48 protein-coding genes (1 of these 48 running past the window's edge) are annotated in these 57401 nt (G+C 63.3%); 21 read left to right on the top strand and 27 right to left on the bottom strand.

What is annotated here, in order from left to right; translation table 11 throughout:
- The 4 genes from hutH to hutG form a co-directional block, all read left to right on the top strand.
- Nucleotides 1-187, top strand: the final stretch of a protein-coding gene (gene hutH / locus ACQKPZ_RS19845) for a histidine ammonia-lyase (protein WP_427541334.1). Its footprint begins 1346 nt before the window's first position; the window shows 187 of its 1533 coding nt (coding positions 1347-1533); its start codon lies off the left edge, out of view; it ends in the stop codon at nt 185-187.
- A 152-nt stretch (nt 188-339) separates the two neighbouring features.
- Nucleotides 340-1743: an amino acid permease gene (locus ACQKPZ_RS19840; protein WP_427541331.1), complete on the top strand. Its 1404-nt coding sequence runs from the start codon at nt 340-342 to the stop codon at nt 1741-1743.
- Nucleotides 1744-1758: 15 nt separating this feature from the next.
- On the top strand, nt 1759-2964 hold the full coding sequence (hutI, locus tag ACQKPZ_RS19835) for an imidazolonepropionase (protein ID WP_427541328.1): 1206 nt from the start codon (nt 1759-1761) through the stop codon (nt 2962-2964).
- Nucleotides 2965-2974: 10 nt separating this feature from the next.
- The gene (gene hutG, locus ACQKPZ_RS19830; protein WP_427541325.1) at nt 2975-3778 is read left to right on the top strand and encodes an N-formylglutamate deformylase; all 804 of its coding nucleotides are present in this window, start codon (nt 2975-2977) and stop codon (nt 3776-3778) included.
- Nucleotides 3779-3840: 62 nt separating this feature from the next.
- Here hutG and ACQKPZ_RS19825 read toward each other — a convergent pair whose 3' ends face one another.
- Complete coding sequence (locus ACQKPZ_RS19825; RefSeq protein ID WP_427541322.1) at nt 3841-9333, bottom strand: dermonecrotic toxin domain-containing protein; 5493 nt, start codon at nt 9331-9333, stop codon at nt 3841-3843.
- 168 nt (nt 9334-9501) lie between these two features.
- On the opposite strand from ACQKPZ_RS19825, the gene pip reads away from it, so the two are divergent.
- The 7 genes from pip (at nt 9502) to ACQKPZ_RS19790 (ending at nt 18280) form a co-directional block, all read left to right on the top strand.
- Nucleotides 9502-10473 carry a prolyl aminopeptidase gene (gene pip, locus ACQKPZ_RS19820; protein ID WP_391126347.1) on the top strand — a complete coding sequence of 324 codons (972 nt, stop codon included), beginning with the start codon at nt 9502-9504 and terminating at the stop codon, nt 10471-10473.
- Nucleotides 10470-10907 carry a D-aminoacyl-tRNA deacylase gene (gene dtd / locus ACQKPZ_RS19815; protein WP_427541319.1) on the top strand — a complete coding sequence of 146 codons (438 nt, stop codon included), beginning with the start codon at nt 10470-10472 and terminating at the stop codon, nt 10905-10907. The genes pip and dtd overlap by 4 nt, the downstream gene beginning before the upstream one ends.
- Before the next feature lie 323 nt (nt 10908-11230).
- Nucleotides 11231-12910: a glucan biosynthesis protein G gene (locus ACQKPZ_RS19810; protein ID WP_427541349.1), complete on the top strand. Its 1680-nt coding sequence runs from the start codon at nt 11231-11233 to the stop codon at nt 12908-12910.
- Nucleotides 12903-15476, top strand: coding sequence for a glucans biosynthesis glucosyltransferase MdoH (mdoH, locus tag ACQKPZ_RS19805; RefSeq protein WP_427541316.1), 2574 nt, complete (start codon nt 12903-12905; stop codon nt 15474-15476). Before ACQKPZ_RS19810 ends, mdoH begins: the two co-directional genes overlap by 8 nt.
- Nucleotides 15477-15713: 237 nt before the next feature.
- A complete protein-coding gene (locus tag ACQKPZ_RS19800; RefSeq protein WP_391126662.1) occupies nt 15714-16511 on the top strand; it encodes a transporter substrate-binding domain-containing protein in 798 nt (265 codons plus the stop codon).
- A 79-nt stretch (nt 16512-16590) separates the two neighbouring features.
- Nucleotides 16591-17553: an amino acid ABC transporter permease gene (locus ACQKPZ_RS19795; RefSeq protein WP_391126339.1), complete on the top strand. Its 963-nt coding sequence runs from the start codon at nt 16591-16593 to the stop codon at nt 17551-17553.
- Complete coding sequence (locus ACQKPZ_RS19790; RefSeq protein WP_391126659.1) at nt 17546-18280, top strand: amino acid ABC transporter ATP-binding protein; 735 nt, start codon at nt 17546-17548, stop codon at nt 18278-18280. The genes ACQKPZ_RS19795 and ACQKPZ_RS19790 overlap by 8 nt, the downstream gene beginning before the upstream one ends.
- A 125-nt stretch (nt 18281-18405) precedes the next feature.
- Here the strand turns inward: ACQKPZ_RS19790 and ACQKPZ_RS19785 are convergent, their stop codons facing one another.
- The 10 genes from ACQKPZ_RS19785 to ubiE form a co-directional block, all read right to left on the bottom strand.
- The gene (locus ACQKPZ_RS19785) at nt 18406-19983 is read right to left on the bottom strand and encodes a methyl-accepting chemotaxis protein (RefSeq protein ID WP_427541313.1); all 1578 of its coding nucleotides are present in this window, start codon (nt 19981-19983) and stop codon (nt 18406-18408) included.
- A gap of 101 nt (nt 19984-20084) precedes the next feature.
- Nucleotides 20085-20792: a 16S rRNA (uracil(1498)-N(3))-methyltransferase gene (locus tag ACQKPZ_RS19780; RefSeq protein ID WP_427541310.1), complete on the bottom strand. Its 708-nt coding sequence runs from the start codon at nt 20790-20792 to the stop codon at nt 20085-20087.
- The gene (gene tatC / locus ACQKPZ_RS19775) at nt 20789-21577 is read right to left on the bottom strand and encodes a twin-arginine translocase subunit TatC (RefSeq protein ID WP_427541307.1); all 789 of its coding nucleotides are present in this window, start codon (nt 21575-21577) and stop codon (nt 20789-20791) included. Before tatC ends, ACQKPZ_RS19780 begins: the two co-directional genes overlap by 4 nt.
- A complete protein-coding gene (tatB, locus tag ACQKPZ_RS19770) occupies nt 21574-21951 on the bottom strand; it encodes a Sec-independent protein translocase protein TatB (RefSeq protein WP_403197176.1) in 378 nt (125 codons plus the stop codon). Before tatB ends, tatC begins: the two co-directional genes overlap by 4 nt.
- 3 nt (nt 21952-21954) lie before the next feature.
- On the bottom strand, nt 21955-22227 hold the full coding sequence (locus ACQKPZ_RS19765) for a twin-arginine translocase TatA/TatE family subunit (protein WP_300028217.1): 273 nt from the start codon (nt 22225-22227) through the stop codon (nt 21955-21957).
- A gap of 160 nt (nt 22228-22387) precedes the next feature.
- The gene (locus ACQKPZ_RS19760) at nt 22388-22723 is read right to left on the bottom strand and encodes a phosphoribosyl-ATP diphosphatase (protein WP_391126327.1); all 336 of its coding nucleotides are present in this window, start codon (nt 22721-22723) and stop codon (nt 22388-22390) included.
- Between the two features lies 1 nt (nt 22724).
- Complete coding sequence (gene hisI, locus ACQKPZ_RS19755; protein WP_391126324.1) at nt 22725-23117, bottom strand: phosphoribosyl-AMP cyclohydrolase; 393 nt, start codon at nt 23115-23117, stop codon at nt 22725-22727.
- Between the two features lie 71 nt (nt 23118-23188).
- The gene (gene ubiB, locus ACQKPZ_RS19750) at nt 23189-24808 is read right to left on the bottom strand and encodes a ubiquinone biosynthesis regulatory protein kinase UbiB (protein ID WP_427541304.1); all 1620 of its coding nucleotides are present in this window, start codon (nt 24806-24808) and stop codon (nt 23189-23191) included.
- Nucleotides 24805-25428, bottom strand: coding sequence for a ubiquinone biosynthesis accessory factor UbiJ (locus ACQKPZ_RS19745; protein WP_391126318.1), 624 nt, complete (start codon nt 25426-25428; stop codon nt 24805-24807). Before ACQKPZ_RS19745 ends, ubiB begins: the two co-directional genes overlap by 4 nt.
- Nucleotides 25428-26198 carry a bifunctional demethylmenaquinone methyltransferase/2-methoxy-6-polyprenyl-1,4-benzoquinol methylase UbiE gene (gene ubiE, locus ACQKPZ_RS19740; protein ID WP_346645069.1) on the bottom strand — a complete coding sequence of 257 codons (771 nt, stop codon included), beginning with the start codon at nt 26196-26198 and terminating at the stop codon, nt 25428-25430. Before ubiE ends, ACQKPZ_RS19745 begins: the two co-directional genes overlap by 1 nt.
- Nucleotides 26199-26322: 124 nt before the next feature.
- On the opposite strand from ubiE, the gene ACQKPZ_RS19735 reads away from it, so the two are divergent.
- Complete coding sequence (locus ACQKPZ_RS19735) at nt 26323-26598, top strand: polyhydroxyalkanoic acid system family protein (protein ID WP_016712430.1); 276 nt, start codon at nt 26323-26325, stop codon at nt 26596-26598.
- 12 nt (nt 26599-26610) lie between these two features.
- On the opposite strand, the gene ACQKPZ_RS19730 is transcribed toward ACQKPZ_RS19735, so the two are convergent.
- Nucleotides 26611-31314 carry a hypothetical protein gene (locus tag ACQKPZ_RS19730; protein ID WP_427541301.1) on the bottom strand — a complete coding sequence of 1568 codons (4704 nt, stop codon included), beginning with the start codon at nt 31312-31314 and terminating at the stop codon, nt 26611-26613.
- Nucleotides 31315-31492: 178 nt separating this feature from the next.
- Here ACQKPZ_RS19730 and ACQKPZ_RS19725 point away from each other — a divergent pair, with 178 nt between their 5' ends.
- Both ACQKPZ_RS19725 and ACQKPZ_RS19720 read left to right on the top strand, forming a co-directional pair.
- Nucleotides 31493-31912 (top strand): phasin family protein, encoded by a 420-nt coding sequence (locus ACQKPZ_RS19725; RefSeq protein WP_427541299.1) that lies wholly within the window; start codon nt 31493-31495, stop codon nt 31910-31912.
- Nucleotides 31913-31922: 10 nt separating this feature from the next.
- On the top strand, nt 31923-32699 hold the full coding sequence (locus tag ACQKPZ_RS19720; RefSeq protein WP_391126308.1) for a phasin family protein: 777 nt from the start codon (nt 31923-31925) through the stop codon (nt 32697-32699).
- Nucleotides 32700-32820: 121 nt separating this feature from the next.
- Here ACQKPZ_RS19720 and ACQKPZ_RS19715 read toward each other — a convergent pair whose 3' ends face one another.
- The 14 genes from ACQKPZ_RS19715 to gshB all read right to left on the bottom strand — a co-directional run bounded on the left by ACQKPZ_RS19715 (nt 32821) and on the right by gshB (nt 46761).
- Nucleotides 32821-33435: a TetR/AcrR family transcriptional regulator gene (locus ACQKPZ_RS19715; RefSeq protein WP_391126306.1), complete on the bottom strand. Its 615-nt coding sequence runs from the start codon at nt 33433-33435 to the stop codon at nt 32821-32823.
- Nucleotides 33436-33448: 13 nt separating this feature from the next.
- The gene (gene phaC, locus ACQKPZ_RS19710) at nt 33449-35131 is read right to left on the bottom strand and encodes a class II poly(R)-hydroxyalkanoic acid synthase (protein WP_427541296.1); all 1683 of its coding nucleotides are present in this window, start codon (nt 35129-35131) and stop codon (nt 33449-33451) included.
- Nucleotides 35132-35173: 42 nt separating this feature from the next.
- Complete coding sequence (gene phaZ, locus ACQKPZ_RS19705) at nt 35174-36025, bottom strand: poly(3-hydroxyalkanoate) depolymerase (protein ID WP_391126303.1); 852 nt, start codon at nt 36023-36025, stop codon at nt 35174-35176.
- Nucleotides 36026-36087: 62 nt separating this feature from the next.
- Nucleotides 36088-37767, bottom strand: a complete 1680-nt coding sequence (phaC, locus tag ACQKPZ_RS19700; RefSeq protein ID WP_391126301.1) for a class II poly(R)-hydroxyalkanoic acid synthase — start codon at nt 37765-37767, stop codon at nt 36088-36090.
- A gap of 268 nt (nt 37768-38035) precedes the next feature.
- Nucleotides 38036-38413 carry a gamma-butyrobetaine hydroxylase-like domain-containing protein gene (locus ACQKPZ_RS19695; protein ID WP_427541293.1) on the bottom strand — a complete coding sequence of 126 codons (378 nt, stop codon included), beginning with the start codon at nt 38411-38413 and terminating at the stop codon, nt 38036-38038.
- Between the two features lie 173 nt (nt 38414-38586).
- Nucleotides 38587-39930 carry an ATP-dependent protease ATPase subunit HslU gene (gene hslU, locus ACQKPZ_RS19690; RefSeq protein WP_391126296.1) on the bottom strand — a complete coding sequence of 448 codons (1344 nt, stop codon included), beginning with the start codon at nt 39928-39930 and terminating at the stop codon, nt 38587-38589.
- Between the two features lie 76 nt (nt 39931-40006).
- On the bottom strand, nt 40007-40537 hold the full coding sequence (gene hslV, locus ACQKPZ_RS19685) for an ATP-dependent protease subunit HslV (protein ID WP_003249309.1): 531 nt from the start codon (nt 40535-40537) through the stop codon (nt 40007-40009).
- 256 nt (nt 40538-40793) lie between these two features.
- Complete coding sequence (locus tag ACQKPZ_RS19680) at nt 40794-42065, bottom strand: dihydroorotase (protein ID WP_427541290.1); 1272 nt, start codon at nt 42063-42065, stop codon at nt 40794-40796.
- A complete protein-coding gene (locus ACQKPZ_RS19675; protein ID WP_008099987.1) occupies nt 42062-43066 on the bottom strand; it encodes an aspartate carbamoyltransferase catalytic subunit in 1005 nt (334 codons plus the stop codon). Before ACQKPZ_RS19675 ends, ACQKPZ_RS19680 begins: the two co-directional genes overlap by 4 nt.
- 12 nt (nt 43067-43078) lie before the next feature.
- On the bottom strand, nt 43079-43597 hold the full coding sequence (pyrR, locus tag ACQKPZ_RS19670; protein ID WP_427541287.1) for a bifunctional pyr operon transcriptional regulator/uracil phosphoribosyltransferase PyrR: 519 nt from the start codon (nt 43595-43597) through the stop codon (nt 43079-43081).
- Nucleotides 43598-43646: 49 nt separating this feature from the next.
- Nucleotides 43647-44072: a Holliday junction resolvase RuvX gene (ruvX, locus tag ACQKPZ_RS19665; RefSeq protein ID WP_003249316.1), complete on the bottom strand. Its 426-nt coding sequence runs from the start codon at nt 44070-44072 to the stop codon at nt 43647-43649.
- Nucleotides 44072-44641: a YqgE/AlgH family protein gene (locus ACQKPZ_RS19660; RefSeq protein ID WP_427541284.1), complete on the bottom strand. Its 570-nt coding sequence runs from the start codon at nt 44639-44641 to the stop codon at nt 44072-44074. The genes ruvX and ACQKPZ_RS19660 overlap by 1 nt, the downstream gene beginning before the upstream one ends.
- A 169-nt stretch (nt 44642-44810) precedes the next feature.
- Nucleotides 44811-45716 carry a TonB family protein gene (locus ACQKPZ_RS19655; protein ID WP_427541281.1) on the bottom strand — a complete coding sequence of 302 codons (906 nt, stop codon included), beginning with the start codon at nt 45714-45716 and terminating at the stop codon, nt 44811-44813.
- A gap of 91 nt (nt 45717-45807) precedes the next feature.
- Nucleotides 45808-46761, bottom strand: coding sequence for a glutathione synthase (gshB, locus tag ACQKPZ_RS19650; RefSeq protein WP_427541278.1), 954 nt, complete (start codon nt 46759-46761; stop codon nt 45808-45810).
- Between the two features lie 153 nt (nt 46762-46914).
- On the opposite strand from gshB, the gene ACQKPZ_RS19645 reads away from it, so the two are divergent.
- The 7 genes from ACQKPZ_RS19645 to trhA all read left to right on the top strand — a co-directional run bounded on the left by ACQKPZ_RS19645 (nt 46915) and on the right by trhA (nt 56549).
- The gene (locus ACQKPZ_RS19645) at nt 46915-47316 is read left to right on the top strand and encodes a response regulator (protein WP_391126270.1); all 402 of its coding nucleotides are present in this window, start codon (nt 46915-46917) and stop codon (nt 47314-47316) included.
- A gap of 47 nt (nt 47317-47363) precedes the next feature.
- Nucleotides 47364-47729: a twitching motility response regulator PilH gene (pilH, locus tag ACQKPZ_RS19640; protein WP_012274551.1), complete on the top strand. Its 366-nt coding sequence runs from the start codon at nt 47364-47366 to the stop codon at nt 47727-47729.
- On the top strand, nt 47726-48280 hold the full coding sequence (locus ACQKPZ_RS19635) for a chemotaxis protein CheW (RefSeq protein ID WP_427541275.1): 555 nt from the start codon (nt 47726-47728) through the stop codon (nt 48278-48280). The genes pilH and ACQKPZ_RS19635 overlap by 4 nt, the downstream gene beginning before the upstream one ends.
- Nucleotides 48281-48327: 47 nt before the next feature.
- Nucleotides 48328-50367, top strand: coding sequence for a methyl-accepting chemotaxis protein (locus ACQKPZ_RS19630; RefSeq protein ID WP_391126656.1), 2040 nt, complete (start codon nt 48328-48330; stop codon nt 50365-50367).
- Between the two features lie 9 nt (nt 50368-50376).
- Nucleotides 50377-55326: an Hpt domain-containing protein gene (locus ACQKPZ_RS19625; RefSeq protein ID WP_427541272.1), complete on the top strand. Its 4950-nt coding sequence runs from the start codon at nt 50377-50379 to the stop codon at nt 55324-55326.
- Complete coding sequence (locus ACQKPZ_RS19620) at nt 55319-55792, top strand: chemotaxis protein CheW (RefSeq protein ID WP_427541269.1); 474 nt, start codon at nt 55319-55321, stop codon at nt 55790-55792. Before ACQKPZ_RS19625 ends, ACQKPZ_RS19620 begins: the two co-directional genes overlap by 8 nt.
- Before the next feature lie 139 nt (nt 55793-55931).
- Entirely contained in the window at nt 55932-56549 is a 618-nt protein-coding gene (trhA, locus tag ACQKPZ_RS19615; protein ID WP_427541266.1) for a PAQR family membrane homeostasis protein TrhA, read from the top strand.
- On the opposite strand, the gene ACQKPZ_RS19610 is transcribed toward trhA, so the two are convergent.
- Entirely contained in the window at nt 56550-57269 is a 720-nt protein-coding gene (locus ACQKPZ_RS19610) for a 16S rRNA (uracil(1498)-N(3))-methyltransferase (protein ID WP_427541263.1), read from the bottom strand.
- Nucleotides 57270-57401: the final 132 nt, after the last annotated feature.

Raw genomic sequence — 57401 nt, 5'->3', positions numbered from 1 at the left:
CCTGGACCTGCGCAAAGGCCTGAAAACTTCCGCCAAGCTGGAGCAGGCGCGCAGGGCGCTGCGCAGCGAAGTGCCGCACTACGACCGTGACCGATTCTTCGCGCCGGACATCGAAAAGGCCGTGGAACTGTTGGCCAAGGGTAGCCTGACCGGTTTGCTGCCTGCTGGTGTCCTGCCTAGCCTGTGATGCCCCTGGGGCCGCCATGCGGCCCTTTCGCGACACAAGGCCGCTCCTACAAAAGGCGACGCGCTTCCCTGTAGGAGCGGCCTTGTGTCGCGAAGGGCTGCAGAGCAGCCCCCTTCGATCTCACGACCACAAAAACAATTTAAGGACGTGACATGCAACAAGCTCAAGGTCTCAAGCGCGGGCTAAGTGCCCGCCACATCCGTTTCATGGCCCTCGGTTCGGCCATCGGCACCGGCCTGTTCTACGGCTCCGCCTCGGCCATCCAGATGGCCGGCCCGGCCGTGCTGCTGGCCTACCTGATCGGCGGCGCCGCCGTGTTCATGGTCATGCGCGCCCTTGGCGAAATGGCCGTGCACAACCCGGTGGCCGGCTCCTTCGGCCACTACGCCAGCACCTACCTCGGCCCCATGGCCGGCTTCATCCTCGGCTGGACCTACGCCTTCGAGATGGTCATCGTTGCCATCGCCGACGTCACCGCCTTCGGTATCTACATGGGCTTCTGGTTCCCGGAGGTCGCCCGCTGGATCTGGGTGCTGGGCATCGTGTTCCTGATCGGCGGCCTCAACCTGTGCAACGTCAAAGTGTTCGGCGAGATGGAGTTCTGGCTGTCGCTGCTCAAGGTCGGCGCTATCGTGGCGATGATTCTGGCCGGCCTCGGCATCATGGCCTTTGGCTTCAGCCAGGTGGGTACCGGGCATGCCGTGGGTGTGAGCAACCTGTTCGACCATGGCGGCTTCATGCCCAATGGCGTGGGTGGGCTGATCGCCTCCTTTGCCGTAGTGATGTTCGCCTTCGGCGGCATCGAGATCATTGGCGTCACTGCCGGTGAAGCCAAAGACCCGCAGCGCGTCATCCCCAAAGCGATCAACGCCGTGCCCCTGCGCATCCTGTTGTTCTACGTGCTTACCCTGTTCGTGCTGATGTGCCTGTACCCATGGCCGCAGATCGGCAGTGAAGGTAGCCCGTTCGTGCAGATCTTCAGCAACCTGGGCATTGGCTCTGCTGCTGCCGTGCTGAATATCGTGGTGATTTCTGCCGCCATCTCGGCCATCAACAGCGACATTTTCGGCGCTGGCCGCATGATGTACGGCCTGGCCCAGCAAGGCCATGCGCCACGCAGCTTCGGCAAGCTGTCGAAACACGGGGTACCGTGGATGACCGTGGTAGTGATGGGCGCTGCACTGCTGATCGGCGTGCTGCTCAACTACCTGATCCCGGAAAACGTGTTCTTGCTGATTGCTTCGATCGCCACCTTCGCCACCGTGTGGGTGTGGCTGATGATCCTGCTTACCCAGGTGGCCATGCGCCGCAGCATGAGCCGTGAAGACGTGGCCCAGCTCAAGTTCCCGGTACCGTTCTGGCCATACGGCCCGGCCATGGCCATTGCGTTCATGGTGTTCATCTTTGGCGTGCTCGGCTACTTCCCGGATACCCAGGCGGCATTGATCGTTGGTGTGGTCTGGGTGGTGTTCCTGGTGGCGTCCTACCTGCTGTGGTGCAAGCCGCGTGCAGGGCAGGGCGAGCCGGTAGCAGAGCCGGTCGAGCTGCACCGCTAGTAAAGGAGATTGTGCATGAGAACCCTCTGGCAGCATTGCCATGTGGCAACCATGGCCGAGGGCCGTTACTCGGCCATCGAGGACGCGGCCATCGTCACCAGCGCCGGCCTGATCGAATGGATCGGCCCGCGCACCGAACGGCTGCCGGTCGACGCTGACCGCACGGTGGACCTGGGAGGTGCCTGGGTCACCCCGGGCTTGATCGACTGCCACACCCACGCAGTGTTCGGTGGCAACCGCAGCGGCGAGTTCGAGCAACGCCTGCAAGGCGTGAGCTATGCCGAGATTGCCGCCCAGGGCGGCGGCATCGCCAGCACCGTGCGGGCCACCCGTGCGGCCAGCGAGGACGAGTTGTTCGCCAGTGCCCGCCAGCGGGTTCAGGCGCTGATGCGCGATGGTGTGACCACCATCGAGGTCAAGTCCGGCTATGGCCTGGACCTGGCCAACGAGCGCAAGATGCTGCGCGTGGCCAGGCGCCTGGCCGATGAGCTACCGCTGGCGGTACGCGCCACCTGCCTGGCCGCACACGCGTTGCCGCCGGAGTACGCGGGCCGTGCTGACGATTACATTGCGCACATCTGCGACGAGATGCTGCCGGCGCTGGCTGCCGAGGGCCTGGTGGACGCAGTGGATGCCTTCTGCGAGCACCTGGCGTTTTCCCCGGCTCAGGTCGAGCGCCTGTTCATCAAGGCGCGCGAGCTGGGCCTGCCGGTCAAGCTGCATGCCGAACAGCTGTCGTCGTTGCACGGCTCCAGCCTGGCGGCGCGCTACCAGGCGCTGTCGGCCGACCACCTTGAGTTCATGACCGAGGAAGATGCCATCGCCATGGCCAAGGCTGGTACGGTCGCGGTGCTGCTGCCCGGCGCGTTCTACTTTTTGCGCGAAACCCAGCTGCCGCCGATGGACGCACTGCGTCGCCACGGGGTGAAGATTGCCCTGGCCAGCGATCTCAACCCCGGTACTTCGCCAGGCTTGTCGCTGCGCCTGATGCTGAACATGGGCTGCACCTGTTTCCGCATGACGCCCGAAGAAGCGTTGGCCGGCGTCACCGTGCATGCCGCCACGGCGTTGGGCCTGGGCAGCAGCCATGGCTCGCTGGAGGTGGGCAAGGTAGCCGACTTCGTCGCCTGGCAAATCGAACGCCCCGCCGACCTGGCCTACTGGCTGGGCGGCGACCTGCCCAAGCGCGTGGTGCGCAAGGGCAACGAGATTTCCAACTGAGTGAGGCACGATGGACAAGGTACTGAGTTTTCACCAAGGTCGCCTGCCGCTGCTGATCAGCATGCCGCACGCCGGCCTGCGCCTGAGCGACGCCGTGCGTGAAGGCCTGGTCGACCAGGCGCGCAGCCTGCCGGATACCGATTGGCACATCCCGCAGTTGTACGATTTTGCCCGCGACATGGGGGCCAGCGTGGTGGCGGCGGAGTATTCGCGCTTCGTTATCGACCTCAACCGCCCGGATGACGACAAGCCGCTGTACGCTGGCGCCACAACGGGCCTGTACCCGGCCACGCTGTTTGAGGGCGAGCCGCTGTTCAAGGAGGGGCTGGCGCCGTCTGGCGAAGAACGCACTCGCTATCTGGAGCAGATCTGGCGCCCGTATCACGACACACTTCGTCGCGAACTGGACCGCCTGCGCGAGCAGTTTGGCTATGCGCTGCTGTGGGATGCCCATTCGATCCGCTCGCACATCCCGCACCTGTTCGATGGCAAGTTGCCGGATTTCAACCTGGGTACGTTCAACGGTGCCAGCTGCGATCCGGCACTGGCCGAGCGCCTGCAAGGCGTTTGTGCTGAAGCGCCGGCCTACAGCCATGTGCTGAATGGCCGCTTCAAGGGCGGGCACATCACCCGGCATTACGGTGATCCGGCCAACCACATTCATGCCGTGCAGCTGGAGCTGGCGCAGAGCACCTACATGAATGAAACCGAGCCATTTGCCTACCGTGAAGACCTGGCGCAGCCCACCCGGCAAGTATTGCAGCAACTTTTGCAGGCACTGCTGAGTTGGGGGCAAGAGCGGTATGGGCGCTGAAGTTCGCGTGTAAAGTCGGCGACGCGCTGCAAGCCATGCGCGTCGCCATTTGAAGCAAGTACTCAGGTGTTGAGCTGCGCGATTGTGAGCTCACGCAACAGCTCCTGCTCCTCCAGCTCCTTATCGTTGTGCAGTTCCAGCTGCAGGCTCAGTTCCTCCTGTAGCGAGTGATCCTTGTTGGCAAGTTCAAGTACAAGCTGGCGGAAGCGGGCGTCTATTTCGGCGAAGCGGTCTGCATGCTCGGCTCGCAGTCGGGCCGCCCAGTCCCTGTTCGCCAGCATGTAGTCGACCAGGTCATTGCTCAATTCACTTTTGCGAACCTTTTCCAGCACCCGCGACAGTTCATCAGGCGCCAGATTTGCTGCACTTCGAAAACGCATGCTGTCGGCAATCGGAAGGTCAAGCTCCCTGGCCAGTTCCCGGCGGTAGGCCAGCCGCACCGAAACCCTGTCTCCCGGGCCGGATCGCTGTTGGGCCAACTTCTCCAGCAGTTCCATCCTGAACAGCTGCAACAGGCGTTGGCGCAACGTTTGCAGAGTATCGCCAGCCTCGATCAGCAAGCGCTCCCCCATCAGGTACAGCTCGATATTGTTGAACTCCTGCAGCGCACCATCGTGGCAAGTCTGTGACCGGGTTGCAGGGTCAGGCAATGCGGCTGCGGCGATGCATTCCATGAGCGGGCGCTCTTTTTCGTTGCTTGCGGCCACAACCAGCATCATGCGCACACGCTCGCAAAAGGTGGCTTGCGTGGCCGGGTCGGCGTAGGGCGCGGCATTGCGCAAACGGCCCGCCAGGCGCAACAGATCGCTGCCTTCAAGCATTTCCCAACAGTCACGCAATGCCTCGTTCTGCGCGTCGTTGCCAAGCATCCAGTCTTCGAGCCTGGGTGTGTCGTCGCCCTGCAGGGGGAAGTGAGGGTGATCGAGTGATCCTTCGCTTGAAGAGTCGACAAGCAGCAGGTTGCCCGGGATATCCAGTGCGAAGGAAAAACTGTGCTGGCTGTCCGAGAACGCGCGGACACGCAGGATGGTTTCAAGCGGCAGCGGATTGTCGAACAGCGAAATCGACGAAATCGGCATGGGATTGTTCAGGTTTGAGAGAATGTGATCGGGCAATTGGGTAATGTTGTTGGCGCTCAAGTCCAGTAGTTCCAGGGGCAGCAAGCTATCGCACCAGGTGGGCCAGGCCTGCAGGTTCATGTTGGTCAGCGCAAGTGATTGCAGGTTGCTGGAGAGCCTTGCAGGTACCTGGCTGATGGTCCCCATGCGGTTGCCTGACAGGTCCAGCGACGTCAGGTGCTCCAACCCAGCCAGGATATCCAGCATGGCCTGATCGACTTCCAGGTCCATGTTGCGAAAATCCAGGTAGTTGAGGCGGGGCAGGCGTGCCAACGCAGACGCCACTGAGGAAGTGGCCGACTGATGTCCGTCGATGGTCAACCGGGTGACATTGGGGAAGCGGCGCAGCAGTTCGTCAAGTTGCGGCGCGGTTCCGCGCGTGCGGGTCAGGATGAGTGCTTGAACACGCTCTTCAAAGAACGCAGGAAGCCGCCTGGGAAACTGTTCGACAGCCACATCCTCCAGCTGCAAGCGAAGGTACTGCTGGCCTCGCTCCTGTTGCTCCCAGAACTGGCTGATCGCTGACTGGATGCGCTGCCTGTCTGCCAGTGCTTCCTGGGTCAGTGGGTTGCTCGAACTGGACGCCTGAACCCAGCCGTCGATCGCGTCGCGCATTTGCTGGCGTTCATCGCGAATGCGCCCAAGCCGGCTGGTGAGTTCTGCAGGTACGTCTACGGTAATGCCGACCGTTTCGGCCCGTTCGTTCAGTAACAAGCGCTGCAAATGGGTTTCGTTGATACGGTTGCCTTCGAGTGCGATTACCGTTGGGTTGGGCAGTGCCTCTGCTTCATTGAGCAGGAACGATGGCAATGACCTGAGGTTGTTGTTTCGCATGGACAGGTGGGCGATACGCCTCAGTGCATCACTGCCGATCCCGATGGGCCACTGCGCCATTTGCATGTGATCCAGCCCCAGGAAGTCCAGGGACAGTTGATGGAAGCTTGGGCTGTTGTCTTGGGCCAGGCGGTTGCCACTCAGGTCCAGGTACCTCAACTGCTGGAGCTCTGCCAACAGATTGAGGTCGTTTTCGGAGAACGCGATGTTCTGGTTGGTCAGTACCAGCCGTTGCAGTTCGGGCAAGATCTGAGTGATGGAGGGGACGCTGAGCAGAAAAAAAGAAGGTGTTGACCTGGCGTTGTACGGCCGGCTGATTTCCAATGATTCTAGCTGCGGCATCTGCCTGAGCAGGCGTTGCAGCAAACGTTCGTGCTGTGCCCAGCCGGCGAGGGTGCCTGACGGTAGATCAATCAGGCTCAAGCTGCGCACGCGGATGTTGAAGAACTGGGGCAGGGTCAGGGGTATATCGGCCAAGGGAACGTGAGTGATGCGCAGCTCGGCCGAGTGCTGGGTGGCTTCATCCAGGGCGGTGTCGTACCAGTGTTGCATGATCGACTCGCGCAAGCGGTCGTAGTCCTGCGCGGCTTGCTCTGTCGCAGGTGAAATGGCCTCGCTCCAGTCTGCCAACCTGCTTTGCAGTTCATTGCGCTGCTCCCCCAGCAACTGCAGATGCTCGAGTATCTGCAACTGCGTACGGCCACGACTGGCAAGCGAAAGCAGTATCTGGTCTGCCGAAAGCCCGGTATGCGCGACGAGCCCTGTTGCTTCGACAGCGTCGATCAGGCGCAGACGGGTAGCGCCTTGTGCTGCCGGGCCACCTCCGCTCATCGGATAGCCCAGGCGCCCATCGGCCAGGCGCATGGGCGAACGGTAGCCGGGGCGCACAGGTTGCATGCCCAGTATCGCCCTCAGGGTTGAACGTGGCGGCAAGGGGCTTTCCCGTATCAGGCGCTGCAGCCCTTGCTGATCTGCTACACCCATCTGCGTCATGGCCTCTGGCAGTGCTTGGTACAACGCGGCATAGAGATCCGGGTAGGCCGTGACCGTTGCACCCGGGCGGCTTTCATCGTGGACGATGTAGCCTGCCTCGGCATGTGTGATGGTTTGATAGGGGCGCGTGTCCAGAGGGCCGATACCCTGGACTTGGGCAGGCCACGACGTGCGCTGCAGCACCTGTAGTTTTGTTTCGGCAGGCCAGCCTGACTGGTGTTCAAGCAAATGCATGATCAGTCGGTCACTGTCGCGGTTTTGCACCCCGGACAAGTACAGCCCCTCGCAAGCGCGGGCCAGGCGGATGTGTTGCAGGTAGACGCGGATCTCCTCGCCCAGGCGTATGGGAACCTTGCCGTTGTCGAGCATTTGGCGTTCGGGGGCGCTGGCGCCGCGCTCCAGTTCATCGCTGACGGCGGCCGGCAGGTTCGGATACTGCCGCCGAATGGCAGCAGAGCCTGGCGACAGGTCACCCGGAAGGCGGGCGTAAGCCCTGGAAAACTCGGCCGCCCATGAGGCGGTGTCCGGCAATTGCCGGATCGTTTCGTCCAGCTTGAAACGTTGCATCGTGTCTTCCAGCAATGCCGGCAGCCGCTGGTTCTCGGCCAGGGTCCGGCGCAGCACGTCTTCGTGGGTGTCGCTGACGGCAAGTATCCGTTGCAGTGTTGGCTCGTCGAAGTGGGCATTCAAGTGACCGATACGGCGCAGCAGTGCCATGCCCGACCAGCTCAGCGGCCTGTCCGTTACCTGCAGCCAGGCTCCGGCCCCGTTGTGCCGTAGCGGTGGCTCATAGCCGTTTGCCTTGCTGGGGTGTTCGATTCTGTAGGTACCAGTGTCGGCATTCCATTTGAGTGAAAATGTCTTGTCTTCGAGGCGCAGCCAGACCTTGCCATCCTGGCGGTACAGCCCAAGCCCATCCGGGCTGGCCTGTGCCGGGGGGGCGACGTCTTGTTCGAAGGGGGTCAGGTCCTGGTTCCACAGGCGAGTGCTGCCATCCGGTAGCTCCACTTCCACCAGTTCTTCGATGAAAGAGTGGGTTGGCACTGCAACACCCTCTATCTCTGGCTCCTGCGGCGTACTGCCTGCTTCGCCACCTTCGGTGTGCCCCGCTGCTTTGGCTGCCGCGCTCAACGCGGCCATGATCGCCACGTTTTCAATGACATCTACCAAGTAGGTCAAGGCTTTGTCGCGCTCGTCGTTTTTCCACGCCTCGATACCTTCGTAGACCTCGTGGGCCAACTGGAGCACGCAGACTGCAAGCATCGCCTCGCCAAGCCCGGGCACGAAGAAACCGGCGATGTTCAGGGCCGTCAGCACACGACCGGCGATCAATTCCCGGTGGGCCTGGGCAGTGCGCCGGTCGACGATTTCGGTTGGGGCTGCGTGAAACAGCACATCTTGTTCGTGGCGTTGGGCTTTCTGAAAAGCCATGACCCCCTGGAACGCATGGCTGAAGGGCTCTGCAACCGGATGCAGGGTGGCATGTGGATCAGGTACACGCTCAAGTATCCCGCGGACACTCCACGTGATGGGCGTGAGCCGATCCCTCAGGCGGGTGATTGTCGAGGCCTTGTCACGGTCGGCGATGTGTTTGTCCAGATAGTTGATGTTGGCCTGGAGCCTGCTGCGCAAGTCGGCCTGCAAGGCCTCCAGGGTCGTAAATTCCTTGAGAGGCTCCGCGTCGTCCTCCGGGATATACAGGGCGACGGCCTGATGCGTATCGGTTTGCATGGTAATGAGCACAACCCCGGTCAGCGTCGCTTCCCACAACTCGAGATAGCTGAATGTCACGGGTGAGGTTGCCGATAAGGGCTGATCAACGGGGCTGGCAAGGGCTGCGGTGTACAGTGTTTCAGTGATATCGCCTTTGAGGCGGGCGAAATGCAAGGACTGTCGGAAAGCCGAGACTTCCGCCCGCCCCAGGGTCTGGTAAACGCTCAGCCTGGCTTCATCGGCGCTGAGCAGCGCCGTGGCCGCAGGGTAGTAGATCTCATGCACCAGGCCATGGTATTTACCGCCGATATCCAGCTTGCGGCACAGGTCGGCGAAGTTTTCGGCGCTGATATCCACTGCATTGGTGATCGGGACAGTGCCCATGAAGCGCCGATGATCGAGGATGACGGACTTCTTCAGCAGCGCCTTCGGCGCGTCCATGCCAGCCTCGACAGCGGCACCTTGGTCGAAGTTGTGCAGCGCGCTTTGCAGCAGCGAGCGGGTCGCCTGATTCACAGCCAGACGCGCGTCGCCTGCGTTGGTCGCGTCGATCAGGCGGGCATCGACCAGATACGTGTTGTGCACATCCAGGTCGAGCCCGAATTGCTGTTTGATGGCTTCGGTCAGTTGCTGGGCGGCGTAGGTTTGCAGGTCAGGCAGCCGCTCGAACAGTTCCTGAACCTGAGCCTGGTGTTCGCGGTGGCGGGCGTGCTCTTCTTGCCAGGCTTTGGCGGTTTCCGGTAGCTGCTGGATCGCTGTGGCGAGCCAGGCAGGGGCTGGCAGTGCGTTACGTATTGCGCGACGGGTTTCTGGAGTAGCTTGCTTGAGCCAGGCGGGGACCTTGTGCGCGATAGTGGTGTAATGAGCGCCAGGTAAGGTGTTTGCTGGGGTTGGCATGGTGGGCCCTTGCTAGGTATGGGGCAAGGGACTATCGGTGGTGTGGCTGGCATGCTGGAGGTAAATATGTGTACCCGGCTTGCGGCCGGGTCCGAGAGGACGGTGCTCAAAGCGCAATTCAGGTTTATGATGCCCAACGGCAGTCAATATCCTCACACGGAGTGCGCAATGCAGACCCTCTACCCGCAGATCAAACCCTACGCCCGGCACGATCTGGCCGTGGAAGCGCCGCATGTGCTGTATGTCGACGAAAGCGGCTCGCCGGAGGGGCTACCCGTGGTGTTCATCCACGGAGGCCCGGGTGCTGGCTGCGACGCCCAGAGCCGTTGCTACTTTGACCCCAACCTGTACCGCATCATCACGTTCGACCAGCGCGGCTGTGGCCGCTCCACGCCCCATGCGAGCCTGGAGAACAACACCACCTGGCACCTGGTCGAGGACCTGGAGCGCATTCGCGAGCACCTTGGCATCGACAAATGGGTGCTGTTCGGCGGCTCGTGGGGCTCCACCCTGGCCTTGGCCTACGCCCAGACCCACCCCGAGCGCGTGCACGGCCTGATCCTGCGTGGCATCTTCCTGTGCCGGCCGCAGGAGATCGAGTGGTTCTACCAGGAAGGTGCCAGCCGCCTGTTCCCGGACTACTGGCAGGACTACATCGCGCCGATTCCCCCGGAAGAGCGCGGCGACCTGGTCACCGCCTTCCACAAACGCCTGACCGGCAACGACCAGATCGCCCAGATGCACGCCGCCAAGGCCTGGTCCACCTGGGAAGGCCGCACGGCCACCCTGCGCCCCAATCCGCTGGTGGTCGACCGGTTCTCCGAGCCGCAACGCGCATTGTCGATTGCCCGGATCGAATGCCACTACTTCATGAACAACGCCTTCCTCGAGCCTGACCAGCTGATCCGCGACCTGCCGAAAATCGCCCACTTGCCGGCGGTGATCGTGCATGGCCGCTACGACGTGATCTGCCCGCTGGACAACGCCTGGGCGCTGCACCAGGCCTGGCCGAACAGCGAACTCAAGGTAATCCGTGACGCCGGTCACGCGGCTTCCGAGCCTGGGATCACCGATGCGCTGGTGCGCGCCGCCGACCAGATGGCCCGGCGCCTGCTCGACCTGCCCCTGGAAGAAGCATGAGGGGTTTGCTGCAGCGCGTGCGCGGTGCACGGGTAGAGGTGGCGGGGGAAGTGGTCGGGGCCATTGACCAGGGTTTGCTGGTATTGGTGGCCGTCGAGCCTGAAGATTCCCGTGAACAGGCCGATAAACTGTTGCACAAGCTGCTGAACTACCGTGTGTTCAGCGATGAACAGGGCAAGATGAACCTGTCACTCAAGGATGTCGGCGGCGGTTTGTTGCTGGTGTCGCAGTTCACGTTGGCGGCAGACACCCGCAATGGCATGCGCCCGAGCTTCTCGACGGCTGCGCCACCGGCCCTCGGCGCCGAGTTGTTCGACTATCTTTTCCAGCAGGCGAAGGCTCGGCATGCCGACGTGGCCAGCGGCCAATTTGGTGCAGACATGCAAGTGCACCTGGTGAATGATGGCCCCGTAACATTTATGTTACAAATATGAGGTCAAAAAACCCTTTGTTTATAGGAAAACAAGGGGTTTTGTACGATAAATAGTTGTTCCAGCCTGATGCGTTGTCACGCGACCTGCTGGATAATCGCGCGCTGCATGGACCTGCGTTCGCAGGTTCGTTTCACTCTGACTCGAGCATTGTCTGGATCCGTTTGGGGAATCATTACGCCCTCACGGGGTCCGAACAGTGCTCGCCAACCCGGCATTTGTCGCTGGCCGTTGGTTTCATGATCTGTTTTCGGCGAGGGTTGCTCGTGATTGTTAGTCCCCAAAAAGCATCAAGAATCCCCGGCACCGGGCTGCGCAAGGCCCTGATGGCCAGTGTGGCACTGGTCGGCCTGATGAGCGCGGGCCAGCTGTGGGCATTCAATCTTGACGATGTTGCAGCCAAGGCAAAGGATCTGGCCGGCCAGAAGTACGAAGCACCAAAAAGCAACCTGCCGGCCGTATTCCGCGACATGAAGTTTGCGGACTACCAGAAAATCCATTTCCTGCAGGAAAAGGCCGAGTGGGCCAAGGACAAGACCCCGTTCAAGCTGTCGTTCTATCACCAGGGCATGCATTTCGATACCCCGGTGAAGATCAACGAGGTCACCGCCACCAAGGTCGAAGAAATCAAGTACGACCCGAGCCGCTTCGAGTTCGGTGACGTGCCACACGACCCGGAAACCACCAAGAACCTGGGTTATGCCGGTTTCCGCGTGCTGTACCCGATCAACAAGGCCGACAAGCAGGACGAGATCATGACCCTGCTTGGCGCCAGCTACTTCCGCGTGGTCGGCAAGGGCCACGTGTACGGCCTTTCGGCCCGTGGCCTGGCCATCGACACCGCACTGCCGTCGGGCGAGGAATTCCCGCGCTTCACCGAGTTCTGGGTTGAAAAACCCAAGCCGGCCGACAAGCACCTGGTGATCTACGCCCTGCTGGATTCGCCGCGCTCCACCGGTGCCTACAAGCTGACCCTGCGCCCGGGCAACGATACCGTGGTCGACGTACAGTCCCAGGTCTTCCTGCGTGACCAGGTCAGCCGCCTGGGTATCGCACCGCTGACCAGCATGTACCTGTTCGGCCCCAACCAGCCGTCCAAAGTGCTCAACTACCGCCCGGCCCTGCATGACTCCGAAGGCCTGTCGATTCATGCCGGCAATGGCGAGTGGATCTGGCGCCCGCTGAACAACCCGAAACACCTGGCCGTGAGCAACTTCAGTGTCGAGAACCCGCGTGGTTTCGGCCTGATGCAGCGCCAGCGTGCCTTCAGTGACTATGAAGACCTCGACGACAACTACCAGAAACGCCCAAGCGCCTGGATCGAGCCGAAGGGTGATTGGGGCAAAGGTACCGTTGACCTGGTCGAAATTCCGACTGCCGACGAAACCAACGACAACATCGTTGCCTTCTGGAGCCCGGAAAAGCTGCCGGAACCAGGCAAGCCGTTTGAGTACGCCTACCGCCTGCACTGGACCATCAACGAGGCGAAGTTCCAGGCGCCTGAGTTGGGTTCGGTCAAGCAGACCCTGCGTTCCACGGGTGACGTCAAACAGTCCAACCTGATCCGCCAGCCAGACGGCAGCGTGGCCTTCCTGGTCGACTTCACCGGCCCGGCATTGGCCGCCTTGCCCGAAGATACCGCCGTGCGCAGCCAGATCAGCGTGGACGACAACGCCGAGGTGGTCGAGAACAATCTGCGCTATAACCCAGAGACCAAAGGCTGGCGCCTGACCCTGCGCTTGAAGGTCAAGGAAGCCAACAAATCGACTGAAATGCGTGCCGCGCTGGTGCGTGATGTGCCGGTCGAACCCGCCAAGCCTGCCCAGGAAGCCAAGCAGGACAAGGCCGCAGCCAAGCATGCCAAGGCGGAGAAAGCCGTCAAGGCCGAGCAACCTGCCAAGGCCGAACAACCTGCCGCCGATGCGGCGCCCACCAATGGGGCCCCGGCCACCACCGAGAAGGTGCTGACCGAGACCTGGAGCTATCAGTTGCCTGCCGATGAGTAACTCAAGCGCAAGGCCAGTATCGCTTGGCGAGTATCTGGCTCACCTACCACTGAGTGACGAGCAACGGGCGGAGCTCGCCAGTTGCACGTCGTTCAGTGAGCTGCACCAACGCCTGGCGGCCAACCCGGCCGTCGACGCTGCCGAGGCCGTGCAGGCCTCGGTAGGCCCACGCCTGACCGTGGGCAGCGCCGCCGAGCTGGAAGACGCCGAAATGCTCGGCGTCGACGGCAGCGGCCGGCTGTGCCTGAAGATCGCCCCACCAATCAAACGCACCAAAGTGGTGCCAGAACCGTGGCGCACCAACGTCCTGATCCGCATGTGGCGGCGCATGACCGGCCGCACCAATGCCCCGCAGCCACCCAAGCGTGAGCTGCCGCCGGCGCGCTGGCGCACGGTCGGGTCGATCCGGCGCTACATCCTGCTGGCCCTGATGATCGGCCAGACCATCGTCGCCGGTTGGTACATGAAGGGCATCCTGCCGTACCAGGGCTGGTCGTTCGTCGACATGGACGAAATCGTCAACCAGTCACTGTGGCAAACCGTCGTCCAGGTGTGGCCATATGCCTTGCAGACGTCCATCCTGATCCTCTTCGGCATCCTGTTCTGCTGGGTGTCGGCGGGCTTCTGGACCGCGCTCATGGGCTTCCTCGAGCTACTCACCGGGCGTGACAAGTACAAGATTTCGGGCAGCAGCGCCGGCAACGAGCCGATTGCGCCCGAGGCGCGTACCGCACTGGTGATGCCGATCTGCAACGAAGACGTGCCGCGCGTGTTCGCCGGCCTGCGCGCAACGTTCGAGTCGGTGGCCGCCAGCGGCAACCTCGACCGTTTCGACTTCTTCGTGCTTAGCGACACCAACGACACCGACATTGCCGTGGCCGAGCAACAGGCCTGGCTGGACGTGTGCCGCGAAACCAAAGGCTTCGGCCGCATCTTCTACCGCCGCCGCCGGCGCCGGGTGAAGCGCAAGAGCGGCAACCTCGACGACTTCTGCCGTCGCTGGGGTGGCGAGTACAAGTACATGGTCGTGCTCGACGCCGACAGCGTCATGAGCGGCGAATGCCTGAGCAGCCTGGTGCGCCTGATGGAGGCCAACCCGGACGCCGGTATCATCCAGACCGGGCCGAAAGCCTCGGGCATGGACACCCTGTACGCCCGCATGCAACAGTTTGCCACCCGCGTATACGGCCCGCTGTTCACGGCCGGCCTGCACTTCTGGCAGCTGGGCGAGTCGCACTACTGGGGCCACAACGCAATCATCCGCATGAAGCCGTTCATCGAGCACTGCGCCCTGGCCCCGTTGCCGGGCAAGGGCGCGTTCGCCGGTGCGATTCTCTCCCACGACTTCGTCGAAGCTGCGCTGATGCGCCGTGCCGGCTGGGGCGTGTGGATCGCCTATGACCTGCCGGGCAGCTACGAGGAACTGCCGCCCAACCTGCTCGACGAGCTCAAGCGTGACCGCCGCTGGTGCCACGGCAACCTGATGAACTTCCGCCTGTTCCTGGTCAAGGGTATGCACCCGGTGCACCGTGCGGTGTTCCTCACCGGGGTGATGTCGTACCTGTCGGCGCCGCTGTGGTTCCTGTTCCTGGTGCTGTCGACCGCGTTGCTGGCGACCAACACCCTGATGGAGCCGCAGTACTTCATCGAGCCGTACCAGCTGTACCCGCTGTGGCCGCAGTGGCACCCGGAAAAGGCCGTGGCGCTGTTCTCCACCACCATCGTGCTGCTGTTCCTGCCCAAACTGCTCAGCATCATCCTGATCTGGGCCAAGGGTGCCGTCGAGTTCGGTGGGCGGGTGAAGGTGACCCTGTCGATGCTGATGGAGATGCTGTTCTCCATGCTGCTGGCACCGGTGCGCATGATCTTCCACACCCGCTTCGTGCTGGCCGCGTTCCTCGGCTGGGCCGCGACCTGGAACTCGCCGCAGCGTGACGACGACTCCACACCGTGGAGCGAGGCTGTGCGTCGCCATGGCCCGCAAACCCTGCTGGGCATTGCCTGGGCTGGGCTGGTGGCCTGGTTGAACCCAAGCTTCCTGTGGTGGCTGGCGCCGATTGTGGGCTCGCTGGTGCTGTCGATTCCGGTTTCGGTGATCTCCAGCCGCACCCGCCTGGGCCTGGCGGCCAAGGACGAGAAGCTGTTCCTCATCCCCGAGGAATACGCCACGCCGCAGGAGTTGCTGGCCACTGACCAGTACACCCACGAAAACCGCTGGCATGCCCTGCATGACGGCTTCGTGCGGGCCGTGGTCGACCCGCGGCAGAACGCCCTGGCCTGTGCCATGGCCACTGCCCGTCATGGTCAGGCGGCGCCAATCGAGGCGCTGCGTGCCGAGCGCGTGGCCAAGGCGGTGGAGGTCGGGCCGAAAGGGCTGGACCTCAATACCCGCCTGGCCCTGCTTAGCGACCCGGTGGCGCTGACCCGCCTGCACGAGCAGGTGTGGGCAGAGCACAATGCGGCATGGATCGATGTGTGGCGTGCGTCGATCAAGAACGACCCGCATTCACCGCTGTTGCCGCTGCACCCGGAAAACGAAGGCCAGCCGACACTCGTCGGCGCCTGACCGGGCCTATTCGCGGGTGAACCCGCTCCCACAGGGGCTGTGCAGTGCCTTGTGGGAGCGGGTTCACCCGCGAAGCTTTTCAGGGCCCAGGCCGATTTTGGCCAACAAAGTCCCCCCCAGCGCTAGGTCCCCGGGCCGCCATGCGTTAGCATCCCATTCCGATACGACGCACCGGCCGGTACGGCCGTGCCAACACAATAAGATTCGCTACTTTTCTTGCTAGGGGACTTGGTGATGATCAAGAAATACCTTTCGCGGCTGATGGTCGGTGTAACCGCCCTGGTCGCTGTAACTGCGGCCCAGGCAGGCGCCATCGATGACGCGGTCAAGCGCGGCACCCTGAAGGTGGGCATGGACCCAACCTACATGCCGTTCCAGATGACCAACAAGCGTGGTGAGATCATCGGCTTCGAAGTCGATATCCTCAAAGCCATGGCCAAGTCCATGGGCGTGAAGTTCGAGGCTGTTTCCACTGCCTATGACGGCATCATCCCGGCCCTGCTGACCGACAAGTTCGACATGATCGGCAGCGGCATGACCCTGACCCAGGAGCGTAACCTGCGCCTGAACTTCAGCGAACCCTTCATCGTGGTTGGCCAGACCCTGCTGATCCGCAAGGAGCTGGCTGGCGAGATCAAGTCGTACAAAGACCTGAACAACGAAAAGTACCGCCTGACCTCCAAGCTGGGCACTACCGGTGAAATGGTCTCCAAGAAGCTGATCGGCAAAGCCAAGTACCACGGCTACGACAACGAGCAGGAAGCGGTGATGGATGTGGTCAACGGCAAGGCTGACGCCTTTGTCTATGACGCGCCGTACAACGTGGTAGCGGTAGAGAAGGCCGGCGCTGGCAAGCTGCTGTTCCTCGAAGAACCCTTCACCTACGAGCCGCTGGCCTTTGGCCTGAAGAAAGGCGACTACGACAGCATCAACTTCATCAACAACTTCCTGCACCAGATCAAGCATGACGGGACCTACGATCGTATTCACGACAAGTGGTTCAAGAACAAGGACTGGCTGAAGGAAATGGAATAAGGCCCAGGCCAAAAGCCCGGCTTTATGACCCAGACGCGCAGGCAAACCCTGCGCGTTCGCATTTACGGAAGTACCCCACGTGATCAAACACAAGAAAGCCCAGTGGCCTTGGCACGGGTTGACCGCCCTGGTGCTGGTGGGCCTGGCAGTCAGCCTGTACCTGGCCACCTCAATGATGTCCTACGAATGGCGCTGGAACCGCGTACCGCAGTACTTCGCCTACAAGGCTGAAGACACACAGCGTGCTGCCGGTTACGGCACCGTTCAGGAAATCGTCATCTCCGGCGATAACGCCCGCGTCACGCTGAAGGATGAAAACGGCGATGAGCAAGTGCTCGACGTGGCCAAGGACAGCCTGCAACTGAGCCGTGGCGACGATGTTGCCGAAGGCGACCAGATCGGTGTAACCCGCCATTGGGCCGCCGGCCCGCTGGCCTGGGGCTTGTGGACCACGCTGTGGCTGTCGGTGGTATCCGGGGCGTTGGGCCTGGTGATTGGTCTGTTCGCCGGGTTGTGCCGGTTGTCGAACAACCCGACCCTGCGTGACCTGTCGACCGTTTATGTCGAGCTGGTGCGCGGCACGCCGCTGCTGGTGCAGATTTTCATCTTCTACTTCTTCATCGGCACCGTGCTCAACCTGTCACGCGAGTTCGCCGGCGTGGCGGCACTGGCGCTGTTCACCGGCGCCTATGTGGCCGAAATCGTCCGTGCTGGCGTGCAGTCCATCGCCAAGGGCCAGAACGAAGCCGCCCGCTCGCTGGGCCTGAACGCTGGCCAGTCGATGCGCCACGTGATCCTGCCGCAGGCATTCAAGCGCGTGCTGCCGCCGCTGGCCGGCCAGTTCATCAGCCTGGTCAAGGACACCTCGCTGGTCTCGGTGATCGCCATAACCGAGCTGACCAAGAGCGGCCGCGAGGCCATCACCACCTCCTTCTCGACTTTCGAGATCTGGTTCTGCGTGGCAGGCCTGTACCTGCTGATCAACCTGCCGCTGTCGCACATTGCCAGCCGGCTTGAGCGGAGGCTTGCGCAAAGTGATTGAAGTCCGTGACCTGCTGAAAGTCTTCGATACCCGTGGCCATGTGGTGCGGGCTGTGGATAACGTCACCACCCAGGTCGCCAAGGGCGAAGTGGTGGTAGTGCTTGGCCCGTCGGGTTCGGGCAAGTCGACCTTCCTGCGCTGCCTGAACGGCCTGGAGCATTTCGACGAAGGCTTTGTAGCCATCGACGGCCTGCAACTGGCCGACCCGAAGACCGACATCAACGCCTACCGCCGCGAAGTCGGCATGGTGTTCCAGCACTTCAACCTGTTCCCGCACATGACCGTGCTGGAAAACCTGTGCCTGGCGCAGAAGGTGGTGCGCAAGCGCAACAAGGCGGACCGTGAGGCCAAGGCCCGGGCGTTGCTGGAAAAGGTCGGTATTGCACAGAAGGCCAACGAGTACCCGTCACGGCTTTCCGGTGGCCAGCAGCAGCGTGTAGCGATTGCCCGCGCCTTGTGCATGGAGCCCAAGGTCATGCTGTTCGATGAACCGACTTCTGCACTGGACCCGGAAATGGTCGGCGAGGTGCTGGATGTGATGAAGACCCTGGCCCAGGAAGGCATGACCATGGTCTGCGTCACCCACGAAATGGGCTTTGCCCGTGAAGTGGCTGATCGGGTGCTGTTCTTTGATCATGGCAAGCTGCTGGAAGATGCCTCGCCGCAGACCTTCTTCGATGCACCGAAAGACCCACGTGCGCAGGCGTTCCTGCGCCAGGTGCTGTAACCGCAGCGGCCTCTTCGCGGGCACGCCCGCTCCCACAGGTACTGCGCAGCCCGTGAAACCTGCGCGATACCTGTGGGAGCGGGCATGCCCGCGAAGAGGCCAGCACAGGCAAGCCACCCCTCAGGTTAGAGCTTGAACCGCCCCACCAACCCTTGCAAGTGGGTCCCCAAACGCGCCAATTCCACGCTGGAACTGGCCGTCTCTTCACTGGCCGCCGATGTCTGGTCGGAAATATCCCGCACGTTCATCACGCTGCGGTTGATCTCCTCGGCTACCGCCGTCTGCTCTTCCGCTGCCGTAGCGATCTGCTGGTTCATCGCCTGAATCGACGACACCGTCCTGGTAATGGTCTCCAGCGAACTGCCCGCTCGGCGCGTCAGCTCGACACTGCTGTCGGTCAACTGGCGGCTGCTGTCCATCACGCTGGCCACCCGCTGGGTGCCACTTTGCAGGCCGGCAATCAGCTCTTCGATCTCTTCGGTCGACTGCTGGGTGCGTTGGGCCAGGCTGCGCACTTCGTCGGCGACCACGGCAAAGCCACGCCCGGCTTCGCCAGCACGGGCAGCCTCGATTGCAGCGTTAAGGGCCAGCAGGTTGGTCTGCTGGGCAACTGACTTGATCACGTCGAGTACGCTGCCGATCTTGTCGCTTTCGGCCTTGAGCTGGTTCATCGCTTCACTTGAGTTCACCACTTCGCCCGCCAGCCGCTCGATCTGCGCGACAGCTTCGCCCACCACCCGGTCACCTTCACGGGCTTGCTGGTCGGCCATCAGTGCCGCTTCCGAGGCCTGCTCGGCGTTACGTGCCACCTCGTGCACAGTGGCGGTCATCTGGTTCATGGCAGTCGCCACCTGGTCAGTCTCGACCTTCTGGTTGTTCACCCCGGCGCTGGTCTGCTCGGTGACTGCCGACAGCTGTTCGGCGGCGCTGGCGATCTGCGTGACGCCATCGCCAATGCCGCCGATCAGTTCACGCAGGCCTTGGGTCATGCGCTGCATGCTGGCTTGCAACTGTCCCAGCTCATCGCGGCGCTGCACCGGCAGGTTCTGGGTCAGGTCGCCATTGGCTACGCGCTCGGCGGCGCGCAGGGTTTGGCGCAGGGGGATGATGATCTGCCGGGTGATGGCCCAGGCGGCCAGCAGGCCAAGAGCCAAGGCCAGCGCAGTGGCCGCAGCGAGCAGGGTTTTGGCCCGGGCTGCGCCGGCGTCGCGCACTGCGGTTTGTGAGGCTGTCATCGCCTGGCTGGTCTGCAAGAGTACCGTGCCTTGCTCAGCCATGCGCCGTAAGGCCTGCTCCGTCGCGTCGGGGTCGGCAGCCGATTGCTTGAGGTCAGCGAACGCCTGCCGATAGTGGCGCACCGCCGTCATCTGCTGCTGGAGGCGTTGCTGGTCGTCGGGCTTTTCGATCTGGCCAAGCATCAGCTGGATCTGGCGTTCCAGATCGTCCAACGCTTTTTCCAGCTCTGCCACGGCTACGTTGTCGCGGTTGCGTTCATAGTGCTGGCGAGCGATACGCAAGTCCTGGGTGTACTGATGGATCACCGAGATGTTCCCCAGCTTGTCGCCACGGTCGATGATGCTGTCCATACCGTGCCAGCCGGTCAGGGTGATGGCCAGGGTCAACAGCAGCACCAGGCCGAAGCCCAGCCCAAGTTTGCGGTTGACGCTCACATTGCCCAGCGATTGGGCTAACCATTGATACATGTACGACTCCCGGGCGGCTTGGCAGCACAAATAGTTGTAGTGTTGCCAAGGCCATCGGCCCAGGAGGGGGAAACTTGATGGGCGAGAAAGTGACGTTTACGTCAGAAAATACGCGAAAGTAGCGCTGTTACCGCCGTCTCGACGCGCAATATGCGGTCACCCAACTGTACCGGCGCCAGTCCGGCCTTGCCCAGCAGGTCGACTTCATAGGGGATCCAGCCACCTTCGGGGCCAATTGCCAGGGTTACGGCCTGCTCCACGGCGCGCGGGCAGGCGGGGTAGGGGCCTGGATGGCCGACTAGACCGAGGGTGCCGTCGGCGATGGCGGGCAGGCGGTCTTCGACGAAGGGCTTGAAGCGCTTTTCGATGATGACCTCAGGCAGCACCGTATCACGCGCCTGCTCAAGGCCCAGGATCAGGTTTTCGCGAATGCTCTGCGGCTGCAGGAACGGCGTTTGCCAGAAGCTTTTCTCGACCTTGTAGCTGTTTACCAGGATCAGCCGTGGCACGCCCAGGGTGGCTACGGTCTGGAACAACCGGCGCAGCATTTTTGGCCTTGGCACGGCCAGTACAAGGGTCAGCGGCAGCTTGGCCGGTGGCTGCTGGTCGAAGGCCACTTCAAGTTCGGCTTCGTGCTTTTCCAGGCGCAGCACCGTGGCCTTGCCCATCCGGCCGTTGACGCGGCCCACGCGCAGGTTGTCGCCCACCGCAACACGGTGGATTTCCTGCATGTGGGTAAAGCGCCGGTCAGCAAGAACGACACGGTCGGCCGAGACGAAGTCGGCCTCTTCAAGGAGCAACAGATTCACGGTTGGGTCGCTGGTGGTTGGTCGTTGTGGTCGTTGGCTTCTTCGTCGTGGGCGCTACGCTTGCGGATCAGGCTGCCGCACAGCACGCCGACTTCGAACAGCAGCCACATGGGCACGGCCAGCAAAGTCTGGGAGAAGATGTCTGGCGGGGTAAGCACCATGCCGACCACGAAGCAGCCGATGATCGCGTAAGGGCGGATCTTCTTCAGGTACTTCACGTCGACCACGCCGATCCACACCAGCAGCACAACCGCCACCGGGATTTCGAAGGCCACGCCAAAGGCGAAGAACAGCGTCATCACGAAGTCGAGGTAGTTGGCGATGTCGGTCATCATTGCAACGCCTGCCGGGGTGGCGGCGGCAAAGAACTTGAACATCAGCGGGAACACCAGGAAATAGGCAAAGGCCATACCGGCGTAGAACAACAGAATGCTCGACACCAGCAGCGGAATGGCAATGCGCTTTTCATGGCGGTACAGCCCGGGTGCGATAAAGCCCCAGATCTGTTGCAGGATGAACGGGATCGCCAGGAACAGCGACACGATCATGGTCAGCTTGAACGGCGTCAGGAACGGCGAGGCCACGTCAGTGGCGATCATCGTCGCGTTGGCCGGCAAATGGTCGCGCAGCGGCGCCGAGACCAGCGTGTAGATCTGCTGGGCGAAGGAGAACAGCCCGGCAAAGATCAGGAAAATGACGGCAACGCAGCGCAACAGGCGGGTGCGCAGTTCGGTCAGGTGCGAAACCAGCGGCATGGGCTGGTCGTGTTCCGGATTTTCGCTCATGGGGCTCGCGGTGGTTGAGGCGGTTCAGAAGGTGTGGCCGGGGCGGCAGGAGTATCAACCGGCCTGGCCTCAAGCCCGGCAGGCGGCTGCACGCTGGCCGTGGTCACAGGAGGCTGCGCCGGCGGCGTCATCGGGTTGAGGATGCGCTTGGCTTCCTCTTCCATCTGCAGGATGTGCTCGTTGTGCAACTGACGGCGGATGTCGTCAGCACCGATTTCGCGCTCGACCTCCATCTTGATGCTGTTGAAGCTGCGCTTGAGCCGGCCGATCCACAGGCCTGCCGTGCGCGCGGCACCCGGCAGGCGCTCGGGGCCGAGCACCAGCAGGGCGACAAGGCCGACGAGCAGCAGCTCGCTGAAACTGATGCCGAACATGGGTCAGTCTTTCCGCTGCGGCTCTTGGACCGGCTGGGCCTGGCCTTCGATGGTGTGGCCCTGTTGCTGCTGGGCAGTGTTCTGGACCGGTGGCACAGGTTGGGCTGGCGGCGGGGTTTGCTCGGCCGGCTTGTTCTCTTCGTCGTTCATGGCCTTGCGGAAGCCCTTGATCGACTCACCCAGGTCGCTGCCGAAGTTCTTCAGCTTCTTGGTGCCGAACACCAGGACTACGACCACCAGCAGGACGATCCAGTGTTTCCAGTCAAAGATACCCATTTCGTACTCCTGAAAAATGTGTGTTGGCCCTGCAGGGCTCAATAAATCGTTCCGACGGCGCGTTCCACTGTGGGAGCGGGTTTACCCGCGAACACCGGCGGAGCCGGTGCCATGCACCGCGTTGCATTCTTCGCGGGTAAACCCGCTCCCACAGGGGGCGTCAGGCAGAAGGCTGGCGTGCGGCCTTCTCATCATGCCCGGACAGCCCAAAGCGGCGGTCCAGCTCATCGAGCACGGCTTGTGGATGCTGGCCCAGCGCGCTGAGCATCACCAGGCTATGAAACCACAGGTCCGCGGTTTCGTAGATGACATCACTGTAATCCTTGCTCACGGCCGCATCTTTGGCGGCGATGATGGTCTCGATCGACTCTTCGCCGAGCTTTTCAAGGATCTTGTTCAGGCCCTTGTGGTACAGGCTGGCCACGTACGAGCTGTCGGGCGCCGCTTGCTTGCGTTCTTCAAGCACTTCGGCCAGGCGGTTGAGGGTGTCGCTCATGTCAGTGTCCTGCGCTGTAGATGGCATCCGGGTCTTTCAGGACCGGGTCGACGACTTTCCACTGGCCGTCCTCGAAGACCCGGTAGAAGCAGCTTTCACGGCCGGTATGGCAGGCAATATGGCCCAGTTGTTCGACCATCAGGATGATCACGTCGGCGTCGCAGTCCAGGCGCAGTTCATGCAGCTTCTGCACATGCCCGGACTCCTCGCCCTTGCGCCACAGCTTGCCACGCGAACGCGACCAGTAGATGGCACGTTGCTCAGCGGCAGTCAGTGCCAGCGATTCGCGGTTCATCCACGCCATCATCAATACGCGTCCGGTCTTGTGGTCCTGGGCGATTGCCGGTACCAGGCCATCGCTGTTCCACTTGATCTCGTCCAGCCAGTCTTTCATTGTCGACTCCAGAACGGCCCGCTCCTGTACCGGGCCCTTTGCGCTAGTGTGCCAGCCACGGGAGCGGCTGGCTATTGGCGCACGATCAGGTAAACGCCCGCGGCCAGCATCAGCCAGGCCGGCCAGGCGGCAGGGGCGGCCAGGCTGGCAGCCTCGGCAGCGCCCGCGGCCAGCACCGCGCCACCACCGAGCAGGCCGGCGCCCAGCAGGCGCAGGGCCCAGCGGTCGCCCTGGCGGCGGCGTTCCGGCAGTTGCGGGTCGTGAAGGTGCGGCTGCGACAGGCGCTCGAGCAGGTCACGGGCCATGTTGGCCAGATGCGGCAGTTGCTCGACCTGGCCATGAATGTTGCCGAACACCGCCTTGGGGCTGTAGCGGTCGCGCATCCAGCGTTCGAGGAATGGCTTGGCGGTGCTCCACAGGTCCAGGTCAGGGTACAGCTGGCGCCCCAGGCCTTCGATGTTGAGCAGGGTTTTCTGCAACAGCACCAGTTGCGGCTGCACTTCCATGTTGAAGCGCCGCGCGGTCTGGAACAGGCGCATCAGCACCTGGCCGAAGGAAATATCCTTTAACGGTTTTTCGAAGATCGGCTCGCACACGGTGCGGATCGCCGCTTCGAATTCGTTGACCTTGGTGTGTGCCGGCACCCAGCCCGAGTCGATGTGCAGTTGGGCGACGCGGCGGTAGTCACGCTTGAAGAACGCGATCAGGTTGCGCGCCAGGTAGTCCTGGTCTTCGGCCGTCAGGCTGCCGACAATGCCGCAGTCGATGGCAATGTACTGCGGGCTCCACGGCTTGACCGTGCTGACGAAGATGTTGCCTGGGTGCATGTCGGCATGGAAGAAACTGTCGCGGAACACCTGGGTGAAGAACACCTCCACACCACGCTCGGCCAGCAGTTTCATGTCGGTGCGCTGGTCGGCCAGGGTGGCCATGTCGGTCACCGGCACGCCGTAGATGCGCTCCATCACCAGCACTTTGGGGCGGCACAGGTCCCAGTAGACCTGGGGCACGTACATCAGCTCGGAGCCTTCGAAATTGCGCCGCAACTGGCTGGCGTTGGCAGCCTCGCGCAGCAGGTCGAGCTCGTCGTAGATGGTTTTCTCGTAGTCGCCGACGATTTCCACCGGGTGCAGGCGGCGGGCATCTGCCGAGGCGCGCTCGGCGGCCTTGGCGATCAGGAACAGCCAGGCCAGGTCCTGGGCGATGACCGGCTTCAGGCCCGGGCGCACCACCTTGACCACCACTTCTTCGCCGGTTTTCAGGCGTGCGGCGTGTACCTGGGCGACCGAGGCCGAGGCTAGCGGCTCTACGTCAAAGCGGCTGAACAGCTGCGTTACCGGGGCGCCCAGCTGCGCCTCGATCAGTGCCACGGCCTGCTTGGGGTCGAACGGCGGTACACGGTCCTGCAACAGCATCAGCTCATCGGCAATGTCGTTGGGCAGCAGGTCGCGGCGGGTGGATAACAACTGGCCGAACTTGATGAAAATCGGCCCCAGGTCCTGCAGTGCCAGGCGCAGGCGCGCGCCGCGGCTCAGCTCGGACGGCTTGCGCGGCAGCCAGCGCCAGGGCATCAGCAGGCGCAGGCTCATCAGCCACCAGGGCAGCGGCAGGTCGAACAGCAGGTCATCGAGACGGTAGCGGATCACCACACGCTGGATGCGAAAAAGACGGCGGACGGCGAGCAGCTTCATGCGTTATCGCTGGTATCAAGGGATCGGGAAAGGCGCTTGAGGCGCGCCTCGAGGCGTTCTGTATCGAGCTTCAGTGCATCGAGTTCGCTGAAGGCGGCTTCGGCTTCGCGCTTGCCTACCAGGGTGCGGGACTCTTCGGCCAGGTACTCGGACAGGTTCTGGCTGAAGCGCGCCAGGCCCTGGCGGGTCCAGCGTGCGCGCAGGCGGATATGGCCGGCCAGCATGGCCGTTGCGACCGGGCCAAGCCAGCGTTGCAGCTCGTGCTCCCAGTCCAGCTCCAGGTCCTGTAATACACCGAACAGGTCGAGCAGCACGGCGCTGTCGCCATGCAGTTCGACCTGCGGGCTGTGCAGCACGGCGGTCTTGTCCCGGGCCAGGGCCAGTTGCGCCAGGCTGCCGGCCGGTGCGCGCAGGCTGCAGTCGACCTCGCCTTGCCAGTGGGCGGCGAGCATCAGGCCTTCTTCATCGGGCAGGATGAACACCTGCAAGGCCGGTTGGCGGCAGTCGATCTCGATGACCTTGCCTTCCAGCGCAGCCAGCCGCGGCAGGGCGGTGCTGTCCATGCGCAGGACGCGGTTCAGACCATGTTCGACGCTGGCGAGCAGCCCGGCCAGCAGCATCAGGGTTTGATCCCCCGGTGCACGGCAACGATGCCGCTGGTCATGTTGTGGTAGGTGACGCGGTCGAAACCAGCCTCGACCATCATGCTTTTCAGCGTTTCCTGGTCGGGGTGCATGCGGATCGATTCGGCGAGGTAACGGTAGCTCTCCGAGTCATTGGTGATCAGCTTGCCGGCCAGCGGCATGAAGGCGAACGAGTAGGCATCGTAGGCCTTGGACATCAGCTTGTTGGTCGGCTTGGAGAATTCCAGGATCAGCAGGCGGCCGCCGGGCTTGAGCACCCGCAGCATCGAACGGATGGCCTCGTCCTTGTGGGTGACGTTGCGCAGGCCGAAGGCGATGGTCACGCAGTCGAAGTGGTTGTCCGGGAACGGCAGCTTTTCAGCGTCGGCCTGTACGAACTCGATGTTGCCGGCCACGCCACGGTCGAGCAGGCGGTCACGGCCAACCTTGAGCATCGAGTCGTTGATGTCGGCCAGCACCACCTGGCCAGTCGGGCCGACCAGGCGCGAGAACTTGGCCGCCAGGTCACCGGTACCGCCGGCGATATCCAGCACCCGGTTGCCGCTGCGCACGCCCGACAGTTCGATGGTAAAGCGCTTCCACAGGCGGTGCATGCCGCCGGACAGCACGTCGTTCATCAGGTCGTACTTGGCTGCCACCGAGTGGAACACTTCGGCGACTTTCTTCGCCTTCTGGCTTTCAGGCACGTCCTGGTAGCCAAAGTGGGTGGTGGGTTCGGCGTGGTCGCCTTTGCGCTGGTCGTTCATATCGCTTCACCGGAAAAAATTACCGCCATTCTAGGGCGAACGGGCGGATTTGTCTTGGCGGGGTGTGCCAGTGGGCAGGGGCGGGCATAATGCCAATTATGTCTTCATCTTCAGGAACGCCCGCATGACCCAGATCAGCGTCGAACGCAAACACTCCCTCGGCCGCGATGCCGCCCGGGCCAAGGCCGAAGCGCTGGTCGACAAGCTCAGCCGTGAATACGACCTCAAGGCCACCTGGAACGGTGACCGTGTCGATGTGGCACGCAGCGGTGCAAACGGCAGCGTGCACATTGGCGAAGACAGCATCCGCGTGGAGCTGAAGCTCGGCATGATGCTGTCGATGATGAGCGGCACCATCAAGGGTGAAATCGAGCGGGCGCTGGACAAGGCGCTGGCCTGACGCCCGCTGCTGTCAGTTGTCGGGGAACGGGATAAGGCCCTCGATCTGCTCCAGGCGCAGATCACCCCGATAAATTTGATAGCGCTCCGTGGCGGCCAGTGCCCGCTGCAAACGCTCGTCACGGCTCATGGTGTTCGGGAACTTCAAATGGCCTTTCGCAAAGCGACGGGCAGCGGCACTGGCGCTGGTGTAGTGGAAGTGCGCTTCCCAAAGCTTTTGCCTGGGTTGCAGGCGATAAATGTCATAGACATCCAGAAAGTCGTTGGCCTTGAGCTTCTTGCGGCTTTTGCTCAGCCTGACCTCGACTTCGTGTGCTTCCACCAGGAAACGCAAAGCCCTGCTGTCCGGGTGCTGGGTGCCAAGGTAGGCGCTGGTCAACAGGCGCTGTTTGTCTTCCTGTACCTCGTCAATCGCCTGCTCCAGCCGGCTGGCCAGTGAGTGTCCTTGCTCCGGGCCAGCTCTCAACTGCACGGCGACCTCAGACATGTCCTGTACATAGAATTCAAGCAGGTCCGCCAGGCTGTTGGGCCCGTCCAGATGGCGGGAGGCGTGGGCTATCCTGGCGCTTTTCTGGCCCAGCAGGTCATTGCCGGTACGGCGCAGGCGAACGTAGTCAGGTGCGGGCATCCGTTGCGGCACGGCTTCCCAGTGATCGCCCTGTTGCTGATAGCGCGTAACGGTCTGTTCGGTCAGCGGGTCGATCTGCACGGTTTCGCTGCCCTCATCAGCCTCCTCGACGACCAGGGCTCGGCCCCGGCTGGTGCGGATGATTTTGCGTCTGGCAGGGCGTACCTTGTGGGTCAGCGGTTGTTCGGGCAGCGCATCCTGTGTGTCGGCAGCAGCCGAGACGACGGCGAGGTCATGCTCGGTCAGGTTGATCAATGCATTGATCTCGCCGATGTATTCATTCAACCGGCTGCTGTCCACCGCAGGAATATCGCGTGAAAGCAAATACTCGGCATTGCCCAGTGACAGCTTGTACTCGCGCAGTGCGCTCTCCAGCGGCTCTTTCTGCTCTTCTGGCTTCAGGTGGGCTGCCGTGAGGCTGTCGTGGCTCAGCAGGGCTTCGTGCAAATGCTTGCTGCGCAGGTCTTGTTGCGCGAGCAGGGTGCTTTCGAAGTTTTCTGCAGTCAGCTGGTGCCTTCTCACGACCAGTTGAACCAGATCGCTCAGGATCTGGCCACGGGTGATCAGGGTTGAGTAGCGCCGGTTGTTGATGATGGTGTCGAGTTTCTTGCGCTTGCCCGAGAACTGGATTTGCCCATCTGTCAGTGCCTCGCTGAGGTTCTGGTCCAGGCGTTGGCTGACGTTGAAAAGGCGCCTATGGGTAGCCAGTGCTGCCTCGATGTTCTTGCTGTAGTCCAGGTACAGCTGTGCCTGCTCCTGGCCGAAAGGCAGCTGCACCAGCCGACGCGACTGGCGTTTGAGCGCTTCGTAGTCATTGATGTCGAGCAGGCGGCGGAACTGCTGCAGGTCGGCGGTCAGCAGCTGCTCCCACCACTGGCCACGGGCAAATGAGGCCGCGCCCTTGGGGTCGAACCTGGCGTATTTCGGGTCGCTCATGCTGGCGTAAAGCTGCGCCTGCTCCCTGATCAGCCCAGCCTGTTTTTCGTAGGTAAGTGCCAGTACCTCGATGTTTGCGCGAGCCTCGTTGCGCAGGCCCCGTAGCGCCTGCCGCTGCTCCTGCAGTGGTTCCGGCAGGCTGTCGAGTGCGACGCCCGGGTAATCATCCAGGGACTTCTCGAATGCCAGGTGCGCCTGGTCGTAGGTTTTCAACCTTTCCAGGTAGCCATCGATGAAGGTATCCGTACTGGTGAGTTTTCTGTCGTTCGCCACTCGGCTTTCGAGCATTTTCCTGAAGGCTTCTTTCTTTTCATCGATCAGCGCCTTGGCCGTTTTCGGCATGCCGCCCGGCAAGTGCAGGTCGAGCATCCATTCGCCGTTCCAGCGCGTCAGCCAAGGCCCGTTGCTGCGTTCGCGGCCAGCCATGTAGTAGCCGTCTGGCTCAGCGCCCCAGGTCTGCGACCATTCGCTCTCGCTGACCTGAGGGCCAATGATGCGCATGCCGCTCCAGCGCTCTTCCACTTCATAGGCGACATTTTGCAGTTTTACGTAGTAACGCTCGTCAACCTTGTACAAGCCACGCATACGGCCGCTGGCCAGTGCGCTCTGCCCGTCCAGGTTGACCTTCGCACGCAAGGTGTCGAGGGCCGCGCGGGCATCATGGGGCAGGTTGCCGAGCCGCTGGTCGTGCCCCCACTGGCTGACATTCAGCGCTGCGGGCCGCGGTTGCTCGGCAAGGGCTAGCCAGGTTGTTTGTTCAGGTGGTTGCCTGGCAAATGCGCCGGGCTTGCGGCGTGACTCGGGCTGGAGTGCTGTTTCGGTTTCAGCTTCGGGGCTGGCAGTCATGGGCCCGTGGGCCAGCAGCATGGCCAGGTTCAGCAGGATGTCGCTACCGGCGAGCAGCTTTTCTTCGGTGCTGCCCTGGGTCAATGCTGCCAGGTCATCCTTGATGCCGAGCAAGGCTGCGACCAACCAGGCAACCAGACCAGCCGGCCCTCGCAGCAGGGGCGTGGCCGTGTTGAACGCCAGCCATGCGAACTGCACCACCAGCGCCCAGCGCTGTTCGGCGTTGGAAACACTCTGCCGTGAAGCCAGTAACAGGAGCATGTCGGCCCTGGCTTGAAACACCATCTGGTCCAGATCACCGGGCGATGGCGTAAAGGCCAGGGTGACGGGGGCCCGCAGCTGCTCAATCACATCTGCGGCCAGCGCGGAGGCCGGCCCCAGCAGGTGCGCCAACTCCGTGAGGCCAGCGTGCAGGTGCGGGTGGGTGAAGCCGTCATTGGCATAAATGGGGTGGGCGTCGTCATCCAGCCAGGCGAGGACGTCTTGCTGTAGGCCTTGTTCGGTCCGGATCGCTGCCATCAATTGGCTGCGGCTGTCGAACTGCCTGACGGCCTGTGCTGTGGCCATGGGGCGGTAAAGCACCCAGGTTGCAGTAGCAGGTACCTCGATGACGAACATGCCATGCACCTTGTTGGCCTTCGGGCCACCCGGCACGCTGTTGAATGCCAAGGGGGCCAGGTTCAGCGATGCGCTGCTGTTGGCCTTACGGCGGCAAAAGTCGGCGATGGCCTGCCAGGTCCGCTCGCTCAACTGCCCGCCGATCTTTGCCTGTAACGCACTCAGCAGCAGGGCACTACGCCATTCCTGGGCAAAGCGCTGGCGGCGTTTGTCGGTGTCGGCCCCCGCTTGCAACTGGTCGTGAACAAATTGCGGATAGTGGCCGCCAACGTCCACGGCACTGATCAGTGCATGGACATAGTCAAGGTTCATCCAGCTGCTGAGCGTCTGCTGGTCAGCCAATTGAATGGCCGAGGCTACCTGATCACTGCCCAGGGGCAGACGCGAAATGGCCATTTCGGTCAGGCTGATGGTTTTCAGGTACTCAAGTCTCGCAGGCCCCGCAGAGGACGTCTGCACCACCTGTGAAATCGTTATTTGCACCTGATCAGGGTCGTAAGGCGGCTCGAACGGGGGGTCATCGCGCATCTGTTCGCGCAGGCGGCGAATCGTGAATTGCTGCAAGTCTTCGATCCCGTCCAGGGACGACTCACCCTGTGCCAGCATGTGCTCCGCCGACAGCTCCAGCAGCGCCGTGTGGTACTGGAACCGATCTGTCACCGTGGCGTTCTCCAGCCAGTCAGGCAGCCTGATGGCGGGTGTCGATTGCTCAAGGTGGAAGCACGCCGGGAAAGTCGATGAGGGGTCGCTCAGCCGGCTGAACAGCTCCTCCAGATCACTGGCTTGTTCGGTAGCGCCAAGTTGAACGCGGTCAATCTGGTGCAACATCGCGTTGAGCAGTTGCCGGGCCTGGTAGCCGAACGGGTCCTCGGCCAGTGCAGTGCAGGCCCAGGACATCGTGTCGAACGCATACTGCCCGGAAAGCTCCTCGCGCAAGGCAACGGCGAAGGCCGCAAGCCCGTTGAAGCCACGTACAGTGCCAGAGGGCCTGCACCACAACAGCAGATCGCCCGCGTCTTTCTTGCCAGTGACAAGCAGGTCCGGCAATACCTGCTGCACCGTAGTGCCTGGGGTGTTGAACGAAACCTGCAAACCCTGCACGTTTGTCGATGTGCCCGTTTGCGCGAGCATGGCGTACAGCAAGGCTTTCTGATCGCTGTCCAGGCCTTGGCGTTCAAGCGTTGCGAACAATGCGGCCCTCAGCATCTGCTGCATCCAGCGCAGGCGGGTTATATCCGAGTCGCCTTCGCAGCTGTTCCAGAAACTGACTTGTGCCTGCTGGAATGCCTCGCAGAGGGTCGCCAGCCTATCGTCGAAGGCCGTGTTCAGGTCGGCCATGCGAATGTCGATGGTCGGTGCGGCTTCCTGGGGGCGAAAGATGGCAGGTGGGGCCAGGCTGAGCTGGTCCGTGGGCTTTAGCGCCATGGGCAGGCCGGTGAGGAAATGCTCAAGCAAGATGTCGACCAGGTTGCCTGGCGGTGCCGGTGGGTCTTCATCCGCGCCGGGCAGGATGCTGAAGCCTTCCAGGGACCGCAACTGCGGATGGTTCTTGCGGGTCCATGGGTAGCGTGCTGCGAGTGCGTCGAAAGCCGCGGTGGCAATGACTGCGCGCAGGCGGGGGCGGTTGGCGAACTGCTTCGCTACCTCTTGCCTGAACGAAATGGACGCAGTGACGGGTGATTGGGGCATGGCATGAGGCTCCGGTCAAAGAGAGTTGAATGCTCAAGCGCCAGACCGAAGCGGTTGCGGTAGATAGATCAGCGTGGTGATCTTAGGGTGCAGTTTCTAATTCATCTCCCTACCTTATGCTCAAGCCCAACCTCCATGGGCGGTTCATCCCTCCACTCATGAACATGAGGTACAGAGCATGGCCAAAGTGAATGTGAAGAAGAAGGACGACGCCCAAGGCACCTTGGGCGAGGTGCGCGGCTACGCGCGCAAGATCTGGCTGGCGGGCATTGGCGCTTACGCCCGTGTTGGCCAAGAGGGCTCCGACTACTTCCAGGAGCTGGTCAAGGCCGGCGAAGGCGTCGAAAAACGTGGCAAGAAACGCATCGACAAAGAGCTTGATGCGGCCAATAACCAGATCGACGAAGCGGCAGAAGAAGTCAGCCGCGTACGCGGCAAGGTAGAAATTCAACTCGACAAGATCGAAAAAGCTTTCGACGCACGGGTAGGGCGCGCCTTGAATCGCCTGGGCATTCCGTCTAAACATGACGTTGAGGCGTTGTCGGTCAAGCTTGAACAGCTGCACGAGCTGCTTGAGCGCGTCGCGCACAAACCATAAGGAGAGCAGGATGGCTGGCAAGAAGAACACCGAAAAAGAAGGCAGCTCCTGGGTCGGCGGGATCGAGAAGTACTCCCGCAAGATCTGGCTGGCGGGGCTGGGAATCTATTCGAAGATCGACCAGGACGGCCCGAAGCTGTTCGACTCGCTGGTGAAGGATGGCGAGAAGGCCGAGAAGCAGGCGAAGAAAACCGCTGAAGACGTGGCTGAAACCGCCAAGTCGTCCACCACTTCGCGCGTGTCTGGCGTGAAGGACCGCGCACTGGGCAAATGGAGCGAACTCGAAGAGGCCTTCGACAAGCGCCTGAACAGCGCCATCTCGCGCCTGGGCGTGCCGAGCCGCAACGAGATCAAGGCCCTGCACCAGCAGGTGGACAGCCTGACCAAGCAGATCGAGAAACTGACCGGTGCTTCGGTTACGCCGATTTCGTCGCGCACTGCGGCGGCCAAGCCGGCAGCCAGCAAGGCAGCGGCCAAGCCCCTTGCCAAGACTGCGGCGGCCAAGCCTGCGGCGAAAACCGCGGCGGCCAAGCCGGCAGCCAAGACGGCAGCGGCGAAACCTGCAGCCAAGCCTGTCGCCGCCAAGCCTGCGGCTAAACCGGCAGCGGCCAAACCTGCGGCAGCCAAGAAACCCGCAGTGAAGAAAGCGCCGGCCAAACCGGCAGCCGCCAAACCGGCAGCGCCAACGGCCAGCGCAGCTCCAGCTGCAACTGCGGCCCCGGCACCTGTCGCCGCTCCGGCCAGCAGCACACCGTCGGCTCCAACCGGTACCGGTACCCTGATCTGATACCGCGTCGCCTGCTTCGCGGGCTTGCCCGCTCCCACAGGTAAATCACAGTGCTTCAGAGCAGTGACCTACCTGTGGGAGCGGGCGTGCCCGCGAAGGCCGCACCGCCGAACCAGCAGGCTTACCCCTCCAGGTATTTCACCGCCAACTGCTCCGCCGCCGCCCGTGCCTGGGCCTGCAAATGCGGCGCCACCAGCATCATCACCTGATACACCACAATCCCCACATCCCCCTCGCGCCCCAGTACCCGCTGGTAATCCAGCGAGAACATCAGCGTCAGGGTGATCTGCTCCACCAGTTGCCCCAGTGCCTGGGTCTCACTCTCCACCAGCCCTTGGCCCTTGAGGCTGGCCAACAGCGCCGCCAACGTACGCTTTAGCGCGTTGATCAGGCTGCGCATGCCACGCGCCAGCTTGGGCAGGCGGCCAGTGAGATTGGACAGGTCCTGGAACAGGAAGCGGTACTGGGCCATGTGCTCGACGATCAGGTGCAGGAACAGCCAGTAGTCCTCGGCGTCCAGGCGCACTTCCAGGGGCGGGTCCAGCAAGGGCATCAGCGCTTCCTCGAAGCGCTCGAACAGCCCCAGCACCAATGGCTCCTTGCCGTGGAAGTGGTAGTACAGGTTACCCGGGCTGATGCCGAGTTCGTTGGCAATCTCCAGGGTGGATACATTCGGTTCGCCCTGTTGGTTGAACAGTTGCAGGGCGCATTCGAGGATACGGTCGCGGGTTTTCATCCAGTTGTCTGGCTCATCGGGTCAGGACATAGGTGCCTGGCGCCGGGCCGAGCGGTGGGTACGTGCTGTTGCCCAGCTCGGTGCGCGGCGCCTTGAGCGGGCCGGAGCGTGGCGTGATCCACTCTAGCCACAAGGGCCACCAGCTGCCGTCGCTGCGGTTGGCCTCGTAGAACCAGGCGCGTGGGTCTCCCGACAGTTTCGGGTTTTCCAGGTAGTAGGCCTTGGGGTTGCCGGGCGGGTTGATGATGCTCTGGATGTGCCCGCTGTTGGCCAGTACGAAGCGGCGCTCGCCACCGAGTAGCAAGGCCGAGCGGTACACGGCGTCCCACGGGGTGATGTGATCGTTGCTGCCGGCCACGGTGAAGCTGTCCAGATCGACCTGCTTGAGGTCGATGGGCGTACCGCACACCTCAAGGCCTGCCGGGTGGGTCAGCGGGTTGTGCTTGAAGAAGTCCAGCAAGTCGCCATGCAGCGCTGCCGGCAGGCGCGTGTTGTCGGCGTTCCAGTAGAGGATGTCGAACGCGGGCGGGGCCTTGCCCAGCAGGTAGTTATTGACCCAGTAGTTCCAGATCAGGTCGTTGGGGCGCATCCAGGCGAAAATCCTGGCCACCTCGCCGCCGTCCAGCACACCGCGTTGATACGAGCGGCGCTTGGCAGCCTCGACGGTCTGCTCGTCGGCAAACAGGCTGGCCGGGCTGTCGAACTTGCTGTCGAGCAGGCTGACCAGGTAGGTGGCGCTGCGGATCTTGCGCAATTGATGCTTGGCTTGCAGGTGGCCCTGCAATGCGGCCATCGTCAGCCCGCCGGCGCAGGCGCCCATCAGGTTGGGGTCGCGATTGCCGCTGATGCTGCGGCAGGCGTTGAGTGCCTCTTCCAGGGCTTGCACATACGAGGACAGCCCCCATTCGCGGTGGCGCGGGTCGGGGTTACGCCAACTGACCATGAACACCTGCAGGCCGTTCTTGAGCATGTACTGGACGAAGCTGTTGTGCGCCTGCAAGTCGAAGATATAGAACTTGTTGATTTGCGGGGGCACCACCAGCAAAGGCCGGGCGTGCTGTTTTTCACTCATCGGCTTGTACTGGATCAGCTCCAGCAGCTCGTTGCGAAACACCACTGCGCCGGGCGTTGCAGCCACGTTGCCACCGACCTCGAAGGCGCGCTCGTCCACCTGGCGTGGCAGGCCGTCGTTGTGGCGCAGGTCGTCGAGCAAGTGCGCCACGCCACGCACCAGGCTTTGCCCTCCGGTGTTGAGCAGCTCCTTGACGGCCAGCGGGTTGAGCAGCGAGTTGCTCGGTGCCAGCGCGTCATTGATCAGGCCGAACAGAAAGTGCGCACGGGCCCGGTCATCGTCATCCAGGTGGCTCTCGTCGATCCACAGGCGGGTCTGCTTCTGCCAGGCCAGGTAGGCCTGCAGGCTGCGCCGGTAGAATGGGTTCTGGCTCCAGGTCGGGTCGCTGAAGCGGCTGTCACGCGGGCTGGGCTGGTAGGGCGAGTCGCCCAGTATCACGCGACCGAGTTGGCCGCCGAGCGCCAGCAAGTGTCGGGCCGTGTGCACGGGGTTGGTCAAGCCGTGGCGGCCCACCCTGCGCAGGGTAGACACCAGGTCGCGCCCACGCAGGCCGAGTATGGCGTTCTGTACGTTCATGCTGGTGGCGGGGAGCGTTTTCGTTCCTTTGGCCGGTTTGTCTGTCATGGCAACACTCCCTCGTCTTACCCGATGCCTGGGCAGCGACAATCAACCGCCAGAGGCGGGGCGCGGGTGCATGACCGCGCGCTGACGTTCTTCCTGGAGAAACTTCATGATGATTGGTGCGACGGCCTCGGCCCGGGTAATCAGGAACAGGTGGCCATCGTCGATTATGTGTAGCTGGGCATTGGGAATCCGCCAAGCCAGCAGGCGCATGTTGACCAGTGGGATCAGCGGGTCGTCGTCCCCGGCCAGCACCAGCGTCGGCTGGTTTATCTTGTGCAGCCAGTGAATGCTGGTCCAGCCCAGGCCGGCGAACAGCTGCCAGTAGTAGCCCAGCTTGCCACCGGAGCGCACCTTGGACGCATGGTGCATGGCCAGGTCTGGGTCGCGGCGGAAGGCACCCCCGTAGATCATTGGCGCAATGCGGATCACATGGGAGGGCTGCACGTAGCGCCTGGGGCTGGCCATCATCCACAACACCTTGGGCTTGCCCGGTACCATGACTGCGCCCGCGGCAGTGGCGGCCAGTACCAGTTTCTTGCAGCGTTCCGGGTAATCGTGGGCGAACTGCTGGGCCAGGGCACCGCCCCAGGACACGCCGATGGCGCTGACCTGGCCGTAGTCCAGGTAATCGAGCATGCGCGCAGTCAGCTTGGCCAGGCCAGGAAAACGATAAGGGTGGCGCGGTGTGGACGAACCACCGACCCCGGGCACGTCGAAGGCGATGACTTCCAGATCCGGGTCCAGTGCTTCGATGAACGGAAACACCAGCTCCAGGTTGGCGCCGATACCGTTGAAGATCAGCAACGGGGTCAGGTGCGGCTTGCCCGGGCGGACGGCGGTGCGAATGGACTGGTCGTCCAGTTCGACGGTCCTGAAGATGTAGGGTTCCGGCATGCGTTCGACTCTGTCGTGAAAAAAGTGCCGTGGCACGCCTGTGGCGGCCACGGCAACGCAACTCAACGCTCGTGAACGTAGGTGCCCGGTGACGCTTCGCCGGCGGCATAGGCGCGGTTGCCCAGGCGGGTCGGGGCTTTTTTCAGCTCCCCGGCACGTTCACTCAGCCAGCTCTCCCAGTGCAGCCACCAGGAGTCGGCGTGCTTGGTGGCGTTTTCCTGCCAGGCCACCGGGTCACCCGGGCGGTCGGCTCCGGTCATGAAGCGTGCCTTGGGGTTGCCTGGTGGGTTGAGGATGCTCTGGATGTGGCCGCTGTTGGACAGCACGAACTCGATCTTGCCGCCGAACAGGTGCGCCGAGCGGTAGCACGATTGCCACGGGGTGATGTGGTCGGCGGTGCCGGCAACGCTGAAGATGTCGCACTTCACTTGCTTCAGGTCGATGGCGGTGCCGCACACTTCCAGGGCGTCTGGGCGGGTCAGCGGGTTGCTCTTGAACATTTCGATCAGGTCGCCGTGGAAGGCGGCCGGCAGGCGCGTGGTGTCGTTGTTCCAGAACAGGATGTCGAACACCGGCGGCTCGTTGCCGAGCAGGTAGTTGTTGACCCAGTAATTCCAGATCAGGTCGTTGGGGCGCATCCAGGCGAACACCTTGGCCATGTCGCTGCCTTCGAGCACGCCGGCCTGGTAGGAATGGCGCTTGGCCGACTCCAAAGTCTGCTCGTCGACGAACAGCGCGACCTGGGTGTCCATGGTGGTGTCCAGCACGCTGACCAGCAGCGTCAGGGCATTGACCTTGTTCTCGCCGAGGGCGGCATAGTGGCCTACCAGTGCCGTGCAGGTGATGCCGCCGGAACAGGCCCCGAGCATGTTCAGGTCCTTGCTGCCGGTAATAGCCAGCACCGCGTCCACCGCTTCCTTGAGCGCATCGATGTAGGTGGACAGGCCCCATTCGCGCTGGGCCTTGGTCGGGTTGCGCCAGCTGATGATGAAGGTTTGCTGCTGCGAACGCAGGCAGTAGCGCGCCAGGCTTTTTTCCGGGCTCAGGTCGAACACGTAGAACTTGTTGATCTGCGGCGGTACCACCAGCAGTGGGCGGGCACGCACCTGTTCGGTAATGGGGCTGTACTGGATCAGCTCCAGCACATCGTTGCGGAACACCACCGCACCTTCGCTGGTGCCCAGGTTCTTGCCCACTTCGAAGGCATCCATGTTCACCTGGCTGGGCATGCCACCGTTGTTGACCATGTCCTTGGCCAGGTTGGACAGCCCGTCAAGCAGGCTTTTGCCGCCGGTTTCGAAGAAGCGTTTGACCGCTGCCGGGTTGGACAGGGTGTTGGTCGGCGCCATGGCTTCGGTCATCAGGTTGATGACGAACTGGCCGCGGCTGATGTCCTGGGGCGACAGGTCGCTGTTGCCGATCCAGTCTTGCAGCTCCTTGCGCCAGGCCAGGTAAGTTTGCAGGTAGCGGCGGTACAGCGGGTTATTGCTCCAGGCCGGGTCATTGAAGCGACGGTCGTCGCTTTCCGGGGCCAGGCTGGATTTGCCCAGCAGCACGTTCTTCAGCTCCAGCCCGAAGTGGGCCACATGCTTGGCGCTGTGCAGCGGTTGGCGCACGGCCTGGCGCAGCACGGTACGTGCCGAGCTCAACAGGTCCTTGCGGCGAATGCCGATGACCGGGTTCAGCCCCAGGGTGTTGTCCGAGGCCTGCCGCTGCAGCTCATCGTTGTTCTTGTTACTCATCTACGACGCTCCGTTGTCCTGAGACGAGTACCGGTTGCTTTGGCCGGCGCGCAGCCCTTGGCCCGGTACTGCTACTCGGGTGACCAGTGATAAGGAACAGCGGTGCTGCGGGGGTTCTGACTGCCTGCAAAATGATGCAGGGAACTTGCCACACCCATTGGTTACCCGACTTTCATGTAATGCGCAAGACAGCCCTTCACTGGGCTGTCTGTAAGTCATTCAAACAGATGAATTTAGAAAATGCGCTCTAAACCCTGCAGGCCTTGCGCTAGAGCATGAGTTTGACCACCGATTCGGCAGGGTCGCGGGATTTTCCGGCCTTGTGCAGTTCGTCGAGGTATTCGGCCCACAGCTGTTCCTGGCGCAGGCACAGCTGCTCAAGGTACTCCCAGGTGAACAGGCCGCTGTCGTGGCCGTCGTCGAAGGTCAGTTTCAGTGCATATTGGCCGGCGGGTTCCAGGCCACTGAGGCCAACGTTGATCTTGCCGAACTGCAGGATGGGGTTGCCGTGGCCCTGGACCTCGGCCGAGGGGGAGTGCACGCGCAGGAACTCGGCGGGCAGGGTATAGACTTCGCCGGGGGCGTAGGTGAGGCTGAGGGTTTTTGAGGCTTTGTGCAGGTTGATGGCGGTGGGCAGGCGGGCCATGGGCTGAATCTCTCCGGAGCTGATGAAGCACAGCTTCTGGAGATTTGGGGGAATGTGCAAGGGGGGCTGCTTTGCAGCCCATCGCGACACAAGGCCGCTCCTACAGGAAATTGCGGTCCCCTGTAGGAGCGGCCTTGTGTCGCGAAAGGGCCGCAAAGCGGCCCCGTGCGGTCTTACAGGATGTAGCGCGACAGGTCTTCGTTCTGCGCCAGCTCACCCAGGTGGCTGTTCACATACGCCGCGTCGATCTGGATCGGCGTTTCGTCATGGGTGCTGGCCAGGTCGCCTGCACTGAACGACACCTCTTCAAGCAAGCGCTCAAGCAGGGTGTGCAGGCGGCGTGCACCGATGTTCTCGGTCTTCTCGTTCACCTGGTAGGCAATCTCGGCCAGGCGCTTGATGCCGTCAGCCTGGAACGCGATGTTGAGGCCTTCGGTCTTCAGCAGGGCCTGATACTGCTCGGTCAGCGAGGCGTGCGGCTCTTGCAGGATGCGCTCGAAGTCTTCCGGGGTCAGTGCCTTGAGTTCCACGCGGATCGGCAGGCGGCCTTGCAGCTCGGGCACCAGGTCGCTTGGCTTGCTCAGGTGGAATGCGCCCGAGGCAATGAACAGGATGTGGTCGGTCTTGACCATGCCCAGCTTGGTATTGACGGTGCAGCCTTCGATCAGTGGCAGCAGGTCGCGCTGTACACCTTCACGGGACACGTCGGCACCGCCCACATTGCCACGCTTGGCAACCTTGTCGATCTCGTCGATGAACACGATACCGTGCTGCTCGACCGCTTCCAGGGCCTTGGCCTTGAGCTCTTCCTCGTTGACAAGGCGGCTCGCTTCTTCATCGCGAACCATTTTCAGCGCTTCTTTTACCTTCAGCTTGCGGGCTTTGCGCTTGCCCTTGCCCATGTTGGCAAACAGGCTCTGCAGCTGGTTGGTCATTTCTTCCATGCCGGGTGGCGCGGCAATTTCCACGCCTACGGCATCGGCCACCTCGATTTCGATTTCCTTGTCGTCCAGCTGGCCTTCGCGCAGGCGTTTGCGGAACAGCTGGCGGGTGTTGGAGTCGCTGCTGGTCTGCGCGGCCTCTTCGCTGAAGCTGGTGACGCGCGCCTGTGGCAGCAGGGCGTCGAGGATACGGTCTTCGGCAGCGTCTTCGGCGCGGTGGCGTACGCGGATGATTTCCTGCTCGCGCAGCATTTTCAGCGCGGCATCGGCCAGGTCACGGATGATCGACTCGACATCACGGCCTACGTAGCCCACTTCGGTGAACTTGGTGGCTTCGACCTTGAGGAACGGGGCGTTGGCCAGCTTGGCCAGGCGACGGGCGATTTCGGTCTTGCCGACGCCGGTCGGGCCGATCATCAGGATGTTCTTCGGGGTCACTTCGGCACGCAGCTCGGCAGGCAGCTGCATCCGGCGCCAGCGGTTGCGCAGGGCAATGGCCACGGCGCGCTTGGCGTCGTCCTGGCCGATGATGTGGCGGTTGAGTTCGTGGACGATCTCGCGGGGGGTCATGGACATGGTCAGTACGGTCCTTGGGCAGATGATTCAGCGTGGAAAAACCCCATCACCGGGACGGGGCGCCAGAACAGCTGAATCAGTCGGCCAGGTCCTGCTCCTCGATGGTCAGGTTGTGGTTGGTGAACACGCAGATGTCGCCGGCGATGTTCAGGGCGGTTTCGGCGATTTCACGGGCCGAGAGGTCGGTCTTGTTCAGCAGGGCGCGGGCTGCGGCCTGGGCGTAGGCACCACCGGAACCCATGGCGATCAGGCCGTCTTCGGGTTCGACCACGTCGCCGTTGCCGGTAATGATCAGGGAGGCGTCCTTGTTGGCCACGGCCAGCATGGCTTCCAGGCGGCTCAGGGAACGGTCGGTACGCCATTCCTTGGCCAGCTCGACGGCAGCACGTACCAGGTGGCCCTGGTGTTTTTCCAGCTGGCCTTCAAAACGCTCGAACAGGGTGAAGGCGTCGGCGGTGGCACCGGCGAAGCCCGCAATGACCTGGCCGTGGTACAGGCGGCGCACTTTCTTGGCGTTGCCTTTCATTACGGTGTTGCCGAGGGATACCTGGCCGTCGCCACCCATGACGACTTTGCCGTTACGGCGGACAGAAACGATGGTGGTCAAGGGGAGAGTCTCCACGCAGCGGGGCGAAAGTGCCTGATGCAGACTCATATGGGGGTGGGGGGAAGGATTTCAACCGTGGGGGATGAATGGTCGGCTCGCTCTGCAAGCCAGGCGCGGTCGATGTAGGAGCGGCCTTGTGTCGCGAAAGGGCCGCAAAGCGGCCCCGGCAATTCATGCATGATGCAGAATCCTGGGGCCGCTGCGCGGCCCGATCGCGACACAAGGCCGCTCCTACACAAAGCAGGTGTGCGTTTTGTCAGGCCTCGTGGCAAACATGCCCATCGACCAAGGTATAACGCACCGCACCCGGCAGGCAGTGGCCGATGAACGGGCAGTTCTCGCCACGCGAGAACCATTGCTCGCCAGCAACGGTGGAAGCTTGCGGGTCGAACAGCACCAGGTCGGCCGCGCCACCTACCTTCAACTCACCAGCCGGCAGGCGCAGTGCAGCCGCCGGGCCGCTGCTCAGGCGGGCCAGCAAGGTTGGCAGGTCGAGCAGGCCGTCTTGCACCAGGGTCATGGCCAGTGGCAGCAACAGCTCGACACTGCTGATGCCCGGCTCGGTAGCACCGAACGGTGCCAGCTTGGCATCGCGCTCGTGCGGCTGGTGGTGGCTGGAAATCGCCTGGATCACCCCCGTCTTCACCGCCTCGCGCAGGCCGTCACGGTCCGCTGCAGTGCGTAGCGGCGGCTGCACGTGATACAGGCTGGAGAACTCGCGCAGCGACTCATCGGTGAGAATCAGCTGGTACAGCGCCACGTCAGCGGTTACCGGCAGGCCAAGCGCCTGCGCCTGGGCGATCAGCCGTGCGCCACGGGCGCTGGTGATCTGGCTGAAATGCGCACGCACACCGCTCTGCTCGACCAGCAGCAGGTTGCGCGCCAGGGCCACGGTTTCGGCGCTTTCCGGAATGCCCGGCAGGCCGAGGAAGCTGGCCATGGCGCCTTCGTGGGCCAAGCCGCCGTGGGCCAGGTCGCGGTCCTGGGAGTGGAACACCACGGTCAGGTCGAAGGTAGCGGCGTACTCCAGGGCGCGGGCCAGGGTACGGTTATTGGGGATTTCCTTCAGGCCGTTGCCGAAGGCCACGCAACCGGTGTCACGCAGGGCCACCAGCTCGGCCAGCTGCTCGCCTTCCAGGCCCTTGGTCAGGGCGCCGATAGGGTAGACCTTGCTGTTGGCCGCTTCGCGGGCGCGGTCCAGGATCAGCTCGGCCACGGCCGAGGTATCCAGCACCGGTTTGGTCTGCGGCGGGCAGCACAGGCTGGTGACACCACCCGCCACGGCTGCGCGGGTTTCGCTGGCGATGTTGCCTTTGCGGCTGTAACCCGGTTCGCGCAGGGACACGCCAAGGTCGACCAGGCCCGGTGCGGCGACCAGGCCATCGGCCTGGATCGTGCGGCTGGCGCTGAAGCCGGCCGGGGCGGCGCCGATGGCGGCAATGCGGCCGCCGTCCAGGTGCAGGTCGGTCACCTGATCCAGGCCAGTCTTGGGGTCGATGACCCGGGCGCCGAGAATACTGATGGTCACTGGGCGTTCTCCTGGTCGAATTGACGTTGCGCGTTCTGCCCGCTCATGGCCATGGACAGCACGGCCATGCGCACGGCGATGCCGTAGGTGACCTGGTTGAGGATCACCGAGTGCTTGCCATCAGCCACGGCCGACTCGATTTCCACGCCCCGGTTGATCGGGCCCGGGTGCATGACGATGGCATCGGGCTTGGCCCCGGCCAGGCGTGCGGTGGTCAGGCCGAACAGGCGGTAGAACTCGCCCTCGCTGGGCAGCAGGCCGCCGGCCATGCGCTCGCGCTGCAGGCGCAGCATGATCACCACGTCGACGTCTTTCAGGCCTTCGGCAAGGTCGGTGTAGACCTTCACGCCGTACTGCTCGATGCCGATCGGGATCAGGGTTTTCGGGCCGATCACGCGGATGTCCGGGCAGCCCAGTGCCTTGAGCGCCAGCATGTCGGAGCGGGCCACGCGTGAGTGCAGGATGTCACCGACGATGGCCACCGACAGGTTTTCGAAGCTGCCCTTGTGGCGGCGGATGGTGAGCATGTCGAGCATGCCCTGGGTCGGGTGCGCGTGGCGGCCGTCACCGCCGTTGATCACGGCAACGTCCGGGCACACGTGCTCGGCGATGAAGTGTGCGGCGCCGGAGTCGGAGTGGCGCACCACGAACATGTCGGCGGCCATGGCTTCGAGGTTGCGCAGCGTGTCGAACAGGGTCTCGCCCTTGCTGGTCGAGGAGGTCGACACGTTCAGGCTGATCACGTCAGCCGACAGGCGCTGGGCGGCCAGTTCGAAGGTGGTACGGGTACGGGTGGAGTTCTCGAAGAACACGTTGCACACGGTCTTGCCGCGCAGCAACGGGACTTTTTTCACGGCCCGGGCACCGACTTCCAGGAAGGAGTCGGCGGTGTCGAGGATCTCGGTGAGCAGTTCGCGGGGCAAACCGTCGAGCGAGAGGAAGTGGCGCAGCTGGCCCTGATCATTGAGCTGCAGCGGGCGCTTGGCGTCGATTGGCGTCATCGCGAGGGACTCTTAAAGGGCGGAAGCGGAGGCGAGGTCCTGGCGCTCGAGGGCGAGCGGTGCGGGTCCGGTCAATTTTACCCGTTCATGGGCCGCCAGCGACAGGGTGGCGCCCAGCACATTCGGGCGGATCGGCAATTCGCCGGCATCCAGGTCCAGCAGGCAGACCAGGGTGACGCTGGCCGGGCGGCCGTAATCGAACAGTTCGTTGAGCGCCGCGCGAATGGTGCGACCGCTCATCAGCACGTCATCCACCAGCACCAGGTGCTGGCCTTCCACTTCGAATGGCAGCTCGGACGGGCGCACTTGCGGGTGCAGGCCGTTCTGGCTGAAGTCATCGCGGTAGAACGAAACATCCAGGGTGCCCATGGGGCTGGTGTCGCCCATGGCTTCCTGCAGGGCCTGGGCAACCCAGACACCGCCCGTGCGGATACCGATGTAACGGGGCTCGGTGATTGCCCGGCGTGCCAGGTGGGCGCGAAGGTCGACAGCCATCTGCCGAACCAGCTCGGCGGGATTGGGTAGGCTCATTGCGGGCTCCTCGGAAGGGTGCGCCGGGCGGGCCCGGCGGCAGAGATGATCAGGTATTGGCCTCCAGCCAGCCTTGCAGCAACAAGGCGGCGGCAATGGCGTCGACCGGGTTGTCACGGTAGCTGCCGCGCTGGCCGCCACGGGCCATGCGCTCGCCTTTGGCCTCGAAGGTGGTCAGGCGTTCATCGTGGGTATGCACGGGCAGGTTGAAGCGGCCATTCAGGCGGCGGGCGAACTTTTCGGCGCGGGCGCTCATTTCGCTGGGTGTGCCGTCCATGTTCAGCGGCAGGCCGACGACGATGGCGTCGGGCTTCCATTCGGCAATCAGTTTTTCAACCTGGGCCCAGTCCGGTACCCCGTTCTGTGCCTTCAGGGTGCACAGTTCGCGGGCCTGGCCGGTGATCACCTGGCCAACGGCCACACCGATCTGTTTGCTGCCGTAGTCAAAACCCAGCAGTAGGCGAAGTTCAGCCATCAGGCGTGGCCCGCCTGGCTGGTGAGCAGGCTCAGGTTGATGCCCAGGCTGGCGGCGGCCGCGTCCAGGCGCAGGTCGCTGGCCAGGCCAAAGATGATTTCCGGGTCGAACGGGGAATTCAGCCAGGCGTTGTCGGCCAGCTCGGCCTCCAGTTGGCCTGCTTCCCAGCCGGCATAACCCAGCGTGATCAGGCTTTGTTTAGGGCCTACCCCGGCAGCAATGGCAAGCAGGATGTCCTGGGACGTAGTCAGCGACAGCCCTTCGAGTGCCACGGTGGCCTGGAAGCTGCACTCGCTGCTGTGCAGCACGAAGCCGCGGTCGGTCTGCACCGGGCCACCCTGGTAGATCGGCACCTGCAAGGTGCCGGGCGGTGGCGTTTCATCCGGGCGCAGCTGCTCGAGGATGTCGGCCAGGCTCAGCTCCTGCGGCCGGTTGACCACCAGGCCCATGGCGCCATGCTCATTGTGCTCGACGATGTACGTGAGGGTCTGGGCGAAGTTCGGATCAGCCATGTGCGGCATGGCGATCAGGAACTGGTGCTTGAGGTAGCTCGGGGCGAGGGTTTTCATGGGGGATAGTGTGGCGCCAGGTGGCGGGGCTGACAAGGTCCGCTTTGTGTCGCTTGTGCCGGCCTCTTCGCGGGCACGCCCGCTCCCACAGGTTCTGCACGAGTTTCCGATCCGGTGTAGATCCTGTGGGAGCGGGCGTGCCCGCGAAAGGGCTGGTGAAGCCAGTAAATCAGTTACTGGACAAACGGTCGCCACGGGCAAAGCGCCAGGTGCGAATGATCTCCAGCCGGTCAAACTCGGCCAGGTCCCCGGTAAACGGTGCAAACGGCGCCGCCAGCCTTACGATGCGTTGTGCCGCCTGATCCAGCACTGGCTGCCCGGACGACTCCAGCACCAGCACTTCATACAGCGAACCATCGCGGTTGATCGACACCATCATCCGCAAATTGCCGTAAATCTGTTGCCGACGCGCTTCGTCGGGGTAGTTCAGGTTACCCACCCGCTCGACCTTCTTGCGCCACTCTTCCTTGTACCAGGCGCCTTTGTCGCGCATGGTCGAAGCGGCGTTCAGGCGGTGGATGCGCGGGCGCTTGGCGTACATCTGCTGTTCGTTGGACAGCTCCGCCTCCAGGCTGGCGATCTGGCTCGACAGCTGCGAGCTGTCGAAGTCTGGCGCGGGCGCTGCCGGCTTGGGCTGCGCCTTGCTTTCCTTGGGCTTGGGCTCGACCTTCTGCGCCTTGGGCGCCGTGGTCACCACCGCCGACTTTTGTGGGGCAGGGGGTGGCACTACCTCGGGCCTGGCCGCAGGCGGTGGGGTGATCTTGTTGATCTTGCTGTCCTGGAACGGTGCCAGCTCGGTAGTGGTGGGCACCGCTTTCTTGTCCAGGGTGCCGCTGCCCTGCTGGTTGTCCTGGGCCTGGAAATCGGCCTTCTCCGGCGGCTTCTCGCTTTTGAAGGTGGCCAGGGTGATGTCCATGGTGTGGCGGATTTCGGCGGGCTTGACCACGCTGAAGCCGACGCCAAGGATAAGCGCCAGGTGCACCAGGGCAGCCAGGAACAGGGTAAAGCCGAGCCGGTCCACCGGGCGAACACGGGGAGGCAGCAGGTCGGCGGGGATGTCAGCGGGCAGCGTCATCAGGTATCCAGCAACCGCAGGGCGGGGCAGCAGCTCAGTCGAATAGGACCGGCATCATACCCCACTCTACGGTTTTGCTTCGCGTTGGCTGTCAGCGCGCCTTCAGCTTGCGATCAATGGCATCCATCAGCTTGCCACCGATATCGGTGTTGTAGGCGGCATCGATCTCGCGGATGCAGGTAGGGCTGGTGACGTTGATTTCGGTGAGGTAGTCGCCGATCACGTCCAGGCCCACGAACAACAGCCCCTTTTCGCGCAGGGTCGGGCCGACCTGGGCGGCGATCCAGCGGTCGCGGTCGGTCAATGGGCGTGCTTCGCCACGGCCGCCAGCAGCCAGGTTGCCACGGGTCTCGCCGCTGGCCGGTATGCGCGCCAGGCAGTAGTCCACCGGCTCGCCGTCGATCATCAGGATACGCTTGTCGCCGTCCTTGATTGCCGGCAGGTAGGCCTGGGCCATGATCTGCTGAGTGCCCAGAGCGGTCAGGGTTTCCAGAATCACCGACAGGTTGGGGTCGCCGGCCCGGTGACGGAAAATCGACGTGCCGCCCATGCCATCCAGCGGCTTGAGGATCACGTCGACATGCTTGGCCGCAAATTCACGAATGATGTCCGGGCGGCGGCTGACCAGCGTCGGCGTGGTGCACTGCGGGAATAGCGTGGCGAACATCTTTTCGTTGCAGTCGCGCAGGCTCTGCGGGCGATTGACCACCAGCACGCCATCATTTTCGGCCTGCTCCAGCAGGTAGGTGCTGTAGACGAACTCCATGTCGAAGGGCGGATCCTTGCGCATCAGGATCACGTCCAGTTCAGCCAGCGGGCTGTCCTGCTCCTCGCCCAGTTCGTACCAGTGCGCCGGGTCGGCAAACACCTTCAGCGGGCGCATGCGGGCGCGGGCCTTGCTTTCGCCCTGATACAGGTCTTGCTGTTCCATGTAGAACAGGCTCCAGCCGCGTGCCTGGGCGGCCAGCAGCATGGCCAGCGAACTGTCCTTCTTGTAGGAGATGGACGCGATGGGGTCCATGACAATGCCGAGGCGAACGCTCATGGGGTGGTTCCTCTTGGCGGCAGGTGCCGCGATGGCTCGAAAGAAAAGTGGCTCAGGGTGGCGCCGCAAACGCCGCCGGTCAAGGGGCGGCGCAGATGGAATGGCCACCCGGAGTGTGCTAAAAATGCAGCTAATTTCCATTGGTAGGCGTCTATGGAACAACCCCTGAAGGTGATGGTGATCGACGATTCCCGCACGATCCGCCGCACCGCGCAGATGCTGCTCGGTGAAGCGGGCTGCGAGGTGATCACTGCCAGCGATGGCTTCGATGCCTTGGCCAAGATCGTCGACCACCAGCCCAGCATCATCTTCGTCGATGTGCTGATGCCGCGCCTGGACGGCTACCAGACCTGCGCCGTGATCAAGCACAACAGTGCCTTCAAGGACACCCCGGTGATCCTGCTGTCGTCGCGCGACGGCCTGTTCGACAAGGCCCGCGGCCGGGTGGTCGGCTCTGATCAGTTCCTGACCAAGCCGTTCAGCAAGGAAGAACTGCTCGACGCGATCCGCGCCCACGTGCCCGGTTTTGCCGCAAACTATCAACCCGCACCCTGACTGCGCCCCGCCATGGCACGGTCTTACTTTCCTGATGGGGAAACAGCATGGCCCGAGTTCTGATTGTCGACGACTCGCCGACAGAGATGTACCGTTTGACCGAGTGGCTGGAAAAGCACGGCTACCAGGTGCTCAAGGCCAGCAACGGTGCCGATGGCGTGGCCCTGGCCCGGCAGGACAAGCCCGACGCGGTGCTGATGGACATCGTCATGCCTGGCATGAACGGCTTCCAGGCTACCCGCCAGCTCAGCAAGGACCCGGAAACCAGTGCCATCCCCGTGATCGTGGTCACCACCAAGGATCAGGAAACCGACCGCATCTGGGCCACGCGCCAGGGCGCCCGTGACTTCCTGACCAAACCGGTGGAAGAAGACGCGCTGATCGCCAAGCTCAAAGAAGTGCTGGGGGCTTGACCACCCGCCCGCAAGGCGCGTCGCTGACCGCCTTCGAGTTGTTGCTGGACATCGACCGGCGCTGCCGCCTGCTGGTCGCCGACCAGCCCCCGCAGGACAACCGCCTGCAACAGTGGAGCGGCATCGGTTTTCGTGTTGCCGGGCAGTGGTTCGTCGCGCCCATGGGCGAAGTGGCCGAGGTATTGCGTGAGCCACGCAGCAGCCGCGTACCCGGTGTGCAGCCGTGGGTCTGCGGGGTGGCCAACCTGCGTGGCCGGCTATTGCCGGTAATGGACCTGAGCAGCTTTTTCGGCCTGGGCCACGCCGCCCCGGGTAAACAAAGACGGGTGCTGGTGCTGGACCACGACGACCTGTTCGTCGGCCTGCTGGTGGACGAGGTACTGGGCCTTCAGCACTTTGCCCTGGACAGCCTGCAACTGTCGCCACCGCAGCCACTGATCCGCGCCGCCGCACGTTTTGTGCAAGGGCATTTCCCGCGGGAACGCAACTGGGCGATCTTCAGCCCCTTCGCCCTGGCCCAGGCGCCGGGCTTTCTCGATGTGGCGTTATAGGACCTGCGAACGTGAACAAGCCTGCTACCCCCGTCACTGCCACCACCGTGACACCACGTACCCGCAGCATCGCGCAGATCACCGTGCTGTTTCTGATCCTGATCTTGTCGATCATCCTGCTGTTCGCCAATTTCGCCTACTTGAACACCCAGTCCAACTACGACAAGCAGTACATCGGCCACGCCGGCGAGCTGCGCGTGCTCTCGCAACGTATCGCCAAGAACGCCACCGAAGCCGCTGCCGGCAAGGCCCTGGCCTTCAAGCTGCTGTCGGATGCGCGCAACGATTTCGAGCGGCGCTGGGGCTACCTGCGCCAAGGTGACAAGTCCACCGGGTTGCCGGCTGCGCCGCCCACCGTGCGTGACGAGATGGAAGCGGTACGCCGCGACTGGGAAAACCTGCGCAAGAACACCGACACCATTCTGGCCAGCGAGCAGACCGTGCTGTCGCTGCACCAGGTGGCGGCGACGCTGGCTGAAACGGTGCCCCAGCTGCAGGTGGAATACGAAAAAGTGGTCGAAATCCTGCTGCAAAGCGGCGCTCCGGCCAACCAGGTGGCAGTGGCCCAGCGCCAGTTGTTGCTGGCCGAACGCATCCTGGGGTCGGTCAACACCGTGCTGGCCGGTGACGACAGTGCGGCGCAGGCAGCCGATGCCTTTGGCCGCGATGCCGGGCGCTTTGGCCAGGTGCTGGAAGGCATGCTCAGTGGTAACTCGGCCATCCAGGTAACCCGCGTCGAAGATGCCGACGCCCGCGCTCGTCTGGCCGAAATTGCCGAATTGTTCCAGTTCGTGGCCGGCTCCGTGGACGAAATCCTCGAGACTTCGCCCGAGCTGTTCCGTGTGCGTGAAGCTGCGGGCAATATCTTCAGCCTGTCGCAGACCCTGCTGGACGAGGCCTCGCACCTGGCCAACGGCTTCGAGAACCTGGCCGGCGGGCGCACCCTCGATACCGTTGGCGGCTACGCGCTGGGCCTGCTGGCGCTGGCCTCGATCATCCTGATCGGTTTGGTCATGGTGCGCACCACCAACCGTCAATTGCGTGAAACGGCAGAAAAGAACGAACGCAACCAGCAGGCGATCATGCGCCTGCTGGACGAAATCGAAGAGCTGGCCGATGGCGACCTGACCGTGACCGTATCGGTGACCGAAGACTTTACCGGCGCCATTGCTGATTCGATCAACTATTCCGTAGACCAGCTGCGCGACCTGGTTGCCACCATCAACCACAGCGCCGTGCAAGTCGCCGCTGCCGTGCAGGACACCCAGAATACGGCGCGTCAGCTGGCCAAGGCCTCCGAGCACCAGGCCGAGCAGATCAGCGAGGCTTCTGAAGCGGTCGGCGACATGGTCGAGTCGATCGACCGGGTTTCTGCGCATGCCTACGAATCGGCCAAGGTGGCCGAACGCTCGGTGGCCATCGCCAACAAGGGTAACGAGGTGGTGCACAACACCATCAATGGCATGGACAACATTCGCGAGCAGATCCAGGACACGGCCAAACGGATCAAACGTTTGGGCGAGTCTTCCCAGGAAATCGGCGACATCGTCAGCCTGATCGACGACATTGCCGACCAAACCAACATTCTTGCCCTCAACGCGGCAATCCAGGCGTCGCTGGCCGGTGAGGCCGGCCGTGGTTTTGCCGTGGTCGCCGACGAGGTGCAGCGCCTGGCTGAACGCTCGTCCTCGGCAACCCGTCAGATCGAGGCGCTGGTGCGTACCATCCAGGCCGACACCAACGAGGCGGTGATCTCCATGGAGCAGACCACTGCCGAAGTGGTGCGCGGCGCCCGCCTGGCCCAGGATGCCGGGGTGGCGCTGGCCGAGATCGAAGGGGTATCGCAGAACCTGGCCGACCTGATCCACAGCATTTCTGATGCTGCCCAGTTGCAGACTTCCTCGGCAGGGCAGATTTCCCACACCATGGCAGTGATCCAGCAGATTACCGCGCAAACCTCTGCCGGCTCCGGCGCCACCGCCGACAGCATCCGCCACCTGGCGCGCATGGCCAGCGAAATGCGCCGTTCGGTGTCTGGTTTCACCCTGCCGCCACCTGCGCAAAGCCCAACTGAAACGCCGCGCTGAGGAGTGCCCATGGCTTCTGCTGCTGTAAGCCCCGAGCGCCACGACACGGTGGCGCTGGCCTGGACCAAGGCGGCCATCCTCGACTGCCTGGGCCAGGCACGCCAGGCGCTGGAGCGCTTTGCCGGTGAGCCTGGCGACCTGTCGATACTGGCATTTGTGGTCGACAACCTGCACCAGGTGCATGGGTGCCTGCGCATGCTCGAGCTGCGGGGTGCAACGCGCCTGGCTGAAGAACTGGAACTGTTCGCCAGGGCCCTGGCCGACGGCCAGGTAAGCCCGCGGGGTGACTGCCTGGGGGCGTTGTTCCGTGGTCTGGAGCAGTTGCCCTCGTACCTGGAGCGCTTGCGCGGCGCCCGCCACGACCTGCCCTTGGTCATGCTGCCTCTGCTCAACCAGTTGCGCGCCTGCCGTGGCATGGAGCCGCTGGCCCAGGCCAGCCTGATCAGCGGCGCAGCGCAGCGCTTTGCCGGCTCGGACGACCTGGCCAATCTCGACCTGTCGCTGGGCAACTGGCGCGAACAATTGCAGGCCGGACCGGGCCGCGATGCCCTGCGCTCGGTGGTGACCGCACTGTGCGACGACCTGATGCGCATCAAGGAGCGCCTGGACCAGTTCGTGCGTGGCGATCGCCAGCACAGCGAGCAGCTTGATGCCCTGCTGGCGCCGCTGCGCCATGTGGCCGATACCCTTGCTGTGTTGGGCTTCCAGCAGCCACGGCGGGTGATCATCGACCAGGTGCTGGCCCTGCAGGCCCTGGCTCAGGGCGAGCGGGCGGTGGATGATGCGGTGCTGATGGATGTGGCGGGCGCCCTGCTGTACGTGGAGGCATCGCTGAACGGCATGGTCGGCCCGCTGGAAGAGAACGGCCAGGGCGGCCTGCCGGGTTCGGACCTGGCCGAGATCCGCCAGCTGGTGTTGAACGAATCACTGAACGTGCTACAGCAGGCCAAGGACCTGATCGGCGATTACCTGGAGTCCGATTGGCCGCGGCAGCGGCTGCAACCCTTGCCAGGGCTGCTGCATCAGGTGCGCGGGGCGATGTCGATGTTGATGTTGCCCGCCGTGGCTGAACTGTTTGCCGGCTGCGCGAACTATGTGCAGCGCTGGTTGCAACACCCGGACGCGGAGCCGCCCGCCCAAGAGCTGGCCCACCTGGGCGAGGCCATGAGTGCCGCTGAATGCTACCTGCAATGGCGGGTGGCCGACCCGTTGGCCGATGCCCAGCCTTTCATCGACATGGCCCGTGCAAGCCTGGCGGCGCTGGGCGTGCACTGTACGCAGGCAGATGCCAGTGCAGGCCAGCACAGTAATGGCGATGGCATCGATGACGAGCTACGCGAGGTGTTCCTCGATGAAGCTGGCGAGTTGCTACCGGAAATCGAGCGCCACTGGCTGCGTTGGCGTGCCGACAACCAGCAGCGCGAGGCGCTGGGGGAGGTACGCCGTGCGCTGCATACGCTCAAGGGCAGCGGCCGCATGGTGCATGCGGAGGCTGTGGCCGAACTGGCCTGGGGCGCCGAACACCTGCTGAACCGGGTGCTGGAAGGTCGTAGCGTGCTCAGCCCGGAAGGCGCCGTGGCCCTGCAACAGGTGTTCGTCCATCTGCCCGACTTGCTGGCTGACTTTGCCGCCGGCCAGTTGCCGCAACTGACCGAAATCGAACAGCTGGCCGGGCACCTGCATGCCTTGGCTGAAAACGATGCACCGGCTGCGGCTGATATCGAGGGTCTCGACCCGCAGTTGCTGGATATTTTCCGCAGCGAGGCGCAAGGCCACCTGGCCAGCCTCGACGCGTTCCTGCAGGGTGCCGATGGCCGCGAAACGCCGGTCAGCGATGGTTTGCAGCGTGCCCTGCACACGCTCAAGGGCAGTGCCGCCATGGCCGGGGTGATGCCGGTCGCCGAGCTGGCCACTGCCTTCGACCGTTTGGTTCGTGAGTACAAGGGCCATCAGTTGCCCCTGCAAATGGCCGAAATCGAATGGCTGGAAGCCGCACGCTCGCTGTTCCACCTGGGCCTGGCGCAACTCGACAGCACGCCGCTGGCCGCCATCCCCGGTGCGGCGGAGCTGATCGAGCAGGTCGGCCAGGCCGTGGACGCCCGCCTGGCCAACCTGCATGACGACCCGCAGCATGCCCGGCGCAGCAAGCGCGACCCGCAGTTGCTCGCCAGCTTCCTGGCCCAGGCCATGGACATCCTGCTGGATGCCGAGTCATTGCTGTCACGCTGGCAGCAACAGCCCGGCCAGCGTGACGCACTGGATACCCTGCTTGATCAACTGACCACCCTGGGCCACGCCGCGCACCTGGCCGACCTGTGGCAGATGGATGACGTGTGCGAGGCCTTGCTGGACCTGTATGGCGCCGTGGAGGAGGGCAGCCTGCCCGCTGATGCGCGCTTTTTCGCCCTGGTGCAGCGGGCCCACGAAGCGCTGCTGGACATGCTCGACGAGGTGGCGGCCGGGCAGGACATCCCGCCAAGGCCGGAGCTGGTCGACAGCCTGCGCCACCTGCTGGACCAGGCCCTGGCGCCCGAGGCCACTGGCCTGGTAGGCATCGATTCGGTCACACCGTTGCACCCGGACATGGACCTGACGGATACCCTCGGGCTTGGGCTGGCGCACAAACCTTTGCTGCCAGAGGCGGGCGAGCCGCTGTCGGATGAGCCGGAAAGCCCCGGCGAAGAGCTGCTCGAAGTGTTCCTCGAAGAAAGCTCGGACATTGTCGAAAGTGCCGCCTCGGCGCTGGCGCGATGGCAGGCCGACCCGCGCAACAGTGTCGAGGTGGACAACCTGATGCGCGACCTGCACACCCTCAAGGGCGTGGCGCGCATGGTTGAAATTGCCCCCATCGGTGACCTGGCCCACGAACTGGAGTTTCTCTACGAACTGCTGGCGGCCGGCCGTTTGCCGCCGAGCGCGCCACTGTTTGCCTTGTTGCAGAACTGTCACGACCGCCTGGCGCACATGCTCGATGCCGTGCGCCTGGGGCAGCCACTGCATGCCGCCACGGCGCTCATCGACTATATCCGTAACTTCAGCAGTGCGGCACTGACCGACAGTGCTGCCGGCCAGGGGCCGGTCGAAGCTGCCGCCAGTGAAGCGCCGGCGGCAACCCCGGAGCGGGCCCCAGGCGACATGGTCAAGGTCGATGCCGAATTGCTCGACGACCTGGGCAACCTGGCTGGCGAGCACTCGATCATCCGTGGGCGCATCGAGCAGCAAGTCAACGATGCACAGTTCACCCTCAACGAGATGGAAACCACCCTTGAGCGCATGCGCGACCAGCTGCTGCGCCTGGACATCGAGACCCAAGGGCGAATCTCCAGCCGGCAGCAGTTCGAAGGCGATGCCTATGACGACTTCGACCCGCTGGAAATGGACCGCCATTCCCAGCTGCAGCAGCTCTCACGTGCCTTGTTCGAGTCTGCCTCGGACTTGCTCGACCTGAAGGAAACCCTGGCCCAGCGCGCTCAGGAGGCGTACAGCCTGCTGCAGCAGCAGGCGCGGGTGAACAGCCAATTGCAGGAAGGCCTGACCGCCACCCTGATGGTGCCTTTCGAACGGCTGGTGCCACGCTTGCAGCGCGTAGTGCGGCAAGTGGCCAGTGAGCTGGGCAAGCAGGTGGAGCTGGTAGTCGGCAACGCCGAAGGCGAACTGGACCGCAGTGTGCTGGAGCGCATGGTGGCGCCGCTGGAGCACATGCTGCGCAACGCCGTCGACCATGGCCTGGAAAGCCGCGAAGCGCGCCTGGCTGCCGGTAAGCCGGAGCAGGGCACCATCCACCTGAACCTGCTGCACGAAGGGGCCGATATCGTCATCGAAATGACCGACGACGGTGCCGGTGTGCCCCTCGAAGCAGTGCGGCGCAAGGCCATCAAGCGTGGCCTGCTGGATCCTCAGGCGCAGCTGAGCGATCACGAGATTCTGCAGTTCATCCTGCGCCCGGGGTTTTCCACCGCCGAGAAGATCACCCAGATTTCCGGGCGTGGCCTGGGTATGGATGTGGTGCACGAAGAGGTCAAGCAACTGGGCGGCTCGATGAGCATCGAATCGGCCCAGGGCAAGGGCGCACGCTTCTTGATCCGCCTGCCGTTCACCGTATCGATCAACCGTGCGCTGATGGTGCATCTGGGCGAAGAGCAGTACGCCATTCCGCTGAACACTATCGAGGGCATTGTCCGAGTGCCGCCGGCAGAGCTTGCGGCGTGCTACCAGCAGGATTCGCCGCGCTATGTCTACGCTGGCCACGAATACGAATTGCGTTACCTGGGCGAGTTGCTGCAAGGCCTGCCGCGCCCTGCGCTGTTGGGGCAGAGCGTGCCGTTGCCGGTACTGCTGGTGCATGCCAAGGAGCAATCGTTCGCCATTCAGGCCGACAGCCTGTCGCCCAGCCGCGAAATTGTGGTGAAGAGCCTGGGGCCGCAATTTGCTGCGGTTGCAGGGCTGTCGGGGGCGACGCTGCTGGGCGATGGCCGGGTGGTGCTTATTCTCGATCTGCTTGGCCAGCTGCGCGGGCAGCAGCGGCGCCTGGCCCGTTTGCCGGGTGGCGGTGGCCAGCGCCAGCTGCTCGGCCCGGCGCCGCGCCGTGCATTGCTGGTGATGGTGGTGGATGATTCGGTGACCGTGCGCAAGGTCACCAGCCGCCTGCTGGAGCGCCACGGCATGAGCGTGCTGACAGCCAAGGACGGGGTCGATGCCATGGCCCTGCTGGAAGAGCACCGCCCCGACGTGTTGCTGCTGGACATCGAAATGCCACGCATGGACGGCTTTGAGGTGGCCACGCGCATTCGCCGTGACGAGCGGCTGAAAGACCTGCCGATCATCATGATCACCTCGCGCACCGGGCAGAAGCACCGCGACCGCGCCATGGCCATCGGCGTCAACGAATACCTGGGCAAGCCGTATCAGGAGTCGCTGTTGCTGCAGAGCATTGCACACTGGAGCCAGACCCATGCTTGAACTGATTTTCGGCCAGCGCAGCAGCCTTACCGGGCTGTTGCTGCCTTTGGGTGACCGTATGCTGGTGTTGCCCAACGTGGCGGTGGCCGAGTTGAGTGGCCAGCGCAACCTGGTGTGCCAGCACGGTGAGCCGGCCTGGCATTTAGGCTGGATCGACTGGCGCCAGCAGCGCCTGCCGTTGATTGGCTTCGAGGCGGCGTGTGGCGGTGAAACGCCGTGTGGCGAGCGGGCACGGGTTGTGGTGCTCAATGCCTTGGGCGACACCGGGCTGCGTTACCTGGCGCTGTTGCTGCAGGACATACCGCGCTCGTGCAAGCTCGACAGCCAGCTCAATTACGTGGATGTGGCGCTGGGGCGCCTGGAACTGGCAGCGGTGCAGGTGGGCGAGCAGGTGGCGCGAGTGCCCGACCTTGCCGGGCTGGAAAGGCTGGTGCGTGACGCGGAACTGCAACCTGAGCTTGGGTAGGATGTAAGGCACAGGGCCCTTTCGCGGGCACGCCCGCTCCCACAGGGCTAGTGGATAACCTGTGGGAGCGGGCGTGCCCGCGAAGAGGCCATAAGCATCACATCAGGAACCCAGCCCACCTCAGGAGGTCTGTGTTTGCATGTATTACGGTGAACGCTTCAACGCCTGGACCCACCTGGTTGGTGCTGTCCTGGCCTGTATCGGTGCCATCTGGCTGATCGTGGTCGCAGGCCTGCAAGGCGACCCCTGGAAAATCGTCAGTTTCTCCATCTACGGCAGCACGCTGTTGTTGCTGTACAGCATCTCCACCCTGTACCACAGCACGCGCGGGCGGGCGAAGGTGATCATGCGCAAGCTCGATCACCTGTCGATCTACCTGTTGATCGCGGGCAGCTACACGCCATTCTGCCTGGTCAGCCTGCGCGGCCCCTGGGGCTGGAGCCTGTTCGGTGTGGTCTGGGGGTTGGCGGTTATCGGCATGCTGCAAGAAATCAAGCCACGCTCCGAGGCGCGAATCCTGTCGATCATCATCTATGCGGTGATGGGCTGGATCGTGCTGGTGGCGGTCAAGCCGTTGCTACAGTCACTTGGTGGCGCCGGCTTTGCCTGGCTGGCTGCCGGCGGGGTGTTCTACACCGTGGGCATCATCTTCTTTGCCTTGGACAGCCGTTTGCGCCACGGGCACGGCATCTGGCACTTGTTTGTGATTGCCGGCAGCCTCATGCACTTCGTGGCGGTTTCGTTCTATGTGCGTTAGCTAAAAGTCGCCCCACAGTTGCTGTGCCACCGACAGCGCAACCACTGGCGCTGTCTCGGTGCGCAGCACCCTTGGGCCCAGGCGTGCAGCATGGAAGCCGGCTGCCTTGGCCTGTTCGACTTCGGCCTCGCTCAGGCCGCCTTCGGGGCCGATGAGGAAGGCCAGGGTGGCAGGCTTTTGGTGGCTGGTGAGCGGCTCGGCTACCGGGTGCAGCACCAGTTTCAGTTCAGCCTTGGTGCTGCCCAGCCATTCGGCCAGAGTGACTGGCGGGTGGATGACGGGCAGGGTCGAGCGGCCACATTGTTCGCAAGCGCTGATAGCCACCTGGCGCCAGTGGGCCAGGCGCTTGTCGGCGCGCTCGTCTTTCAGGCGCACTTCGCAGCGTTCGCTGACGATCGGGGTGATTTCGTTGGTGCCCAGTTCGGTGGCCTTCTGGATCGCCCAGTCCATGCGCTCGCCACGGGACAGGCCCTGGCCGAGGTGGATGTGCAGGGGGGAGTCGGCCTGGCCTGGCAGGGCCTGGTCGAGGCTCACGCGTACGGTTTTCTTGCCCACTTCAAGCAACTGGCCGAGGTATTCCTGGCCGCTGCCGTCGAACAGCTGCACGGCAGCGCCGGGGGCCATGCGCAGTACGCGGCCGATGTAGTGGGCCTGGGCTTCGGGCAGGTCATGCTCGCCAAGGCTCAGGGGGGCGTCGATGAAGAAGCGGGACAGTCTCATGGAGTGCTCGTTGGAAAAGGGGGCTCGTCCTGTGTAGGAGCGGCCTTGTGTCGCGAAAGGGCTGCGCAGCAGCCCCAGGATTTCAGCGGTGATGCACAAATTGCCGGGGCCGCTGTGCGGCCCTTTCGCGAC

It is taken from the genome of Pseudomonas sp. NPDC089547 (assembly GCF_050280665.1).
Lineage (GTDB): Bacteria > Pseudomonadota > Gammaproteobacteria > Pseudomonadales > Pseudomonadaceae > Aquipseudomonas.
Note: the sequence above shows the minus strand (reverse complement) of the source record. Positions and strands in the feature narration are given on the sequence as shown.

Bases quoted from the DNA above. Each gene is read 5' to 3' on its own strand.
- ACQKPZ_RS19810 (WP_427541349.1), top strand. From the start codon at position 11,231: ATGGCCAGTGTGGCACTGGTCGGCCTGATGAGCGCGGGCCAGCTGTGG.
- ACQKPZ_RS19695 (WP_427541293.1), bottom strand. From the start codon at position 38,413: ATGGCCCGCCTGCCCACCGCCATCAACCTGCACAAAGCCTCAAAAACC.
- ACQKPZ_RS19730 (WP_427541301.1), bottom strand. From the start codon at position 31,314: ATGCCCCAATCACCCGTCACTGCGTCCATTTCGTTCAGGCAAGAGGTA.
- ACQKPZ_RS19625 (WP_427541272.1), top strand. From the start codon at position 50,377: ATGGCTTCTGCTGCTGTAAGCCCCGAGCGCCACGACACGGTGGCGCTG.
- ACQKPZ_RS19645 (WP_391126270.1), top strand. From the start codon at position 46,915: ATGGAACAACCCCTGAAGGTGATGGTGATCGACGATTCCCGCACGATC.
- ACQKPZ_RS19675 (WP_008099987.1), bottom strand. From the start codon at position 43,066: ATGACGCCAATCGACGCCAAGCGCCCGCTGCAGCTCAATGATCAGGGC.
- ACQKPZ_RS19745 (WP_391126318.1), bottom strand. From the start codon at position 25,428: ATGCTGCTGGCCGGGCTGCTCGCCAGCGTCGAACATGGTCTGAACCGC.
- hutG (WP_427541325.1), top strand. From the start codon at position 2,975: ATGGACAAGGTACTGAGTTTTCACCAAGGTCGCCTGCCGCTGCTGATC.
- ACQKPZ_RS19715 (WP_391126306.1), bottom strand. From the start codon at position 33,435: ATGAAAACCCGCGACCGTATCCTCGAATGCGCCCTGCAACTGTTCAAC.
- ACQKPZ_RS19720 (WP_391126308.1), top strand. From the start codon at position 31,923: ATGGCTGGCAAGAAGAACACCGAAAAAGAAGGCAGCTCCTGGGTCGGC.
- ACQKPZ_RS19785 (WP_427541313.1), bottom strand. From the start codon at position 19,983: ATGTATCAATGGTTAGCCCAATCGCTGGGCAATGTGAGCGTCAACCGC.
- pilH (WP_012274551.1), top strand. From the start codon at position 47,364: ATGGCCCGAGTTCTGATTGTCGACGACTCGCCGACAGAGATGTACCGT.
- ACQKPZ_RS19840 (WP_427541331.1), top strand. From the start codon at position 340: ATGCAACAAGCTCAAGGTCTCAAGCGCGGGCTAAGTGCCCGCCACATC.
- hutI (WP_427541328.1), top strand. From the start codon at position 1,759: ATGAGAACCCTCTGGCAGCATTGCCATGTGGCAACCATGGCCGAGGGC.
- tatB (WP_403197176.1), bottom strand. From the start codon at position 21,951: ATGTTCGGCATCAGTTTCAGCGAGCTGCTGCTCGTCGGCCTTGTCGCC.
- ACQKPZ_RS19660 (WP_427541284.1), bottom strand. From the start codon at position 44,641: ATGAAAACCCTCGCCCCGAGCTACCTCAAGCACCAGTTCCTGATCGCC.
- ACQKPZ_RS19620 (WP_427541269.1), top strand. From the start codon at position 55,319: ATGCTTGAACTGATTTTCGGCCAGCGCAGCAGCCTTACCGGGCTGTTG.
- trhA (WP_427541266.1), top strand. From the start codon at position 55,932: ATGTATTACGGTGAACGCTTCAACGCCTGGACCCACCTGGTTGGTGCT.
- phaZ (WP_391126303.1), bottom strand. From the start codon at position 36,025: ATGCCGGAACCCTACATCTTCAGGACCGTCGAACTGGACGACCAGTCC.
- tatC (WP_427541307.1), bottom strand. From the start codon at position 21,577: ATGAGCGAAAATCCGGAACACGACCAGCCCATGCCGCTGGTTTCGCAC.
- ubiE (WP_346645069.1), bottom strand. From the start codon at position 26,198: ATGAACGACCAGCGCAAAGGCGACCACGCCGAACCCACCACCCACTTT.
- ACQKPZ_RS19765 (WP_300028217.1), bottom strand. From the start codon at position 22,227: ATGGGTATCTTTGACTGGAAACACTGGATCGTCCTGCTGGTGGTCGTA.
- phaC (WP_391126301.1), bottom strand. From the start codon at position 37,767: ATGAGTAACAAGAACAACGATGAGCTGCAGCGGCAGGCCTCGGACAAC.
- ACQKPZ_RS19610 (WP_427541263.1), bottom strand. From the start codon at position 57,269: ATGAGACTGTCCCGCTTCTTCATCGACGCCCCCCTGAGCCTTGGCGAG.
- ACQKPZ_RS19655 (WP_427541281.1), bottom strand. From the start codon at position 45,716: ATGACGCTGCCCGCTGACATCCCCGCCGACCTGCTGCCTCCCCGTGTT.
- mdoH (WP_427541316.1), top strand. From the start codon at position 12,903: ATGAGTAACTCAAGCGCAAGGCCAGTATCGCTTGGCGAGTATCTGGCT.
- phaC (WP_427541296.1), bottom strand. From the start codon at position 35,131: ATGACAGACAAACCGGCCAAAGGAACGAAAACGCTCCCCGCCACCAGC.
- hisI (WP_391126324.1), bottom strand. From the start codon at position 23,117: ATGAAAGACTGGCTGGACGAGATCAAGTGGAACAGCGATGGCCTGGTA.
- pyrR (WP_427541287.1), bottom strand. From the start codon at position 43,597: ATGAGCCTACCCAATCCCGCCGAGCTGGTTCGGCAGATGGCTGTCGAC.
- hslU (WP_391126296.1), bottom strand. From the start codon at position 39,930: ATGTCCATGACCCCCCGCGAGATCGTCCACGAACTCAACCGCCACATC.
- ruvX (WP_003249316.1), bottom strand. From the start codon at position 44,072: ATGGCTGAACTTCGCCTACTGCTGGGTTTTGACTACGGCAGCAAACAG.
- pip (WP_391126347.1), top strand. From the start codon at position 9,502: ATGCAGACCCTCTACCCGCAGATCAAACCCTACGCCCGGCACGATCTG.
- ACQKPZ_RS19725 (WP_427541299.1), top strand. From the start codon at position 31,493: ATGGCCAAAGTGAATGTGAAGAAGAAGGACGACGCCCAAGGCACCTTG.
- ACQKPZ_RS19735 (WP_016712430.1), top strand. From the start codon at position 26,323: ATGACCCAGATCAGCGTCGAACGCAAACACTCCCTCGGCCGCGATGCC.
- dtd (WP_427541319.1), top strand. From the start codon at position 10,470: ATGAGGGGTTTGCTGCAGCGCGTGCGCGGTGCACGGGTAGAGGTGGCG.
- ubiB (WP_427541304.1), bottom strand. From the start codon at position 24,808: ATGAAGCTGCTCGCCGTCCGCCGTCTTTTTCGCATCCAGCGTGTGGTG.
- gshB (WP_427541278.1), bottom strand. From the start codon at position 46,761: ATGAGCGTTCGCCTCGGCATTGTCATGGACCCCATCGCGTCCATCTCC.
- ACQKPZ_RS19825 (WP_427541322.1), bottom strand. From the start codon at position 9,333: ATGCCAACCCCAGCAAACACCTTACCTGGCGCTCATTACACCACTATC.
- ACQKPZ_RS19760 (WP_391126327.1), bottom strand. From the start codon at position 22,723: ATGAGCGACACCCTCAACCGCCTGGCCGAAGTGCTTGAAGAACGCAAG.